Source organism: Hydrogenophaga palleronii NBRC 102513 (genome assembly GCF_001571225.1).
GTDB classification, from domain to species: Bacteria; Pseudomonadota; Gammaproteobacteria; order Burkholderiales; family Burkholderiaceae_C; genus Hydrogenophaga; species Hydrogenophaga palleronii.
This window is the reverse complement of sequence record NZ_BCTJ01000013.1, coordinates 1-57,671: the sequence shown is the minus strand read 5'-3', so window position 1 is coordinate 57,671 and position 57,671 is coordinate 1. Positions and strand designations below refer to the sequence as shown.

Annotated in this window: 47 protein-coding genes, 3 pseudogenes and 1 other annotated feature (1 of these 51 running past the window's edge); of the genes and pseudogenes, 30 read left to right on the top strand and 20 right to left on the bottom strand. The window is 60.8% G+C overall.

Annotated features, from left to right (window positions below; all coding sequences use genetic code 11):
* On the top strand, window positions 1-1,398 hold the 3' portion of the coding sequence (locus tag HPA01S_RS11270) for an acyl-CoA dehydrogenase family protein (protein ID WP_066269956.1). It extends 258 nt beyond the left edge of the window; the window shows 1,398 of its 1,656 coding nt (coding positions 259-1,656); the start codon falls outside the window, past its left edge; the stop codon is at window positions 1,396-1,398.
* Window positions 1,399-1,447: 49 nt separating this feature from the next.
* Window positions 1,448-2,440, top strand: a complete 993-nt coding sequence (locus tag HPA01S_RS11265; RefSeq protein ID WP_066269955.1) for a Bug family tripartite tricarboxylate transporter substrate binding protein — start codon at window positions 1,448-1,450, stop codon at window positions 2,438-2,440.
* 475 nt (window positions 2,441-2,915) lie between these two features.
* On the opposite strand, the pseudogene HPA01S_RS23810 reads toward HPA01S_RS11265, so the two are convergent.
* The 3 genes and pseudogenes from HPA01S_RS23810 to HPA01S_RS11250 all read right to left on the bottom strand — a co-directional run.
* Window positions 2,916-3,029, bottom strand: a pseudogene (locus HPA01S_RS23810) (helix-turn-helix domain-containing protein); the annotation flags it as partial.
* 1,115 nt (window positions 3,030-4,144) lie between these two features.
* The gene (locus HPA01S_RS23715) at window positions 4,145-5,698 is read right to left on the bottom strand and encodes a methyl-accepting chemotaxis protein (protein WP_066269952.1); all 1,554 of its coding nucleotides are present in this window, start codon (window positions 5,696-5,698) and stop codon (window positions 4,145-4,147) included.
* A gap of 37 nt (window positions 5,699-5,735) precedes the next feature.
* Window positions 5,736-6,257 carry a chemotaxis protein CheW gene (locus HPA01S_RS11250; protein WP_066269950.1) on the bottom strand — a complete coding sequence of 174 codons (522 nt, stop codon included), beginning with the start codon at window positions 6,255-6,257 and terminating at the stop codon, window positions 5,736-5,738.
* A gap of 286 nt (window positions 6,258-6,543) precedes the next feature.
* On the opposite strand from HPA01S_RS11250, the gene HPA01S_RS11245 reads away from it, so the two are divergent.
* Window positions 6,544-7,299 carry a substrate binding domain-containing protein gene (locus HPA01S_RS11245; RefSeq protein ID WP_245638624.1) on the top strand — a complete coding sequence of 252 codons (756 nt, stop codon included), beginning with the start codon at window positions 6,544-6,546 and terminating at the stop codon, window positions 7,297-7,299.
* 142 nt (window positions 7,300-7,441) lie between these two features.
* Window positions 7,442-7,636, top strand: a complete 195-nt coding sequence (locus HPA01S_RS11240; RefSeq protein ID WP_066269946.1) for a tautomerase family protein — start codon at window positions 7,442-7,444, stop codon at window positions 7,634-7,636.
* Between the two features lie 56 nt (window positions 7,637-7,692).
* On the opposite strand, the gene HPA01S_RS11235 is transcribed toward HPA01S_RS11240, so the two are convergent.
* The 6 genes from HPA01S_RS11235 to HPA01S_RS11210 form a co-directional block, all read right to left on the bottom strand.
* On the bottom strand, window positions 7,693-9,144 hold the full coding sequence (locus HPA01S_RS11235) for an aldehyde dehydrogenase (RefSeq protein WP_066269944.1): 1,452 nt from the start codon (window positions 9,142-9,144) through the stop codon (window positions 7,693-7,695).
* A 59-nt stretch (window positions 9,145-9,203) separates the two neighbouring features.
* On the bottom strand, window positions 9,204-10,940 hold the full coding sequence (locus HPA01S_RS11230) for a GMC family oxidoreductase (RefSeq protein ID WP_066269942.1): 1,737 nt from the start codon (window positions 10,938-10,940) through the stop codon (window positions 9,204-9,206).
* Window positions 10,941-11,137: 197 nt separating this feature from the next.
* Window positions 11,138-12,400, bottom strand: coding sequence for a helix-turn-helix domain-containing protein (locus HPA01S_RS11225; RefSeq protein ID WP_066269940.1), 1,263 nt, complete (start codon window positions 12,398-12,400; stop codon window positions 11,138-11,140).
* A 252-nt stretch (window positions 12,401-12,652) separates the two neighbouring features.
* Window positions 12,653-14,506, bottom strand: a complete 1,854-nt coding sequence (locus tag HPA01S_RS11220; protein WP_157084976.1) for a tannase/feruloyl esterase family alpha/beta hydrolase — start codon at window positions 14,504-14,506, stop codon at window positions 12,653-12,655.
* A gap of 224 nt (window positions 14,507-14,730) precedes the next feature.
* The gene (locus HPA01S_RS11215) at window positions 14,731-15,753 is read right to left on the bottom strand and encodes a LysR family transcriptional regulator (RefSeq protein ID WP_066269937.1); all 1,023 of its coding nucleotides are present in this window, start codon (window positions 15,751-15,753) and stop codon (window positions 14,731-14,733) included.
* A gap of 28 nt (window positions 15,754-15,781) precedes the next feature.
* Window positions 15,782-16,717, bottom strand: coding sequence for a LysR family transcriptional regulator (locus tag HPA01S_RS11210; RefSeq protein ID WP_066269936.1), 936 nt, complete (start codon window positions 16,715-16,717; stop codon window positions 15,782-15,784).
* Window positions 16,718-16,835: 118 nt separating this feature from the next.
* On the opposite strand from HPA01S_RS11210, the gene HPA01S_RS11205 reads away from it, so the two are divergent.
* The 13 genes and pseudogenes from HPA01S_RS11205 to maiA all read left to right on the top strand — a co-directional run bounded on the left by HPA01S_RS11205 (window position 16,836) and on the right by maiA (window position 27,184).
* Window positions 16,836-17,822, top strand: coding sequence for a 2Fe-2S iron-sulfur cluster-binding protein (locus tag HPA01S_RS11205; protein ID WP_066269935.1), 987 nt, complete (start codon window positions 16,836-16,838; stop codon window positions 17,820-17,822).
* A gap of 10 nt (window positions 17,823-17,832) precedes the next feature.
* Entirely contained in the window at window positions 17,833-18,879 is a 1,047-nt protein-coding gene (gene gtdA, locus HPA01S_RS11200; RefSeq protein WP_066269934.1) for a gentisate 1,2-dioxygenase, read from the top strand.
* Between the two features lie 40 nt (window positions 18,880-18,919).
* Window positions 18,920-19,615, top strand: coding sequence for a fumarylacetoacetate hydrolase family protein (locus tag HPA01S_RS11195; protein ID WP_066269932.1), 696 nt, complete (start codon window positions 18,920-18,922; stop codon window positions 19,613-19,615).
* Between the two features lie 72 nt (window positions 19,616-19,687).
* Complete coding sequence (locus tag HPA01S_RS11190; protein WP_066269930.1) at window positions 19,688-20,953, top strand: aromatic ring-hydroxylating dioxygenase subunit alpha; 1,266 nt, start codon at window positions 19,688-19,690, stop codon at window positions 20,951-20,953.
* The gene (locus tag HPA01S_RS11185) at window positions 20,950-21,444 is read left to right on the top strand and encodes an aromatic-ring-hydroxylating dioxygenase subunit beta (protein ID WP_174525295.1); all 495 of its coding nucleotides are present in this window, start codon (window positions 20,950-20,952) and stop codon (window positions 21,442-21,444) included. Before HPA01S_RS11190 ends, HPA01S_RS11185 begins: the two co-directional genes overlap by 4 nt.
* A 14-nt stretch (window positions 21,445-21,458) precedes the next feature.
* The gene (locus HPA01S_RS11180; protein WP_066269928.1) at window positions 21,459-21,791 is read left to right on the top strand and encodes a non-heme iron oxygenase ferredoxin subunit; all 333 of its coding nucleotides are present in this window, start codon (window positions 21,459-21,461) and stop codon (window positions 21,789-21,791) included.
* A 108-nt stretch (window positions 21,792-21,899) separates the two neighbouring features.
* Window positions 21,900-23,078, top strand: a complete 1,179-nt coding sequence (locus tag HPA01S_RS11175) for an ABC transporter substrate-binding protein (protein WP_066269925.1) — start codon at window positions 21,900-21,902, stop codon at window positions 23,076-23,078.
* A 4-nt stretch (window positions 23,079-23,082) separates the two neighbouring features.
* On the top strand, window positions 23,083-24,000 hold the full coding sequence (locus HPA01S_RS11170; RefSeq protein WP_066269924.1) for a branched-chain amino acid ABC transporter permease: 918 nt from the start codon (window positions 23,083-23,085) through the stop codon (window positions 23,998-24,000).
* A gap of 5 nt (window positions 24,001-24,005) precedes the next feature.
* Complete coding sequence (locus tag HPA01S_RS11165) at window positions 24,006-25,013, top strand: branched-chain amino acid ABC transporter permease (RefSeq protein WP_066270045.1); 1,008 nt, start codon at window positions 24,006-24,008, stop codon at window positions 25,011-25,013.
* Window positions 25,014-25,081: 68 nt separating this feature from the next.
* A pseudogene (locus HPA01S_RS23915) lies at window positions 25,082-25,528 on the top strand (ATP-binding cassette domain-containing protein); the annotation flags it as partial.
* Window positions 25,529-25,534: 6 nt separating this feature from the next.
* Complete coding sequence (locus HPA01S_RS23910) at window positions 25,535-25,783, top strand: ABC transporter ATP-binding protein C-terminal domain-containing protein (protein WP_441665990.1); 249 nt, start codon at window positions 25,535-25,537, stop codon at window positions 25,781-25,783.
* Window positions 25,780-26,493 (top strand): ABC transporter ATP-binding protein, encoded by a 714-nt coding sequence (locus tag HPA01S_RS11155; RefSeq protein ID WP_066269922.1) that lies wholly within the window; start codon window positions 25,780-25,782, stop codon window positions 26,491-26,493. The genes HPA01S_RS23910 and HPA01S_RS11155 overlap by 4 nt, the downstream gene beginning before the upstream one ends.
* A gap of 43 nt (window positions 26,494-26,536) precedes the next feature.
* Complete coding sequence (maiA, locus tag HPA01S_RS11150) at window positions 26,537-27,184, top strand: maleylacetoacetate isomerase (protein ID WP_066269920.1); 648 nt, start codon at window positions 26,537-26,539, stop codon at window positions 27,182-27,184.
* Window positions 27,185-27,196: 12 nt separating this feature from the next.
* On the opposite strand, the gene HPA01S_RS11145 is transcribed toward maiA, so the two are convergent.
* On the bottom strand, window positions 27,197-27,844 hold the full coding sequence (locus tag HPA01S_RS11145; protein ID WP_245638623.1) for a TetR/AcrR family transcriptional regulator: 648 nt from the start codon (window positions 27,842-27,844) through the stop codon (window positions 27,197-27,199).
* A 235-nt stretch (window positions 27,845-28,079) separates the two neighbouring features.
* On the opposite strand from HPA01S_RS11145, the gene HPA01S_RS11140 reads away from it, so the two are divergent.
* From HPA01S_RS11140 to HPA01S_RS11120, 4 genes are all read left to right on the top strand, one after another.
* Window positions 28,080-29,180: a Rieske 2Fe-2S domain-containing protein gene (locus HPA01S_RS11140; protein ID WP_066269916.1), complete on the top strand. Its 1,101-nt coding sequence runs from the start codon at window positions 28,080-28,082 to the stop codon at window positions 29,178-29,180.
* A gap of 39 nt (window positions 29,181-29,219) precedes the next feature.
* Window positions 29,220-30,425 carry an ABC transporter substrate-binding protein gene (locus tag HPA01S_RS11135; protein WP_066269915.1) on the top strand — a complete coding sequence of 402 codons (1,206 nt, stop codon included), beginning with the start codon at window positions 29,220-29,222 and terminating at the stop codon, window positions 30,423-30,425.
* Window positions 30,426-30,440: 15 nt separating this feature from the next.
* Window positions 30,441-31,403 (top strand): PDR/VanB family oxidoreductase, encoded by a 963-nt coding sequence (locus HPA01S_RS11130; RefSeq protein WP_066270044.1) that lies wholly within the window; start codon window positions 30,441-30,443, stop codon window positions 31,401-31,403.
* Between the two features lie 116 nt (window positions 31,404-31,519).
* Window positions 31,520-32,751, top strand: a protein-coding gene (locus HPA01S_RS11120; RefSeq protein WP_157084975.1) for an IS3 family transposase whose coding sequence is annotated in 2 segments (ribosomal slippage) — window positions 31,520-31,808 and window positions 31,808-32,751 — 1,233 coding nt in all. Because the reading frame shifts where the segments join, the coding sequence is not laid out codon by codon here.
* Window positions 31,798-31,914 (top strand) — a sequence feature (AL1L pseudoknot). It overlaps the preceding gene by 117 nt.
* A 141-nt stretch (window positions 32,752-32,892) precedes the next feature.
* On the opposite strand, the gene HPA01S_RS11115 is transcribed toward HPA01S_RS11120, so the two are convergent.
* The gene (locus tag HPA01S_RS11115) at window positions 32,893-33,855 is read right to left on the bottom strand and encodes an IS5 family transposase (protein WP_066270042.1); all 963 of its coding nucleotides are present in this window, start codon (window positions 33,853-33,855) and stop codon (window positions 32,893-32,895) included.
* Window positions 33,856-34,211: 356 nt separating this feature from the next.
* Here HPA01S_RS11115 and HPA01S_RS11110 point away from each other — a divergent pair, with 356 nt between their 5' ends.
* Window positions 34,212-34,427, top strand: coding sequence for a hypothetical protein (locus HPA01S_RS11110; protein WP_066269910.1), 216 nt, complete (start codon window positions 34,212-34,214; stop codon window positions 34,425-34,427).
* A 485-nt stretch (window positions 34,428-34,912) separates the two neighbouring features.
* Window positions 34,913-35,368: a helix-turn-helix domain-containing protein gene (locus HPA01S_RS11105; RefSeq protein ID WP_066269905.1), complete on the top strand. Its 456-nt coding sequence runs from the start codon at window positions 34,913-34,915 to the stop codon at window positions 35,366-35,368.
* A 72-nt stretch (window positions 35,369-35,440) separates the two neighbouring features.
* Here HPA01S_RS11105 and HPA01S_RS11100 read toward each other — a convergent pair whose 3' ends face one another.
* From HPA01S_RS11100 to HPA01S_RS11075, 6 genes are all read right to left on the bottom strand, one after another.
* Window positions 35,441-36,229, bottom strand: coding sequence for a metallophosphoesterase (locus HPA01S_RS11100; protein WP_066269904.1), 789 nt, complete (start codon window positions 36,227-36,229; stop codon window positions 35,441-35,443).
* Window positions 36,226-36,669, bottom strand: a complete 444-nt coding sequence (locus tag HPA01S_RS11095; protein ID WP_066269902.1) for an HAD domain-containing protein — start codon at window positions 36,667-36,669, stop codon at window positions 36,226-36,228. The genes HPA01S_RS11100 and HPA01S_RS11095 overlap by 4 nt, the downstream gene beginning before the upstream one ends.
* A gap of 87 nt (window positions 36,670-36,756) precedes the next feature.
* On the bottom strand, window positions 36,757-38,184 hold the full coding sequence (locus HPA01S_RS11090; RefSeq protein ID WP_066269901.1) for an AAA family ATPase: 1,428 nt from the start codon (window positions 38,182-38,184) through the stop codon (window positions 36,757-36,759).
* Window positions 38,181-40,283, bottom strand: coding sequence for a tetratricopeptide repeat protein (locus tag HPA01S_RS23335; protein WP_066269899.1), 2,103 nt, complete (start codon window positions 40,281-40,283; stop codon window positions 38,181-38,183). The genes HPA01S_RS11090 and HPA01S_RS23335 overlap by 4 nt, the downstream gene beginning before the upstream one ends.
* Before the next feature lie 141 nt (window positions 40,284-40,424).
* On the bottom strand, window positions 40,425-41,897 hold the full coding sequence (locus tag HPA01S_RS11080; RefSeq protein WP_245638622.1) for a tyrosine-type recombinase/integrase: 1,473 nt from the start codon (window positions 41,895-41,897) through the stop codon (window positions 40,425-40,427).
* Between the two features lie 34 nt (window positions 41,898-41,931).
* Entirely contained in the window at window positions 41,932-42,171 is a 240-nt protein-coding gene (locus tag HPA01S_RS11075) for a hypothetical protein (protein WP_066269896.1), read from the bottom strand.
* 150 nt (window positions 42,172-42,321) lie between these two features.
* On the opposite strand from HPA01S_RS11075, the gene HPA01S_RS11070 reads away from it, so the two are divergent.
* From HPA01S_RS11070 to HPA01S_RS11040, 7 genes are all read left to right on the top strand, one after another.
* On the top strand, window positions 42,322-42,537 hold the full coding sequence (locus tag HPA01S_RS11070; protein ID WP_066269892.1) for a helix-turn-helix domain-containing protein: 216 nt from the start codon (window positions 42,322-42,324) through the stop codon (window positions 42,535-42,537).
* A gap of 91 nt (window positions 42,538-42,628) precedes the next feature.
* Window positions 42,629-45,169, top strand: coding sequence for a hypothetical protein (locus HPA01S_RS11065; RefSeq protein WP_066269890.1), 2,541 nt, complete (start codon window positions 42,629-42,631; stop codon window positions 45,167-45,169).
* Window positions 45,166-46,620: a hypothetical protein gene (locus tag HPA01S_RS11060; protein WP_066269888.1), complete on the top strand. Its 1,455-nt coding sequence runs from the start codon at window positions 45,166-45,168 to the stop codon at window positions 46,618-46,620. The genes HPA01S_RS11065 and HPA01S_RS11060 overlap by 4 nt, the downstream gene beginning before the upstream one ends.
* A 226-nt stretch (window positions 46,621-46,846) precedes the next feature.
* Entirely contained in the window at window positions 46,847-49,207 is a 2,361-nt protein-coding gene (locus HPA01S_RS11055; RefSeq protein ID WP_066269886.1) for an AAA family ATPase, read from the top strand.
* Window positions 49,204-51,069: a UvrD-helicase domain-containing protein gene (locus tag HPA01S_RS11050; RefSeq protein ID WP_066269884.1), complete on the top strand. Its 1,866-nt coding sequence runs from the start codon at window positions 49,204-49,206 to the stop codon at window positions 51,067-51,069. The genes HPA01S_RS11055 and HPA01S_RS11050 overlap by 4 nt, the downstream gene beginning before the upstream one ends.
* Before the next feature lie 536 nt (window positions 51,070-51,605).
* Window positions 51,606-52,559 carry an abortive infection family protein gene (locus HPA01S_RS11045; protein ID WP_169801520.1) on the top strand — a complete coding sequence of 318 codons (954 nt, stop codon included), beginning with the start codon at window positions 51,606-51,608 and terminating at the stop codon, window positions 52,557-52,559.
* Between the two features lie 310 nt (window positions 52,560-52,869).
* Window positions 52,870-54,702 (top strand): hypothetical protein, encoded by a 1,833-nt coding sequence (locus tag HPA01S_RS11040; protein WP_157084973.1) that lies wholly within the window; start codon window positions 52,870-52,872, stop codon window positions 54,700-54,702.
* Window positions 54,703-55,091: 389 nt separating this feature from the next.
* On the opposite strand, the pseudogene HPA01S_RS22695 reads toward HPA01S_RS11040, so the two are convergent.
* The 3 genes and pseudogenes from HPA01S_RS22695 to HPA01S_RS11020 all read right to left on the bottom strand — a co-directional run.
* Window positions 55,092-56,448: pseudogene (locus HPA01S_RS22695) on the bottom strand (IS3 family transposase).
* A 38-nt stretch (window positions 56,449-56,486) separates the two neighbouring features.
* A complete protein-coding gene (locus HPA01S_RS11025; RefSeq protein WP_066269876.1) occupies window positions 56,487-57,107 on the bottom strand; it encodes a peroxiredoxin-like family protein in 621 nt (206 codons plus the stop codon).
* Window positions 57,108-57,136: 29 nt separating this feature from the next.
* A partial coding sequence (locus tag HPA01S_RS11020; RefSeq protein WP_066269874.1) for an enoyl-CoA hydratase/isomerase family protein occupies window positions 57,137-57,671 on the bottom strand: 535 nt, incomplete at its 5' end.

The window sequence follows — 57,671 nt, the reverse complement described above, 5'->3', positions numbered from 1 at the left end:
GTCAAGAACCCTGCTTACATCGAGCTCGAGAAATGGGCGTTCTCGACCTTCGGGCTTGCCGCGTCATCGCATGTGCCCGGTGTACTTGGCTGGCACGCACCACTCCCGGCCGTGGCGAAGTACACGCTGTTCTATCTCTTCTCGCAGGCCGAGTTCGGCCTGACCTGTCCGGTGAATATGACGGACTCTCTGACGCGCACGTTGAAGAAGTACGGTAACCCTGAACTGGTAGAACGCTTCTTCTCACGCCTGACGTCGCTCGACGTCGACACTTACTTCCAAGGCGCCATGTTCATGACAGAGCAGGGTGCGGGCTCCGATATCGCACAGACCGTAACAGTCGCCCGCCGCAGTGGCGCGCACTGGGCGTTGCACGGCGACAAGTGGTTCTGCTCCAACGCGAGCGCAGACCTGGCGATGGTGCTGGCACGGGCGGACGATGCTCCACAGGGCATGGCCGGCGTCAGCCTCTTCCTTATGCCTCGCGTGAAGGCGGACGGAACCGCCAACCACTACCGCATTGTTCGGCTGAAAGACAAGATGGGTACGCGGTCGATGGCCAGCGGGGAAATTCGCCTTGAGGGGGCGGAGGCGTACCTGGTTGGCCAAGAGGGAAAGGGCTTTCAGCAGATGGCCGAGATGGTCAACAGCTCGCGGCTGTCAAATGGTGTACGTTCAGGCGCGCTCATGCGCCGCGCGCTGACAGAGGCGCGATTTGTCACCACCCATCGCCATGCCTTCGGCAAGCGGTTGGCCGACCTGCCGCTCATGCGCCGGCAACTGGAAAAAATGACCCTTCCTACTGAGCAGGCACGTTCGTTCGGATTCCAGGCCGCCCAAGCCTTGCAGAAATCCGACGCAGGTGATGAGCAAGCACGCAAGCTTGTTCGCATCATGACGCCGCTGATCAAGTTTCGCGCATGCCGCGACGCGAGGCAGGTGACCGGTGATGCCATGGAGGTGCGCGGCGGGTGCGGTTACATCGAAGAGTGGACGGAGCCGCGGCTCGTGCGCGAAGCCCACCTTGGGTCGATATGGGAAGGCACGAGCAACATCGTCGCGCTCGACGTGTACCGAGCCATCGTGCGGGAGAACGCGCTGGAGGCATACGGCGCGCATCTGCGCGGGCTGTTGGCCTCCACCTCAAGCGCCTTGACGTATTTGCTGTCGTCTCGCTTGGCCACGGTGCTGGACTATGCGGAGCGATCGGCCATGCAGCGCAAGGATGAAGAGGCGCGGGAAGTGGCATCGGTGCTGTATCACATCGGCAGCGCGGTGATATTCCTCTGGGAGTCGGGTCAACCCGATTTGAACCATCGCGCCAATTACGTGCGCGACGTGGTAGCGCACCGACTGGATCCCAGGTTGCGGCGGCTTGGCCTGCTGGCCGAAGGCTAAAGCGGCAGCAGTGAATCGAATCTAGATCAACAATACATAGGAGACAGACGTGCGAAATTTCTTAAAACTCTTTCGGGCCCGCAGTGTTGTTGCATGCACGCTTTGCACTTTTGCGCTCGCGGCTGTGGCGCAAACCGATGGCCCCTTCCCCACGCGCCTTGTCACCGTAGTGGTGCCCTTCACGGCGGCTGGGCCGACCGATGCCCTTGCGCGCGCGCTGACGCAGGGTATGCGCCAAGGGCTTGGGCAACCCTTGGTGGTTGACAACAGACCGGGTGCGGGCGGCAACATCGGGGCAGCGCACGTCGCCAAATCCGCAGCTGATGGATACACGCTCCTGTTCGGAAGTTCAGGACCGTTGGTCATCAACACGAGCCTGTATAAGAACGCGGGCTTTGATCCGCTGAAGGATTTCACGCCCATCGCCTATGTGGGTGAGATTCCGAACGTGCTCGTTGTGAATGCCGCATCTTCGCTGCGAACGCTGCCCGAGCTGGTGTCTCACGCGAAAGTCCAAGAAGGATTGACCTATGCCTCCTCCGGCAACGGAAGCACCAACCACCTTGCGGGCGAAATGTTCAATCGCAACGTGGGCGCCAAGCTGATGCACGTGCCCTACAAAGGAACCGCACCAGCGTTGAACGATCTCTTGGGCAACCAGGTAACGATGATGTACTTGGACGTTCTGACAGCAGCGCCGCACATCAAGAGCGGCAAGCTCCGTCCATTGGGGGTTGCAGCTGCTCGTCGCTCCACGGTGCTTCCCGACGTGCCGACGTTCCGGGAGCAGGGAGTGCCTTCGATGGATCTGGGCGTCGCGTTTGGGCTCGTCGGGCCTGCAGGTTTGCAAAAGGATGTCGTCGAAAGATTGGGCGCCGTGGCACAGGCCGCGCTTCACACGCCCGAGATGCAAGAGACCTTTGCCCGCCAGGGCGTCGAAACGTCAGCCATCGACACGCCAAAGAAGTATGCAGACTACCTTCGAGCGCAAGTGGAAAGTTGGCGCGAGGTAGTGCGGGTGACGGGTGCGAAGGCTGACTGACACTGGGTCTCGAATCCTGCCAACTGAGCCACTGGAGCATTGCCGCTTCGGCGGTAACCATCGCGATGTGAACAGGGATGGAAGAAGGTCCTCCGCGCCTTTTTGGCGGCACGCTCGCGGCAAGAGCGTGGCTCAGGGTCACACCGCACCCCATTGCTGAAGCCCGAGGTGTTCGATGGTGAATCCCTGCGCCGACAGACTGCCAGCTCCGAGAGGGTGCCCAGCGATCATGGTTTCGACCTCGCCGGCCTTGAGTTCGCTCGATGTATCTGCCAACTGCCTTATTGACGAGCAGAACGCCGGGCAACGCGTTCTGTTTGGCGAGCGATACTTGGTTGCGTGGCAACAGCGTCCAGGTGCGGAACGGTGTAGCGCCGATCCTCAGCCGCTCGTGAAGCGGCGCCGACAGCTGCTCCATCTCCGCCAGCAGCACGCGGCCGCGCTGCACGTCCAGCGTAGGGGCACCGGTAAGCACGACGCCACGGGGAAGGTGGTGGAACAGCGGCTGCTCGAATAGCGCCTCCACTTCCTTCAAACCTTTGCTGACCGCCGCCGTGGTCATGTGAAGACGCTGCGTCGCGGCCTGCATGTTGCCGGGTGTCGGCCACCGTGCCGATCAACTCCAACTGGCGAAAGCGCAGCGCTGCCCTGAGCCGTTGAGACGGGTTTCTCACGCCGCTGCTGTCGTGGGTTCGTCCAAGGCCGCAGGCGCGACCAGCGGCAAGTCATCGGGCCGAAGAGACGATCGATCCGCGTCGAGTGCTCAGGGCTTCTTCCTGGTATCGACTCAAAGAATTCGCCGATGCGGTTGGACATCTGAACCAGATTTTCAATGTCCATGTGCCCGCACGTGAAGGGGCGATGAAAAGCGTTCGGGGAAAGTGTAAAGCGCACAGTCGTCGCCACGCATGAAAGCGGCGAGGGCCATGCCCAGCTCCCGCACAGTGCGCACGGAGAGGGGTCGGCGCCGAGACTGCCGACAGGCGGCCAACGGCGGCCCGTCTCGTCGGTTCTCGATCTGGTACTTCTCAGGAGGAAGTAGCGAAAAAAAAAGCAGTTCACCCGGTCGATGGGGATCGACGGTGCGTAGACCGAGGCATGGACATTGTGCATACCGCCCAACAATTTGGGCTCTGCGAAAAGACCGCAGGGCCCGGAGCCACATCGTATGAAGTCCAACGGCCTTCCTAACCCACAGGCCATCCGACTCATGAAGTGAGGCTCCGTCTCAGCCGCGCGTGAGGCGGTGCGGAGCCTCCCCCTTTTGCAGCAACGAATCTCAGAAAATTTTGAAGGCCGGGCCAGTCACGGATTCCATGCGATCACACACCGCTTCTCGGCCCTACGCACAGCGTCACAAAAAAACGCCTCTGAAACGCCACCATCAAAGCCGGAAATTGCATCACCATCAAGCGGTTGCGGTCAAAGCGATCACCCAATGTCAACAAGGCCAAGGCGCAGCCCGCCAGCGTGCAGCTCGTTTGAGTTCTCATCCGTTGCTACGGAGCAAGATCTCGCTGAGCGCGCGTCACCACATCGAATACCGCAAGGGCCTTGGCCTTGCTGCACAACCAGTCCAAGATCGCCGCCGCACCCCCGACACTGCATCCCCATTCACAAGAACATGGAGGTGCCCCAGTCTTCTGCGCTTCCTCCACTCGGTGACCTCCAGCGCCCGTGGAGCCTTAGCCCAGCGTCGAATTCTCAGACCTTGAACACTCCCACAATCTCGGCCAGTCGAGCGGATTGATTCTTGAGGCTCTCCGCAGCAGCCGCACTTTCCTCAACCAGTGCAGCGTTCTGCTGTGTAACCTGATCAAGCTGGTTTACGGCATCACCCACTTGGCTGATGCCCTGCGTCTGCTCGACGCTTGCCGAGCTGATCTCCGCGATCATGTCGGTGACACGCTTGACTTGGCTCACGATGCTATCCATGTTCTGTCCCGCGTCCCCCACTAGCCGGGACCCGATTTCCACTTTCTCAACGCTGTCGTTGATCAGGATTTTGATTTCTTTGGCTGCGCCAGCGCTGCGCTGAGCCAGATTGCGCACCTCCCCGGCCACCACGGCAAAGCCACGCCCTTGCTCGCCAGCGCGCGCGGCCTCCACTGCGGCGTTCAGTGCGAGGATGTTGGTTTGAAATGCGATGCCATCGATCACCCCGATGATGTCGACAATCTTCTTGGAGCTGGCAGTAATGTCTTGCATGGTACCGACCACCCGACCGACCACCTCGCCACCTTTGACGGCCGCTTCGCTTGCGGTAGCCGCAAGTTGATTTGCCTGACGTGCCGTCTCCGAGTTCTGACGCACGGTGGACGTAAGCTCCTCCATCGAGGCGGCTGTCTGCTCAAGGTTGCTCGCCTGCGCCTCTGTGCGCTGGCTCAGGTCGTTGTTGCCGATAGCGATCTGCGTGCTTCCCGTGGCAATCGACTCGGAGCTCGACCGCACGTTGTTCACGATGTCAAGCAGGCTGGCGTTCATGGTTTTGAGCGCATTCAGAAGTTGCCCAGTCTCATCCTGGCTTGTGACTTCAATGCGTGACGTCAGGTCGCCGGCGGCCACTGTCTCTGCCACGCGAACGGCTTCGTTCAAGGGTCTCGTGATCGAGCGGCTGATGACGATCCCCAGCGTCATACCAATGCCAACCGCCGCCGCGATCAGAATCAGCATCATGGTCATACTAGAGGTGAACAGCGCGCCGGTCAGATCTTTGGCGTTTCTCGCGTCCGCTTCCTTGAGCTTGGACAACTCGTTGAGCAGTTCATCGATCTTGTTGGCATCGGCACGCGTATCGTGCAGCAGCTTGGACAATGCCTCGCTTCGGCTTGCAACTGGCTCTTGCGCCGCCAGAGTGAGCATGGCAGCCTGTTCTTGCGAGTAGGACGCAAACACAGTGTCCAACTCGGAGAACATTCGTTTGGCCGCCTCCGAAGAAAACAGCGGCTTGGCTGTTCTGATCGCTTCTTGGGCGTTCGCAAGACTTTTTTCTAAAGAAGCCTTGTGTGCGGCGCGTTCCTCCTGCGACGTCGCGAGGAGGTAGTTGCCGCGAGCGCGTCCTGCGTAAATCAGGTTAATGTTCGAATCCTTGATGTGCGACAGACCCAGCAGCTCTTTCTCATACATGTGAGTGGCTTGGTCGTTGATCTTCGACATGTTGATGAGGCCGATGCCACCGACCAGCGCGCAGATGGCGCAGACGACCAAGAACGCCGAGATCAGGCGCGTGCCGACCTTGAGGTTTTTGATGAAGTTCATGCGAATTCCCTCTTTTGATGTGTGCTGTGGACGGTGTTCAGTGCACGGACGCGTTGTCCATCAAGCCCATGTCGCTGTCGGACATGAGGGCTTCGATGTCCATCAGGATCAACATGCGCTCGGCCACGGTGGCGATGCCCGTGATGAAGCTGGTGTTGACGTTGATGTTCATCTCGGGCGCCGCCTTGATGAGGTCGCCCGTGAGTTCGAGCACGTCGGAGACGGCATCGACCACGGCGCCGACGACGCGACCGTGCACGTTGAGCACGATGACCACGGTGAAGTCGTTGTATTCGACCTTGTCGCAACCGAGCTTGATGCGCAGGTCCACCACCGGCACGATGACGCCGCGCAGGTTGACCACGCCCTTGATGAACGGGGGCGCGTTGGCGATGCGGGTGGGCTCTTCGTAAGAACGGATTTCCTGCACGCGCAGGATATCGATGCCGTATTCCTCGCCGCCCAGTCGGAAGGTCAGGAATTCGGCGCTTGCTTGCCTGGCACTCTGATGGCGAAGGTGTACCAGGGGCGTTGCAGTTTGCGGGTGTTCGATGTTCATGGCGGTCCTTTAGAAGTCGTTCCTTAGACTATCGGTGTTTAATTTTTTATCTAAAGACCAGTAAGCCACCGATAGCAGCCCTTGTTCTCGACTTCACGGAAAATATTGCTCCTTGTGCGCTTTTTCGCAAGAAAATTGGTTTCGCCCACTTAGCACCGATGTAATCGACCAAGCTGAACCAGGTGGAGTTGTGTTTTGTCTAGATCGAGCGCGATGTCATATCTGTCACGGCGCATTACTCCTGATTCAATCGTTGCCGCCCACTAGCTGCGCCCATACGCGGTTGTTGCAACGCACGACGCGCCGTATTTCGCTCACCAGCGAGGGCCAGGCGTACTACCAACGCTGCAAGGAAATTTTGCTGGTGGTGCAGGAAGCAGAGACCGAGGTCGGCTCCACCGCCGCCCTGGCCCATGGGCGCGTGCGGATTGGTGCCCCTCAAACGTTTGGTGCGCTGCATTTGTCTGCCCTGTGGGGACGCTTAGCCGCAGAGAACCCGCATGTCTCACTGGACATCGTGCTCACCGACCGCGTGGTCGACATGGTGGAGGAAGGCTACGACCTGGTCGTGCGAATCGCTCAGTTGTCCGACTCCAGCCTGGTGAGCCGTTTACTGGCCCGCACGCGCATGGTCTTGTGTGCCTCACCGCAGTACCTCGAACAACACGGTGCACCCACCCACTTGCAAGATTTGACGGAGCATGCGGTCGTCTCGTACAGCTACTGGTCGACAGGCGATGTCTGGAGTTTCCAGGGCCCCAAGGGCGAAGAGACCGTGCGCATGAAACCACGCATTCACGCCAACAACGGTGATACCTGTCGTGCGGCTGCGCTGGCGCATCAGGGGGTTGTTCTGCAACCGGACTTTCTGGTCCACGAAGATCTGCGCAGCGGTGCACTGGTGGAGCTCCTGCCTCATCTGCGCGGCACCGAGCTGGGTATCTTCGCGGTCTATCCCACACGCAAACAATTGCCGCTGAAGGTCCGGCGCCTGGTGTACTTTCTGGCGGACGCCCTGAAGACGCCGCCTTGGGCGATCTGACCGATCAGACTGAATGCACCGTTCCATGGGCTCGCTGCTTGTCTCCCGTGGCGAGACAAACAGTCTCACTGGAAGGGATTTATCAATCCCTTGATGACCAATAGACTGGCCGGCTGTTCACCCACTACCCAGGAAACTCACCATGCCAGTCGTACGCGTCAGTTGGTTTGAAGGCAAAGATGCCAAGGCCAAACAAGCAGTAGCCGCCGAAGTCACCGAAAGCATCGTGCGCAACACCGGCACACCCGCCGAATACATCTACGTGATCTTCGAGGACGTAGCACCCTCCGATTGGGCCGGCGCAGACAAGCTGTTCGGCGAAACGTCCACGGCGTAGTCACCCGCCGAAGTTGAGGCGTGTCGACTCTTGTGGCCGACACGCCTCGTCCCCACTCAGACGGGGTAGTCCTGCTTCAGCGGCTCCAGGGTGATCCACTTGAGTTCAGTGAACTCGTCGATCACCGCACGGCCATCGAAGCGTCCATAGCCACTGTGCTTGGTTCCGCCGTAGGGAGCCTGGGCCTCGTTTTGCACGGTGGCTCCGTTGACGTGCACCGAGCCCGAGTCGATCTGCATCGCGACATCGAGTGCGCGCATGACATCGCGGCCAAACACGCCTGCAGAGAGACCATAGGCCGTGTCATTGGCCATGGCGATCGCTTCTTCAACACCCTTGACCCGCACCACTGTGGTCACAGGACCAAACGTTTCTTCGTCAAAGATTTTCATGCCGGGCTTGACGTGATCCACGATGGTGGCAGGCATCTCTGCGCCGGAGGCGTGACCACCGCAGGCCAGTTTGGCGCCTTTGGCCACTGCGTCTTCCAGCATCGAGTTCAGGCGTGGCCCGGAGTCCTTGGTGACCATCGGGCCAATCACGCAACCGGGGTTTTTGCTCGGGTCTCCCACGGGGAGTGCCTTGGCCGAAACAGCGAATTTGGCAACGAACTCATCGGCGATGGATTCGTCCACCACGATGCGCTCGGTGGACATGCAGATCTGGCCTTGGTATAAAAACGCCCCAAAGACGGCGGCCTTGACCGCCTCGTCCACGTCGGCGTCGTCCAGCACCACCAGGGGCGCCTTGCCACCGAGCTCCAGCAGGCAGCGTTTCAGTTGGGTCGCAGCCTTCTCGGCAATGATGCGACCCACCCGTGTTGAACCCGTGAAATTGATGCGGCGCACAGCCGGGTGCGCGATGAGTGCATCGATCACTTCCGGCGCGTCCTTGGGGGCGTTGCTCAGCAGGTTGAGCACACCGGGCGGCAGACCCGCTTCCACCAAGGCCTCGGCCACCAGCATGTGGGTGCGCGGGCTGGATTCGGAAGCTCGGAAGACCACCGTGTTGCCGCAAACGATCGGGTACGCAATGGCGCGGGCTGCAAGCACCACAGGCCCGTTCCAGGGAACGATGCTCAAGATCACGCCCACCGGCTGGCGCACCGTCATCGACAGCGTTCCCGGTTTGTCGGTGGGAATGGTCTCGCCTTGGGTTTGTGTGGCCAGTCCAGCGGCTTCCCGGAAGAGGTTGGCTGCGAGGAACACGTTGAAGCCTGCCCACAGAGCAGATGCGCCCACCTCAGCCGCCATCGTTTCAATGAATGCCGGAGTGCGCGCTTCGAGCGCATCGGCCGCCTTCAGCATGATCCGGCGGCGCTCGCTGGGGGACGACTTCCGCCAGATCTTGTAGGCCTTAACCGCAGAGTCGACGGCTGCGTTGGCGTCGGAGACGCTGCCCGCAGCGGCGCGTGTGACCACGCTTCCAGAGGTGGGATGAATGCGCTCGAACGTTGAGCCCCCTTGGGCCGCGCGGGTCTCGTTGTCGATCAGCAGTTGTGTTTCCATGTCGTTGTCTCCAGGTTGAAAAAATGTTGGCCGAACCACTTGATGGCAGTTCGAAGGGTTCAGGCTTTTGCGAGGATCTCGGCCATGCGTTCGCCGATGAGAGCGCAGGTCGCCATCGTGGCGACGCCGGGTATGCGGGGCATGACCGAGCTGTCTGCAATGCGCAGACCCTGGATCCCGTTTACGCGGAGCTGGGCGTCCACGACCGCGCGCGAGTCCTTGCCCATCCGGCAGGTCCCCGCCTGGTGGAAATAGGTCGTTGCGCCATCGCGCACGAAATCCTCCATCGCTTTTCCGCTGAGCTTTTTGCCAGGGGCCACCTCGCGTTTGACGAAGTCGCGCATTGCAGCGGAGTTGCCGATGTCGCGGGCCACTTCAATGCCGTGAGCCAATGCCTTGACGTCATCGGGGTGGCTGAGGAATCGGGCGTCGATGATTGGACGGTCGTCGGGTTGGGCGGAACGCAGCCGCACGGCACCCCGGCTCTTCGGCGCAACCAAGCCGGCACACAGCGCCCAACTCGTCGCGGGAGGGTTGTACTGCTTGCCCACCACGCCGCTGGCGTAGGGCAACTCAATCTGCACCAGATTGATGTCTGGTGTGGCGAGGCTTTGCTGGCTCTTCACGAACCCCGAAGCATTGGCTGCGCTGTTGCGATGGGGGATGTGTTCCTTGGGCTCCCAGATGCAACCACCATGGAGCAGGTGGTCCTGGAAGTTCTCGCCGACCTCAGGCGCATGCACCAGTGTCTGGATGCCATGGGTTTTCAGGTGGGCTTCATTGCCAATGCCACTGAGCATGAGCAGCTTGGGCGTGTTGACGCCGCCAGAGCACACGATCACCTCCGACTTCGCAGTGATGCGCCGTGTGCCTCTGCCATCGCGAACCTCGATGCCCGAGGCACGGGTTCCGCTGAACGTGAGCCGATCCACATGGGTGCGCACCAGCAAGGTCACGTTCTTCTGCGACAGCACGGGATAGAGGTAGGCGCGCGCCATGCTCTGACGCTGACCGTCCTTGATGATCTGGTTCATCAACGCAAAGCCGCCGCCGCCCTCCTCGCGGGCGCCGTTCAAGTCCTCCAGCATCGGCATGCCCAGGCTGCGGCAAGCCTCCAGCATGGCCATGGCCACGGGATGAGGGTTGCTGGCGGGCTGGCACCAAACCGGTCCACCCTGGCCTCTGTAGCGAGCACTGGGCGCGCCTTGCCAGTTCTCCATGCGCCGGTAAATGCCCAGCGCATGTTCATAACCCCAGGCAGGATCCCCGCTCTCTTGCGCCCAGAACGACAGGTCGTTCTTGAAGGGGCGTGCCCAGATCGTGGCATTGATGCTGCTGCCGCCGCCCACCACCCTGCCCATGTGTTCGGGGATGGCACGAAAGTTGGTACCCGTCGACGGAATGGCCACGTCTTTCCAGTCTCGCTCGGTACCAAGGTTCGTGAACCATGCGCTAGGGTTCATCACCGCAGGGGCGGTGTCCCAGTCGCCCGCTTCCACGACGAGGATGCTGGCATCCGGTCGGGTTGCGGCGAGGCGCCCCACCAAGGCGGAGCCAGAGCTGCCCGTGCCGACCACAACGTAGTCGTACTGGGGCAGCAGTGCTCGTGTGCGCTCGTCCTGGTTGCGCCGCATCGCTTCCAGCTGATCGGCCCAGGCAGATGCGCCAGTTGACATGAGGCCGGCTGCGGCCACGGCCCGAATGAAGTTGCGTCGGTCCATGCGACCCGCCAGGTAGCGGCGTTCCAGGCGCTCCAACGCGTCGGGACCTTGCTGGTTTGAAGTTGGTTGAGACATGAAGGGGGGGCTTCACTGGTAGAGGTTGACAGGCCATTCACGCATCGACTTCGAAGGGGGAAGTCGACACGGGCCTGCACGGTACCCCCGCATGTCATCGATCAAGAATCTCGGGTTTTCCCGAGGTGTTTGACTTGTTCTATTCCAGAACAGTCAGCGCACACAGCATGGCGATGCGCGATCGCAAATTCGCTCTGTCAGCTGGAAACGCCTTGATCCGAACCCATCCTGCGGTAGATCAAGCCGCGCGACACCTTCAGCTTTCTCGCGGCTTTGGAGACATTGCCGTTGCACTCGTCCAAAGCGCGAAAAATCAAGTCTCGATCCGATTCGCGCAACGACGCATCGACGGTCCGCTCAGACATCCTCTCTGTGTCTTCGGATGACTCTTCTGCAGCAACGATGCTTTCGGCGCCGTCGGCGGTCGAGGGGACCGCCCTTGACGGCACGTCCTCCGTCAGGAGGTCGTGGTTGGCGATGATAGTCCTTGGTGAGGCCGCCACCAGATCACGATGACCGTCGCGCGCTTGCAGATCCACCCGAGCCCATACCAGGAGTCCGTTCGGCAAACGGACGGGCGCAGGGTCCGAGAGGGTCAAATCCAGCAGCTCTGAAAGTCCCAGGCCCAAGACAACGTCAGCGCGGTGCTGCTCATGAACGTCCGTGGACGCCGGCAGACCCACCAGGCGGGAAGCCACGCCGTTGTGCCAGGCCAGCATGCCGTGGGTGTCCACGCCCAAGAGGCCGGTGTTCGGTGAGTCGAGCATGGACTCGGAAACCTGTATGCGGATCACGAGATGGTCGGCAGATTGAGCGATCAGCAACCTGTTCTCAATGGCGCCTGCGAAGATGCCCACGACAGCCGCTGCGTCGAACGCAAACGCCATGGCCTCGCTGGAGATGTCCAGCACACCCACCATGCGGCCATGCATGTCGCGGATCGGGGCCGCGGCACACTGCATGGCCTTGACGCTGTCGAAATAGTGCTCGGACCCCATCACGCAAACGGGTTGACCCGATCGAGCAACCACACCAGGTGCCGTCGTTCCCACGGCCTCTTCAGAAAGATTGACACCGATTCGTGTGGCGATCGGCATCAACTGTTCATGCGATCGACCCGCACACGTTGACCCGATCAGAACGCCCGTGGCATCGGTCAGCATTGCCGCGCATGACGTTGACTTCAGTGTCGCTTCCAGCCGGGGAAGCTCGGCCAACCAGGCTTCGTGCAAGGGACGGTTCTTCTGCAAAGCCAGATGGGCGCGGCTGGCCGTCACGGGTTGAAATTCGACCTTCCCGTGCGGATCGGTGTGAAGCCGCTGGCAGCGCGCCCACGACTGGAAGACAGCGTCGCTGATGACCCCCGAGGGCATCTGCCCTTCTTCAAAGTAGCGCTGGCGAGCCAGCTCGACGCGATCGGAGCGGCTGGTGAAAAACGGGTTGCTGGGCAGTTGAGGCATGGCTGAGCTGAGTTCCAGGACATCGGCTGAGCACACAAGTTTCATTGGCGGATGTATCCGGCACATGGTGGACACTGCTCCCGCACTTGGCAATCGTCCCTGTGAAATGGGGTTGATCACCCACGGTGATGGTGCGCCGCCGCAAACCGGACAGAGCGCGAGTTGAGCGCTACTCTTCCAGGACAGGCCAAAGGCAAAAAAAGCCAAGACCCGCAAGGGCCCTGGCTTCGCTTCTTTGGAAGAGACCTCCTGCTACTGGCATCGATAGCTGGTCGCACTCTTGATCGGACCCACCCCATCGTGGGAGATCTTCTTCGGATAGGGACAGATAGGAATCGAGACGTTTGAGTCGGCGCTATTGAGCACGAACGATTCCGGCGGCACCTTGTTTTCGACCCACTGGACAACGGCTTGGAAGAGTTGCCCGTCTACCAGCGCTGGCACGTTGTTGGCATCGGCCGCCGGGCTGTCAGAACCGCTGACTGCGCCGATACCACGGCAATGCGCTCGTCCCGGCACTAAAAACAGTCGATTGAATTTGGCAGTTTCGACAAAGCCGCCCATGACATTGGAAACGCGGTTGTAGTAATTCACCGAGCCAGCAGGCGGGACGAGGTTGTCATTCGTGCCATGGAAATGGATGATCTTTGCGCCGCGATCCCGAACACCCTTCAGATCGGGATGGTCCCCATTTATGTTGCCAAAGAATGGTTGCAAAGCAAGCCCCTGATTGTAAGAGTTGACCGCGTCTGCGTAAGTCATGTCTCTCCAGCCATTCTCACCATTGCCGGTTGCATTGACAAAGCCGGGTTGGGCCAGACGTGGATTCTGGAGATGCAATGCAGCCAGATCGGTTGAGATGGCAAACGGCAGGCTGCCTGCCAGTGAGGTCAAACTCGTGCCACGCGTCAGACCCCACCACAACTGGTTCGGTGCAAGCGTATTCGTGCTTGCGTTGTCAATTGCTGGGTCCGCATAGGTGCCGTCCGTGGTCTGGCCGAACCACATCTTGTTGACGGCTCGGGCCTCTGCCAGATTCACACAGAATGGGCTGTTGCTCGTGCCAACGACGCCAGCATGGCCGCTCACCCCGGCACAAAGCACGGATGCATCTTTGGTCGGGTCATATCGGCACGCGCCGGGATCTGTGATGAAACCCAGATGCTGCCCGTTGACCACGTCGCATGCGCTGGTCGCAGCCGCACTGATGGTGTTCAGCTTGGCGTCGCCCATTGCACCGCCAAGGTCCTGTTGCATGACAACCTGATGATAGAGCTCGGTGCTGATGAACTTCGTCCAGTTCACAACCGGGGCTTCGAGCACGTAACCATCGTAGTGTTCGGGATGGTCTTGAGCCATTCGATAGCCTTGCCTCCCCCCGGTGGAACATCCTTCGAAGTACGCGTACTTCGAGTCCTTCTGGTAGAAGGCCTTCGTCAAGGCTTTTGTCTTGAGCGCCAGTTCATGGGAGCTGCGATGCGCGAAGTCTTCCCAGAGGGGAGTGTTGATGCTGCCGTCCTGTCGCATCAGAAAGCTGCCGCCGCCCGTGGTGATCGAGTGGCCCGTATCGGTTTGCCCTACAACAAATCCCGTTGCGGCGGTCGCCGCGCCTCCCACGAAACCAATCAAGGTTTCTGAGGCATGAGTGCCGCCCGCAAAGCCACCGTTGCCAGCGTTTCGAATCCGCTCATTCCAGTTGGCGGGGGAAGGAAGCCACACCTCGATGCCGATGCCTGCAGAGTTCGAGACCGCAGTGGGCGGCGTGTCCTGAGCGCCAGGACCCACAAGCAACTTCACAAGGCAAAGGTCAGCTGCTGCGGCTGGGGGGGTTCCTGGGGTGTCGGGCAAGGCGAGAGGGTCGCCTTGTTTGTACGCTTTGACAAGGACAACGGTGGTTTTCGAATCAGGCTTGAACGCAGTCTTCATGCTTTCATCGCACTTGAGCGCGACCGACTCAGGCATCGGCGGTAGCGCTTGCTGACCATCGCCTCCGCCCCCGCCGCAGGCAGCAATCAGGATGGAGGTGGTGACAGTGGCAAGCGCAAGCATTCCGGCGCGGTGCTGCGAAGGTTCGCGTGAACTGCCTATTGGATGGGACTGGGTCATGGTGGTTCTACTTCTCGTCGTGTTGTGGAAACCCACGCATGGTGACCAGTCGCCCTCAAAGAGGCATGGGGAGAAACGAGGCCTTCATTGCCGGTGTCGAATAACGCTCCCATCCACGACCTGTCAAAGGGCTGCGGTATTCGCCGAGGAAATAGAGCCCATGCCTGTGCGATGAAAGGAATGACACCGCAAGAGCGAGAGCGCTCACCGAGCTCCTTCTCGTCTCAGAGCGATTGAGCGTTGCCCACCGCTCTGAACTGATCCACGACCAGGCTTTGCAGCCACAAGTTTGCAGAGTCGTTCCGATGCTTCTTGTTCCAGAACATGCAGATCTCAAGCGGTGCAAGCCCCACAGGATGCGCTCTGTAACTCAGATTGAAACGCCGGGTGCTGCGCCGCGCGAACGCTTCTGGAACCGTCGCGACGAGATCCGAACACTCGAGCACATCTGGCAAGGCCGAGAAGTGCGGTATGCGCAACCCAATGCGTCGCCCCTCGCAGGCTCGATCGATCTCTTCCTCGATGTGCGAGTACTCCGAGCCGGCAGACCAGACCACCGCATGCTCTGCAGCCGAGTAGTCCTGCAGCCTCGGGACTTCAACATCAAGTCGATGGCCTCGACGAAAAAGGCAGGCATGGTTTTGCGTGAACAGCAGCCGTCGCTGGAAATCAAGCGGCAGAAAGGGAAGATGGCCAATCGCAAGATCGACTTTCCCTTGCTCAAGATCGAAGCGCAAATTTGAGTCGGTGTTCCGGATGGTCGCGATTCTCAGCATTGGGCAGATGGACTTCGCAGCCTTCATCAGAATGGGCAGGAAGTGGAGCTCCCCAATTTCCGTCATGGCGATGGTGAATTGGCGCGGACCCGAAGCCACATCGAATGCATCACTGCGGGACATTGCCATGCCGATGTTCAGGAGCGCTTCTTTGATCTGGGGCATCATTTGCGTCGCGACTGGCGTCGGCTCCATCCCGTGGGCCGTGGGTGAGAAGAGCTTGTCACCCAACTCTTCACGCAGGCGTTTAAGTGCACTGCTTGCGGCTGGCTGAGAGATGCCAAGGTGCTCTGCGGCCAGTGAGACTTTCCGATCCTCGTGAATCTGCACCAGAACCCTCAGCAGGTTCAAATCAAGCTTATCCGGCGATGCTCGCATGGTGAGTGGTTTCGGTTTGTCGTGGGTCGCACTTTCTGCGATCGTGGTTCTTCGACGGCGGTATGTCAAGAGCCCGTCGTCAATGAAGTACATCACCCACTGTGATGTTGCGTCGCCGCATTCACTTCTGATTGGCGAACCGCGTTGTCACGACATCTTCGGCAAAGAGATCAAACACAACACCCCGAAGCCACTGACTCGCAGGTGAGCGATGGGCCTTGGCGTGCCAGAACGCATTGATGGCGACATCGGGCAACTTGACTGGGTGTTGCACCGGTGAGAGACCAAACGGTTTCGCCAGCTTTTGCGCCAAGCGCTCTGGCACCGTGGCAATCAGATCCGTGCTTTGCAGGATGTGCCCCACGCTCACGAAGTGAGGCACTGTCAAACGGATGGGCCGATCAATGCCTGCCTGGCGCATGAGTTCATCCACCTTTCCATGCCCGGTGCCCGCCGACATCACCACCAGGTGTTCGGCCGAGCGGAACTCGGCAACCGACAGCTTCTTTTTGTCGAGCGCATGACCCTTGCGCATGAGACACACGTACTTCTGATGGAACAGGCGCCGTTGGAAAAAACCGGCCTTCAGCTGCGGCAACAAGCCAATGGCCAGATCGACCTTGCCCGACTCCATGTCTTCCCGCAGGTTCACGGCGGTGTTCCTGACAGTGTTGAGGGTCAAGGCCGGCGCTTCCCGTCTGAGGCGCTCGATGAGCGCTGGAAGAAAAACGATCTCACCGATGTCCGTCATGCCGATCGTGACCGAGCCCTTGGCCTTGGCGGGGTCGAAACGGATCTGCTGGTTCAGGCCGCTGTGGATCATGCCCAGCGCGTAACCCACCGGCTCGGCCAGTTGCTCTGCGAAAGGCGTGGGGACCATGCCGGAAGGGGTTCGCAGGAACAGTTCATCGCCCAGCAGGCGCCGAAGTTTAGCCAGCGAGTTGCTCACCGCTGGCTGGGTCAGTCCCAGGTTGCCCGCCACCTTGGACACCTTGCGTTCCACCATGAGTTGCTGAAACAAAACCAGTTGGTTGAGGTCGATGTCCGTGAGTTCCATGCGCCGTCTCCATCATCACTACCAGTGATGTCCTGTATTCACGAGATTCTATTGGCTGATCGCTCGTGGCGCGAGATCATGCGCTCCCCCACAGCCAAATAGACCATCTGGTCACGCCATGGAAGTCCTTGTTCAGCCCCTCAATCGCATCGTCCAGGTCGAGCCCGGTGCCAATCTGCTCGAAGCACTTCGCGCTGCGCAGGTGCCGATGTCGTACTCGTGCATGGCGGGCCGGTGCGGAACCTGCCGGTGCAAGCTGGTGGCCGGCGACGTGCTGGAGGGTGGTGGCGACCAGCAGCGCCCCATCAATGGAGGCGATGCCTATGTGTTGGCCTGCCGCACGTACATCACCGAGCCCTGCACCATCGAGATCCCCGAGCCTGACGAGGTCGTGGTGCACACCGCGCGCATGGTCAAGGCGACGGTCGTTGAACTGGAAGACCTAACGCATGACATCAAACGGCTGGTGTTGAAGCCAGCGAAGCCGATTGAATTCTCGCCCGGGCAGTACGTGCAACTGCAATTCACCCCCGAGCATGCCCGGCCTTATTCCATGGCGGGTCTCAGCGACGATGGCATGTTTGAGTTTCACGTCCGCCTTGTCTCCGATGGCCGTGTGACGGGGTACATCGCCAACCAATTGAAGATCGGCGATGCGGTGAAGGTGAGTGGCCCCCTGGGCTCCGCCTACCTGCGGCGCAAGCACGAAGCGCCCATGCTCTGCGTGGCGGGTGGCACGGGGCTGGCGCCCATTCTCTCGATCTTGCGTGGTGCCATCGAGGGTGGCATGCGCAACCCCATCCACCTGTACTTCGGCGTTCGCTCGCCGAAAGATGTTTACGGCCTGGAGTGGCTGAAGGAACTCCAACATGCGCACCCCGAATTGAAGGTCCATGTGGTTGTCGGTTCGGGTGGCGACCCCTCCACGCAGCGTGGCGGACTGGTGACGCAAGCCATTGAGCAAGACCTGGGCGATCTCGACGGATGGCGAGCCTATCTGTGTGGATCACCACCCATGGTCGAAGCCGCCACGCTGGTGGCCAGGACGAAGGGCATTGCGCCCGAGCATGTGTATGCCGACGCCTTCTACACCCAGGGAACCTGAGGAAACGCAAATGGAAGCAACCGCAACCCCCACCAAGACCGGCACGGAACGCAGCGCGTACTACGCGCGCATCGGGCAACACAGCATGACGCCTTTGTGGGAGGTGCTTGGCGCCTTGGTGCCACCCCAGCCCCGGTCTCCGGTGGAGGCGACGCTCTGGCGGTACGCCGAGCTGCGCGAGCATGTGATGGAGGCCGGGCGTCTCATCACCGCAGAAGAAGCCGAGCGCCGGGTGCTCATTCTGGAGAACCCCGCACTGCGAGGCCACTCCTCCATCACGCAATCGTTGTACGCCGGCTTGCAATTGATCATGCCGGGCGAAGTGGCACCGGCGCACCGCCACACCCAGACCGCGCTGCGCCTGGTGCTGGACGGCGAAGGCGCCTACACCGCCGTCGATGGCGAGCGGACGACCATGCGCCGGGGCGATTTTATCATCACGCCCGCCTGGACCTGGCACGACCACGGCAACCTCGGCCACGAGCCGGTGGTGTGGCTGGACGGCCTCGACATTCCCATCGTGCGCTTCCTCGATGCCGGGTTCGCCGAGAAGAGCGAAGCCGAGCACCAGGCCGTGTTGCGGCCCGAGGGCGATGCCCTGGCGCGCTACGGCGCCAATATGGTGCCGGTTGATTTCTACCAGCAGCCGGCCGAGCCAACCAAAGTGTTTGTGTACCCGTGGGAGCGCACCATCGCCTCGCTCAAGGCGATCTCCGCAGGCACGCCCGATGCGCACTTCGGCCACAAGCAGCGCTACATCAACCCGGCCACCGGTCGCTCGCCCATGCCGACCATGGCGGCGTTCTCGCAGCTCATCCCCGCCGGCTTCGAGACCCGCGCCTACCGCTGCACCGACGGCACGGTGTACGTGTGCCTGAAGGGCCGCGCGCAAGCCAGCGTCGAGGGGGTGACCTACACCTTGAACGAGAACGACGTGCTGGTCGTGCCGTCCTGGCACGCCGTGCAGTTCCACGCCAGCGCCGAGACGGTGCTCTTCAGTTATTCCGACCGTCCCGTGCAGCAGGCACTGGGTCTGTGGCGCGAGTTGCGCGCCTGAACCGCCCCCCCATTTTTTGCAACGCCAACCCGAGCCTCCCATGAACTACGCCATTGCTCCTGCACCCGTCACCTCGCTCACCGTGGAAGGCATCGCCGAGCGGTTCCCGGTCAACCGCATCTTCTGCGTGGGGCGCAACTACGCGGCGCATGCCCGCGAGATGGGCAAGGACCCCGACCGCGATCCGCCCTTCTTCTTCATGAAGCCGGCCAATGCCGCGGTCGATGCGGCCGCGCCCGTGGGCATTCCGTATCCGCCCAAGACCGCCAACTTCCACCACGAAATCGAATTGGTCGTGGCGATCGGCAAAGGCGGCAAGAACATTGCCGTGGACCAGGCGCTCGACCATGTGTACGGCTATGCCGTCGGCCTGGACATGACGCGGCGCGACCTGCAGCTCGACGCGCGCGACAAGGGCCGCCCCTGGGAGTTCGGCAAGTCGTTCGCCTTGTCCGCGCCCATCGGCGCGGTCTCGCGCGCCGCAGCGCAAGGGCATCTGAACGAGGGCGCCATCAGCGTCACCGTCAACGGCGGTGCGCGCCAGTCGTCCGACGTGACCAAGCTGATCTGGTCGGTGTCCGAATGCATCGCCTACCTCAGCGAATACGAAACGCTCGAGCCCGGCGATCTGATCATGACCGGCACGCCGGAAGGCGTGAACGCGGTGGTCGCGGGCGACGTGATGCAGGGCGAGATCAGCGGCCTGAGTGGGATCACCGTCAAGGTGACGGCGTAACAGAAAACGAGAGCGGTCTGTCAGTGGGGTGGTCAACGGAGCCACCCCGATGTCGATACCAGGAGACAAGCAATGAGCACATCCACCGGAACCTTTCCCGCCAAGATCCATTGGGAATCTGAGAGCTCGAGCCGGATTCCCTTCATGGCCTACACCGACCCGGACCAGCACAAGAAGGAGCTGGAGCGGTTCTTCTACACAAAGCACTGGAACTACGTCGGGCTGGAGGCGGAGGTGCCGAACACGGGTGACTTCAAGCGCACGGTGGTCGGCGAGCGCTCGGTGATCATGGTGCGCGACGCGGACGGCGGCATCAGCGTGGTCGAGAACGTCTGCGCCCACCGGGGCATGCAGTTCTGCCGCGAACGCCACGGCAACAAAAAAGAGTTCGTCTGCCCCTACCACCAGTGGAGCTACACGCTCAAGGGCAACCTGCAGGGCGTTCCATTTCGGCGCGGCGTGAAGCAGGACGGCAAGGTCAACGGCGGCATGCCGGCCGACTTCAAGACCCCCGACCACGGTCTGAACAAGCTCAAGGTGGCGACGCGCGGAGGAGTTGTGTTCGCCAGCTTTGATCACGAGATCGAATCGCTCGAAGACTTCCTCGGCCCGACCATCCTTGCTTACTTCGACCGCCTCTTTGACGGGCGCCAGCTGAAGATCCTGGGCTACAACCGCCAGCGCATTCCAGGCAACTGGAAGCTGATGCAAGAGAACATCAAGGACCCCTACCACCCGGGCTTGTTGCACACCTGGTTCGTCACCTTCGGTCTATGGCGCGCCGACAACAAGAGCGAGCTGAAGATGGACGCGAAGCACCGGCACGCGGCCATGATCTCCACACGCGGTCAGTCGGGCAAGGCCGAGCAGGTAACGCAGGTTTCCAGCTTCAAGGAGAGCATGGAGTTGCACGATCCGCGCTTCCTCGACATCGTGCCAGAGCCCTGGTGGAAGGGGCCGACGGCCGTGATGATGACGCTCTTTCCGAGCGTGATCCTGCAGCAGCAGGTCAACAGCGTCTCGACGCGCCACATACAGCCCGACGGGCATGGCTCGTTCGATTTTGTCTGGACCCATTTCGGCTTCGAGGACGACACCGAAGAGATGACGCAGCGCCGCCTGCGACAGGCCAACCTGTTCGGTCCTGCCGGCTTCGTGTCGGCCGACGATGGCGAGGTGATCGAGCTGTCGCAGATGGGCTTCGAGCAGAAGCCCTACCACCGCACGCTGGCCGAGCTCGGTGGCCGCACCGTCGAGGACACCGACCACATGGTGACGGAGACGCTGATCCGTGGCATGTACGAATACTGGCGCGAAGTGATGGAGGCCGACGCATGAGCACCCACCCTGCCGTCAACATCGGCTTTGCCGACTACCTGCAGCTCGCCCAGCTGTACGCCGACTACGCCCAGGCCGTCGATTCCGGCAACTGGGATCTCTGGTCCGAGTTCTTCACCGACGACTGCATCTACAAGCTCACACCGCGCGAGAACCACGAGCGCGGCTTTCCGCTGGCCACGCTGTTCTTCGAAAGCAAGGGCATGTTGAAGGACCGCGTTTACGGCATCCGGGAAACGCTGTTCCACGACCCGTACTACCAGCGGCATGTGGTCGGTGCACCGTTGATCCACAAGGCCGAAGCCGATCGCTTCGAGACTGAGGCCAATTACGCGGTGTTCCGCACCAAGCTGTCGCAGGAATCGACGGTCTTCAACGTCGGCCGCTACATCGACGTGGTCGTGCGCACGCCGCAAGGCCTGAAGTTCGCGTCGCGCCAGTGTGTATACGACAGCGAAATGATCCCGAATTCCATCATCTATCCGATCTGAGCGAGAGCGACACCATGAGCGACACCACCTCTTCTTCCGACTGGTTCGATGCCGCCGCCGAGAGCGCCGTGCCCGAGGACGACGTGATTGGCGTGGACGTGGCCGGCCGCGACATCGCCCTCTACAAGGTCGAGGGCAGCGTCTACGCCACCGACAACACCTGCACCCACGGCCAGGCGCGCCTGTGCGATGGCTTCCTTGAGGGCCACGAAATCGAATGCCCGCTGCACCAGGGCAAGTTCGACATCCGCGATGGCCGCGCAACCTGCGCGCCGAGCGAGGTCGATCTGCGCAGCTACCCGGTGCGCATCGAAGGCGGGCGCGTGTTCCTGCAGATGGGCCACTGAGCGCGTCACAACACGCACGCCACACGCCCCACACCACCGGCCTTTGGCCTTCCGTTTGATCGGGCCTTTCGAGCCCGCCGCCACTTTTCCTTACAGCGAGACAAAGCGATGAAAAACACCACGACTTCCCTGCGCTACGGCGCCACTGCCGCCGCTTTTGCGGCCCTTGCGAGCGCCAGTGCGATCGCCTCTGCCGCCACCATCGGCATCATGGCGCCGCTCTCCGGTCCGGTGGCCGTGGTGGGTCAGGACCAAGTCGACGGGTTCATGCTCGCCGTGGAGCAACTGGGTGGCAAGCTGGGCGGCAAGCCCGCCACCGTGCTCAAGGAAGACGACCAGCTCAAGCCGGAGATCGGCGGCCAGATCGTGCGCAAGTTCATCGACAAGGACAAGGTCGACGCCATCGTGGGCCTGAGCTTTTCCAACGTGATGATGGCCAGCCTGCCGCGCATCGTGGAGTCGGGCACGGTGGCGATTGCAACCAACGCCGGACCCTCTCCGCTGGCCGGTGCGGGCTGCAAGGCCAATGTGTTCTCCACCGCGTGGCAGAACGACGGCGCGGCCGAAGCCATGGGCAAGTTCGCGCAAGAGAAAGGCGTGAAGCGGGTCTACCTGATGGCGCCCAACTACCAGGCCGGCAAGGACATGCTCACCGGCTTCAAGCGCTATTTCAAAGGGCAGATCGTCGACGAGGTCTACACCCAGGTCAACCAGCCCGACTACGCCGCCGAACTCGCCCAGTTGCAGGGCGCCAAGCCGGACGCCTTGTTCGTCTTCTACCCCGGTGGCATGGGTGTGAACTTCGTCAAGCAGATGGCGCAAGCCGGCCTGATGAAGTCCATCCCGCTGTACTCGGTGTTCACGGTGGATGGCACGACGCTGCCGGGCCTGCGCGACGCGGCCGTGGGCAGCATCAGTGGCGCCATGTGGGACGCCGCACTCGACACGCCGGAGAACCAGAAATTCGTCGCCGCCTTCGAGAGCAAATACAAACGCACGCCGAGCGAGTACGCCGCCACCGCTTACGACGCGGCCCAGGTGTTGAACATCGCGCTGGCCAAGGCCAAGCCGGGTGACAACAAAGCCCTGGCCGCCGCCGTGAAGGCCGCCGGCAGCGAGCTGAAGTCCGTGCGCGGTCCCTTCGCCTTCAACAACAACAACCTGCCGGTGCAGAACTACTACGCCTTCGAGACCATCAAGACCAGCAACGGCGTGGGCGGAAAACTCATAGCAACGCCCATGACGCGCCAGGCCGACGCGTACCACGCGCAGTGCGCACTGAAGTGACGCCATGAGCAGCACTATCGTTTTTGCTCAACTGCTTAACGGGCTGCAGTACGGTGTACTGCTGTTCCTGCTGGCCGCCGGCCTGACGCTGGTCTTCGGCATCATGAGCTTCGTCAACCTGGCGCACGGCTCGCTGTACATGATGGGCGCGTACTTCGCGGCCAGCGCCTTCGCGTACACCGGCTCTTTCGGGCTGGCAGTGCTAGCGGCCATGGTGGGCTCGCTGTTGCTGGGGCTGGCGTTGGAGTTTGTCGCGGTTTCGCGGCTGTACCGGCGCGACCACCTCGACCATGTGCTCGCCACCTTCGGCCTGGTGCTGTTCTTCAACGAACTGGTGCGCATGATCTGGGGATCGCAGCCGGTGTTTCTGCAGGTACCGGACTTTCTGAGCGGTGCCGTCGACATCGGCGGCTTTACCTACCCGGCGTACCGGTTCGCTATCATCGCCGTGGGCCTGTTGGTGGCCGTGGGTTCGTGGTTGCTGATCAACAAGACACGGGTCGGCATGCTGATCCGCGCGGGCGCCGTGAACCCTGCCATGGTGGCGGCGCTGGGCGTCAACATCCGCCTGCTCAACGCCATGTTGTTCGGCGTGGGCGCCATGCTGGCCGGCCTGGCCGGTGCAATGGCCGGCCCGATTCTCTCGGTGCAATCGGGCATGGGTGAGTCGGTGCTCATCACCACGCTGGTGGTGATCGTGATCGGGGGCATCGGCTCGGTCACGGGCGCGTTTTATGCCGCGCTCATTGTCGGCATCGTCGACACGATGGGCCGCGTGTTCCTGCCCTTTCTGCTACGCCAGGTGGCCGAGCGTTCGTTCGCCGATGCCGCTGGACCGGCGCTGGCCTCCATGCTGGTCTACCTGCTGATGGCGGTGGTACTGGCTTGGCGCCCGCAAGGGCTTTTTCCGACCCACAGGTGATCGCCATGTCTGCACTACTTTCCCGACCCAGCCAATGGGTGCCTCTGCTGGTGTTGCTGTTGCTGGCTTGCGTGCCCTTCGTGGCCCATGCCACCGGCCACACGTTCTACATCGCCTTCTTCGCGCGCATCGTCATCTACGCCATTGCCGCTTGTGCGCTCAACATCGCGTTGGGCTACGGCGGGCTGGTGAGTTTTGGTCATTCGCTCTTTCTCGGCATCGGCGCCTATGCGGTGGGCCTGGCGTCCTTTCACGGCATCGGCAACGGCTGGATCCACCTCGCGTTGTGCTTGGTGGTGTGCGGGGTGGTGGCCCTGGCGACTGGAGCGATCAGCCTGCGCACCAGTGGCATCGCGTTCATCATGATCACGCTGGCGTTCGCGCAGATGGGCTACTTCCTGTTCGTGAGCCTGAAGAACTACGGCGGCGACGACGGCATGCCGATCGCACTGACCAGCCGCTTTGGCCCGGTCGATCTGTCCTCGGCCACCAGCGTCTACGTTGCATCCTTCGTGTTGTTGGTGCTGTCCATCTGGTGGCTGGCGCGTCTGCGCGTGTCGCCCTTCGGCATGGTCATTCGGGGCGCCAAGCAGAACGCGCGGCGCGTGAGTGCCACCGGCATCCCGGTGGTGCGTTACCAACTGCTGGCCTACGTGGTCTCTGGCATGTTGTGCGGGCTGTCCGGATTTCTGCTGGCCAACCTCAATGCCTATGCGTCGCCGAGCACGCTGGCGTGGTCGGTGTCGGGCGAACTGATCGTCATCGTGGTCATCGGCGGCCTGGGCACGGTGTTCGGCCCGCTCCTGGGGGCGCTGGTGTTCCTGGGCCTGGAAGAAATCCTCAAGGGCGTAACCGAGCACTGGATGGTCATCTTCGGTCCCATGATCGTCGTCGTCGCGCTGCTCGGCAAGAGCGGCATCGTTGGCCTGCTGGAGCGTTTCGACACCCGCAAGCCTGAAGCGGCGCCACCGCCCAAGCCGGTGGTCCACACCCTTGCCGATGGAGGTGCCTGATGGCCAGCGTATTGCGCACCGATGCGCTCACGAAACGTTTTGGCGCCTTGCTGGTCACGGACGCGGTGTCGCTCGACATCGGCGAAGGTGAGTTGCACGCCATCATCGGCCCCAACGGCGCCGGAAAGACCACCCTGATCAACCAGCTCTCCGGCGAGCTGGAGCCTCACAGCGGCAGCGTCTGGTTCAAGGGAGCAGACGTCTCGTCGCTGCCCATCCACGAGCGCGCGCGCCTTGGCCTGTTGCGCTCCTACCAGATCACCTCGATCTTCGAGGAGTTCACCGTGCTGGAGAACGCAACGTTCGCCGCGCGCGCCGCCCGCCGCCACGCCTTCGGCTTCTGGGCGCCCCTGCTGGGCGACAAGGCCGCACGCGGCTTCGCGGAACAAGCGCTGCAGGACACCGGGCTCACACACCGCGTGAACGCGCTGGCAGGCGATCTGGGCTATGGCGAGCGGCGCCAGCTCGAGCTGGCGATGAGCCTGGCCGCCGGGCCGCAGTTTCTGCTGCTGGACGAACCCATGGCAGGCATGAGTGCGCAGGAGTCCACCGCCGTCATCGCGCTGCTCCAGCGCTTGAAGCGCAAGTACACGATCCTGTTGGTCGAACACGATATGGAAGCTGTGTTCGCTCTGGCCGACCGCATCAGCGTGCTGGTCTACGGCCGTGTGCTGTTCACAGGCACACCCGACGAAATCCGCAACCACCCCGAGGTGCGCGCCGTGTACCTCGGCGAAGAAGAAGCCGAGACCCCGGAGACCTCCCCATGAGCGCGTTCCTTTCCGTCAAAGGCCTGCAGGCCTCCTATGGGCATGCACAGGCGCTTTTCGACATTTCGTTCGACGTTGCGGCGGGCGAGGTGGTGACCCTGCTGGGGCGCAATGGCATGGGCCGTTCGACCACGGTGAAATGCCTCTTCGGCATGCTGCCGGTGGGTGCTGGCAGCATCTCGATCGACGGTGCGCGCGTGGACCACTTGCCCTCGCATCGCATCGCGCGCCAAGGTCTGGCGCTGGTGCCGGAAGGCCGTCAGGTGTTTCCCAACCTCACCGTTGAAGAGAACCTGATCGCCACCGCGCGCGACGACGGCAAAGGCCGTGGCAAGCCGTGGGACCTGGAGCGCATCTACGCGTTCTTTCCGCGCTTGAAGGAAAGGCGGCGCAACCTGGGCTCGCAACTGTCCGGCGGTGAGCAGCAGATGCTGGCCATTGGCCGCGCGCTCATGACCAACCCGCGCCTGCTGGTGCTCGATGAAGCCACCGAAGGTCTGGCGCCGGTGATTCGGCAGGAGATCTGGCGTGCGTTGTCCGCGCTGAAGAGCGAGGGCCTGTCGCAGATCGTCATCGACAAGAACGTCAAGGCGTTGCTGGGCCTTGCCGATCGCCATGTCGTGGTGGAGAAGGGGTGCGTGGTGTGGCAGGGCAGCTCGACCGAACTGCGCGACAACCCCGACATCGTGCGCCAGTACATGGGCGTTTGATAGCGCACCCACACCCGCCCCAGACCCAACACAGTGTTGATCCATGAACCGAACCCTTCACACCTACTTCCGAAGCTCTGCCGCTTACCGCGTGCGCATCGCCTTGAACCTCAAGGGTCTGACGGCGCAACACGTCTTCGTGCACCTGACCCGACAGGGGGGCGAGCAATTCGGTGAAGCCTTTCGCGCGCTCAATCCGCAAGCGCTGGTGCCCGTGCTGAGCGAAGACGGGGTGCAAATCAGCCAGTCGCTGGCCATCATGGAGTATCTCGACGAGGCCTATCCGACGGTGCCGCTGCTGCCCAAGGCCCTGGCCGACCGCGCCCTCGTGCGCCAACTCTCGCTGGGCATCGCGTGCGATGTTCATCCGTTGAACAACCTTCGCGTGCTCAAGTACCTCACCACCACGCTGGGTGCCAGCGAAGACGCCAAATCGGCCTGGATTCACCACTGGATCGCGCTCGGCCTGCAGGCCGTGGAAGCCGAGCTGGCGCGCCGTCCGGCGTCGCGCTTTTGCGTCGGCGATGTGCCCACGATGGCCGACTGCTGCCTTGTGCCGCAGGTCTTCAGCGCACAGCGCTTCAACGTGGATCTGTCGGGCTTTCCATGCGCGATGAAGGTCTATGCGAATTGCCAGGCGCTCGACGCGTTTGCCGATGCGCAACCTTCACGGCAGCCCGACGCCGAATGAGCTGAGGCGTCTCTATTTGCCGGCCTGAAGTTGCTGGTTTGCAATCGCGATCCAGTCTTTCAGATAGGCCTGGTAGTGCGCATCGTCGTGGCGCCACATGCGGTTCAGTCCCATGCCGCGAACCATGTTCAGGTTCAGGTTCATCAGCATGCGGGCCCGCTTGGTGGGCACACCCGCCTTGCGGAACACCGCCAGCCAGATGTCGTCGCAGGTCACGCGGTAGCGCTCCATCACGGGCTGGATGTGCGCCATCAGATAGGGATCGGTGCGGGCCACGACGATGCATTCGAGCGCCGCAATGAACGGCCAGTCGAAGTACACGCTGATGCAATCGGCGATATGGCCTTCTATCAACTTTTCCGTGGCGCCGGCGGTCTGCGCCGTGTGCTGGCCGCGCTGAATGGCTTCTTCGTAGACCATGGCCGTGGCCTCCACCACCAGCTCTGCCTTGTTGGCGAAATGGTGCATCAACGCGCCGTTCGACACACGCGACGATGTCGCCACCTCTTTCATCGTGAGTCCGTTGTAGCCGACACGCAGCAGCACTTCGATCGTCGCTGCCAGCAACTTGTCGCGCGTCGTGCGGCTTCGGTCTTCCTGCGAGCGGCGCTGCGGCTTCTCGGTGGGCGTTTCAGCGTTCTTGCTGGCGCGCGGTTTCACGGCGCTTGACTTTGTGCTGTCAGAGGGTGGAAGGGCCATGCGTTGGGTCATCTGTCTGCCGGTGGTGGAGATCGATTATGGACCCGCCCATTCGCGGATGTCCTTGAGTCTGATCGCGTTGGTGGCTGCCCATCTACGGGTCAACACCTAGAAAATTGTCTCCATTGCATTTACAAACCGCACGCTCTGTATGTGAAAATTCCAGCCATCCCATGACGAACGAAAGGAGCCTGGAATGGCCTTCATCAAAAATGCCTGGTACGTGGCTTGCTGGAGCAACGAAGTAAAACCGGACGCGTTGTTTCACCGCAAACTTCTGAACGAAGCGGTGGTGTTCTTCCGCAAGAAAGATGGCACTCCCGTGGGGTTGCAAGACCGCTGCCCGCACCGTTTCATTCCATTGCATCTGGGGAAGATCGTCGACGACGCGATCGAATGCGTGTACCACGGCCTGACCTTTGACTGCTCGGGCGCATGCGTGAAGAACCCGCACGGTGACGGCAAGATCCCCGCCGCAGCCAAGGTGAAGACCTACCCCGTGGCCGAGAAGCACGGCATGTTGTGGATCTGGATGGGCAGCGAAACCGCCGACCCGGCCAACATCCCCGACTACAGCGTGCTCGAGTCGGACGCCGGCTTCGCCACCAGCCGCGGCTACCTGCACATCGATGCCAATTACGAGTTGATGGGCGAGAACCTGCTGGACCTGAGCCACATCACCTACCTGCACGATGGTTACCTGGGCAGCCCCGAGCAAGTCGGCGCGGACCAGGTGTTGAAAGAGGAGGGCAGCAAGATCCACTGCAACCGTTGGATGCCCAACATTTCCGTGCCGCCCATCTTCGACATGGTCTATCGCCGCGATGGCAAGCCGGTGGACATGTGGACCAACATGACCTGGATCCCGCCCAGTTGCTTTCTGCTCGACTCCGGTGTGCACGAGGTCGGTGGTCAACGTGAGGACCATGGCTGGTACTACGGCGTGCACATCCTCACGCCCGAGTCGGAGAAGACCGTGCACTACCACTTCGCCGCCGCCATGCCACCCGGCACCAACATGACCCCCGAAGAAGCGGCCACCTTTTCAGCTTTGCGCCGGCACGCCTTCGAAGCGCAGGACAAACCCATCATCAACGCACAGCAGGAAGCCATCGGTGACAACAACTTCTGGGACATGAAGCCGGTGCTGCTGAGCGTGGACGCCGGACCGGTGCGCATGCGCCGCTCGCTCGAACGCATGGTGAAGGAAGACCAGGCGACGGAGGCGAGCGCCGTGCCCGTCAAGGTGGTGCGACCCGCACAAGTCAACGCGGGACCGGCACCGGCAAACGCCTGAACGAGAAACCAGAGCAGCTTTCAACAACGGAGACACACGATGAAGAACACGAATACGGCGAAAAAGAGCAAGTCCCTCACATCCACCGTGGCGCGTGCTTTGCTCGCCAGCGGCCTGGTGTTCGCAAGCGCTGGTTGGGCGCAGACGCCGGTCAAGATCGGCTTTCTGGGCGAGCTGTCAGGCCCCACCGCCGGCGTGGGCCAAGACCAGCTCGACGGCTTCAACCTGTTGCTGGAACGCAATGGCGGCAAGCTCGGCGGTGTGCCCATCACGCTGATCAAGGAAGACAGCCAGCTCAAGCCCGACGTCGCCAACCAGGCGGTGCGCCGCCTGGTGGAAAAGGAGAACGTGCCCATCGTCACCGGCGTGTCCTTCTCCAACATCATGATGGCCGTGCACAAGTACGTGACCGACAAGGAGGTCTTCCTCATCGGGTCCAATGCCGGTCCGTCGCAGATCGCTGGCACGCAGTGTTCGCCCTACCAGTTCATCACCTCGTGGCAAGGTGACCAGGCCGCCGAAGCGGTCGGCCAGTACGCCAAGGACAAGGGCTACAAGAAGGTCTTCGTGTTGGCGCCGAACTACCAGGCCGGGAAAGACATCGTGGCGGGGTTCAAGCGCTACTACAAGGGCCCGCTGGTCGACGAGGTCTACACCTCGCTCACGCAAATGGACTTTTCGGCCGAGCTGTCGCAAGTGGCTGCGGCAAAGCCCGACGCGGTGTTCGCCTTCTTCCCCGGCGGCCTGGGCATTGCGTTCTCCAAACAGTACGCGCAAGCCGGCATGTCAAAGAGCCTGCCGTTGCTGACGACCTTCATCGCCGACGCCTTGTCGTTGCCGGCCATTGGCGATTCGTCCATCGGCATGGTCAGCGGCGGTTTCTGGGCGCCGGATTTTGCCAACGCGCAGAGCAAGCAGTTCGTCGAGGATTTCGAGCGCAAGTACAAGCGCATCCCGTCCAACTACGCCGCGCAAAGCTACGACGCGGCGCAATTGCTCGATTCGGCCATCGGCAAGGTCAAGGGGAATGTGTCTGACAAGAAGGCCTTCATGGCAGCGCTGAAAGCCGCCGACTTCAAGTCGGTGCGAGGAGACTTCAAGTTCGGCAACAACAACTTCCCGGTGCAGGGCATGCACATCATGGAGGTTGGCAAGGACAGTGGCGGCCGTCTGAACCTCAAGACCGTCTCGACACCGTTCAAGAGTTACCAGGATGCCTATGCGTCGCAATGTCCGCTGAAGTAAGACGAGGTGTTTCCCGTGAATGAGATCGCCGTCAGGGTGGCGAAGAAAACCCGCGAGGCACAGGACATCAATGCCTACGAGTTGGTGGCCGTCGACGGGGAAAGCCTGCCGGCTTTCGACGCCGGCTCCCACATCGACGTGTTCTTGCCCAACGGGCTGGTGCGCCAGTATTCGCTGTGTGGCGGGCCGCCCCAGCAGGGGCGGTACCGCATTGCGGTGCTGCGCGACCCGAAGACCCGCGGCGGTTCGCAAGCGGTTCACGACATGGTTCATGAGGGCGACACCTTGCGCATCAGCATGCCGCGCAATCTGTTTGCGCTGTCCGATGGCATGCACGCCAGCGTGCTGTTGGCGGGTGGCATTGGCGTGACACCCTTGCTCGCTATGGCTTACCACCTGCATGCACGGGGCCGGCCTTTCGAGCTGCACTACTTTGCCCGGTCGCGTGAGCGCGTTGCCTTTCTGTCGGAGTTGCTCACGGGCGCGTTCGCGGACCAGGTGGTCCTTCACCTGGACGACGAATCGCCCGCGGGCTCGCAGCCTGTGCGCGAACTCGTGGCATCTTTGCAAGCGTCACGGCCCGACGCGCACGTCTACAGCTGTGGTCCTGCCGGATTTCTCCAGCATGTGTCCGACACGCTGGCAGCCGTGTCGTGGCCTGCCGGTCAGACACACTCGGAAACCTTCACGGCATCGGAGCCGGTGACAGGCGATTCCTTTGAGTTGCGCATCGCCAGCACGGGCGAGACGGTGGTGGTTGGGCCGAACGAAACCGTGGTTGCCGCCGCTGCGCGGCTGGGGTTCGACATCCCCGTCTCCTGCGAACAGGGCATCTGCGGCACCTGCGTTACCCGCGTTCTGGAGGGCGTGCCAGACCACCACGATCAGTATTTCAGCGATGCGGAGCATGCGGCGAATGACCAGTTCACGCCATGCTGCTCGCGCGCGAAATCGCGACTACTAGTACTGGATTTGTAGGGCCAAGTCGCCGCTATTCCTCGGGTTCGTTTCGCCAGGGCATTCATCCACTGTTAGAGCGCTAACTGAACCGCCCCGGTTTTTGAGGAGGCTCTTTTCTCTGAGAGGATTGAGCCATGAAGAAGTCAAACAAGTTCTCACCCGAGGTGCGTGAGCGTGCGGTGAGGATGGTGCAAGAGCACCGTGGGGAGTACCCGTCGTTGTGGGCAGCTATCGAGTCCCTCGCGCCGAAGATCGGCTGTGTGCCGCAGACCTTGAACGAATGGGTCAAGCGCGCCGAGGTCGATTCTGGTGTGCGAGAAGGCGTCACGTCCAGTGAGGCCCAACGGGTCAAGGATCTGGAACGAGAGGTCAAGGAGCTGCGCCGAGCCAACGAGATATTGAAGTTGGCCAGCGCGTTTTTCGCCCAGGCGGAGCTCGACCGCCGACTCAAGTCCTGATGGACTTCATTGACGAACACCGGTACACCCACGGGGTCGAGCCGATCTGCAAGGCATTGCGGGTCGCCCCATCGGGATACTGGCGTCATGCAGCACTGCGACGTGAACCGCAGCAGCGCTGCGCCAGAGCACAACGCGATGAGTTGCTGGTGCCGCAGATCGAGCGTGTGTGGAACGCCAACATGCAGGTCTACGGGGCGGACAAGGTCTGGCGACAGCTCGCGCGTGAAGGCACAACGGTTGCTCGCTGCACGGTCGAGCGTCTGATGCGGCGCCAGGGTTTGCGAGGCGTGATGAGAGGCAAGGTAATTCGCACGACGATCAGCGACAAGCGTGCGCCGTGCCCTCTGGATCGGGTCAACCGGCAGTTCATGGCAGATCGGCCAAACCAGCTCTGGGTCTCTGACTTCACATACGTCTCGACCTGGCAGGGTTGGCTGTACGTGGCCTTCGTAATCGACGTGTACGCCAGGCGCATCGTGGGCTGGCGGGTCAGCAGTTCCATGCGTGCGGACTTCGTGCTTGATGCCCTGGAGCAGGCGCTGTACGCGCGCCAGCCCGAACGCGATGGAACGCTGATTCACCACTCGGACAGAGGCTCGCAATACGTGGGCATCCGCTACAGCGAACGCCTGGCCGAGGCGGGCATCGAGCCTTCCGTGGGCAGCAAAGGAGACAGCTATGACAACGCCCTGGCGGAAACAATTAACGGCCTGTACAAGGCAGAGCTGATTCATCGCAGGGCGCCGTGGAAAACCAAGGAATCAGTGGAACTGGCGACCCTCGAATGGGTGTCTTGGTTTAACCATCACCGATTGCTTGAGCCCATCGGGTACATACCGCCGGCAGAAGCTGAGGCAAACTACTATCGGCAACTCGCCAGTCAAGCCTCCACGGTGGAAGCTTGACTTAAGGCTACGCTGAACAAGTAGCCGAGTTGAGTGCCCCGCTGGGCAAGTGGTCGCTGATGCGGGGAAGTTGGGCGATTTGACCGCGTTCCTTGGTCATACCGGCCTTGCTCCCGCACTTGGGGTGCGCAAAGGGCGCACTCATGCCACGAGGCGCTGACGCGCCAGGTAGATGTTGGCCAGGCACAGCACCACGAACGAACGCGTGGCGTTCTTGGCAAGGCCTCGGTAGCGCACCTTGGTAAAGCCCCAGAGCCGCTTGACCACGGCGAAGACGTGTTCGACCCGGGCCCGGACCTTGGACTTGTTGTGATTCTTCGAGCGCTGGGCTTCATCGACCTCGCCACCCCAGCGCACGCGCTGGTTCGTGAAGTCCTTGGCCCGGGGCGCCTTCGATTCGATCAACGCCCTCTGGCTGGCGTAGGCGCTGTCGCCGTACACACGCTGCTCGTTGCCGTGCAGCAGATCGGGCAGCGGGTGTTTGTCATGCACGTTGGCCGCCGTCACCACCGCGCTGTGCGCCAGTCCGGTGCGGCTGTCCACGCCGATGTGCATCTTCATGCCGAAGTACCACTGTTGGCCTTTGCGGGTCTGGTGCATCTCGGGGTCGCGCTGCTTGTCGGCGTTCTTGGTCGAGCTGGGCGCACCGATGATGGTAGCGTCCACGATGGTGCCGGTGCCCACCTTCATGCCTCGCGCCTGCAGTACCACCCCCACCTTGGCAAACAAGGCCTCGCCCAGCTTGTGCTTCTCCAGCAGGCGGCGAAACTTCAGCAGCGTGGTCCCGTCAGGCACACGTTCACGCCCGAGATCGATGCCCACAAAGCGGCGCAGCGCCGTGCTGTCGAGCAGGGCCTCCTCGCAGGCCTCGTCGGCCAGGCTGAACCAGTGCTGCACGAAGTACATCCGCAGCATGCGTTCCAGCCCGATCGGTGGGCGTCCGTTACCGGCCTTGGGGTAGTGGGGCTCGATGACCGAGCACAGCTCCTGCCACGGCACGATCTGTTCCATCGTCGCCAGGAATGTGTCCCGCTTGGTCGGCTTGCGGTACTGCTCGTAGCCATCGCCTTGATCGGCTGCCATCGCCAGGGTCTGTTGCTTCATCTTCACCTTCGTGCCTCGGGTGCCTCGATACATGCAAACCTCGCGCCACCTCTCAACTTGTTCAGCGTAGCCTTAAACCAACCGGCCTCCACGAAACACGGGGCGGTTCACGCGAGTCAAGAAGTCAGTCGCAAGACGGGTATCAGCGGGGGACGCCAGCGAGCGACGAAGAACAGGCTGGACAAGGAAACCCGCTGCGATCCTGCGTGAAGCGGGTTGAGATCGGTCAAACCTCTGTGCGGATCACGCGGGATCTCATCGGCGGTGGGCTGAGGATAGGAGGAGCAAGATGCGACATATACTGAGACGAGAATCACTGGGGCATTGAGGCGCAGGTTCCACTTACAAGGACTGCAATGCCGATCCAAACCTCGATTCAAGCTCTGCGTGACGCAATCTTCAAGGAGCAAGTTGCGCTTTCCGCCATGGATAAGCTTTATTGCGTCTTCATCGTGAAGATGTTGAACTACCAGACCGGCAAGGGGGAGGCGCCCACAGCCGCTGAGTTTGAGACATGGCGCGAAAGCGTCGATGCACGCATTGAATTCTCTCGGCTGCGCGGCTTGATTTGACAGCCGTTGAATGTCCGTTTGAGTCGCGAAGCACGCCTCCATGTTCGCGCGCCGCGACGCGGGGCACGTGCTGAGGACAGCGAAGGTGAATAGTCCTCGGTATTGGTGCGTCATGCAGGCGTACTTAGACGCCAGAACCATTGGCGCCCAACGGATTTCCAAGAGGCAAAGAGCCGTATGTGGCGGGGCAATCGATCGCCCACATTAGCCGCGAAGGAGCTCGGCAGTCATATTGCCATCCAACGGCAACGTTCGGAGTGCGATCCAGTGGGAACTGAGGCCACAAAGTTCGACGCCAGCTTGTGTCATTGCCGCGTAGTTTTCAAGATTTGCTTTGGTCGTCGACACTGTCGACGCCGATCCAAATTTGAGCTACCGGGGGTGCGGACAAATACTTGGACTGGGTTGTGCCGTAAGCCCTAGACACACGCGCTCAATGCGCGGCGCCGTAAGAGGCATCCGCAGCTGTGGTGCAGAATCTGCACATGACTACTTTCGCTGCTTCACTTAAGAAAGAGATCGCCCGCGCCGCCCGCAAGGAGCTGCGCGACGAGCTCTCAGCCCTGCGCAAGGGCTCCTCAACCTATAGGTCAGAGATTGCCGAGCTCAAGCGAAAGATCAAAGCACTTGAGTCAAAGGTTAAAGCACTATCCCGAACCGCGCCGAGTGTTGCGTCAAAGACTGCGTCCAAACCCGATGCGACTCTTGCTCGCACCAAGCCAGGACGCAAGGTGACGTTTGGTCCAGCCGAGTTTTCGGCCCTGCGGCAACGACTTGGCTTCACGCAGGCGCAGATGGCTCAACTGGTGGGTGCATCTGCGCTATCCATCTACAAGTGGGAGAGCGGGCAAGTGACACCCAGGGCAGCCCAACTTGAGAAGATCATGTCGGTGCGCAAAATCGGCAAGCGCGAAGCGGTGGCACGGTTGCAAGCCGAGTGATTCTTGCGGGTGGTGCGGGCAACACGTCATGTCATCAACGAGATCGCTCGCAGGCACCATTTGGAGCGGGATTCAAACCTCTATCAGGAACACCTCGTTGAACGCGACATTCTCAAACCGAAGTTCATCGACAGATCGAGCCCGGTTCACATTCACGGGGTAGCCTCTGGGATTCGCCATCACTCGGCATCCTTCCACCATGTAGTCGAAACTGTCATGCACGTGGCCGTGCATCCAGACAACCGCCTGTTTGACCAACGGCTCCAGGTCGCTCACGAAGCCCGCATTGACAGGATTCCCGAGGTAGCGGGGATGAATGGACAGCGCATGCGGCCCATGGTGTGTCACGACGACGGTCAACCCATCGAATGTTTGCGACAGCTCACCCTCCAACCAGGCACGTGATCGCTCGTGATCGGCGAGCGCATGCCGTGCCTGAAACGGCCCCTCTTCTGTCTCGATCAATCTGAAGTCGCTCAAAGCAGCCTCGGTTCGTTGCATCGCTGCGCTTTGCGTGAACCCCGGCTGCCTAAAGTCCGTCCAAAGCGTTGCACCCAGAAATCGAACACCTGCAATCTCAATGCGATCATTGTCCAGGACATGCACTGATGTCCCAACGGCCGCCGCTTGAAGGTCTGCACGAGTTCGCTCCCAATGTGCTCCGTAGAACTCGTGGTTGCCGGCCACATAGATCACCGGGATATCGACGTCGGCGTAGTACTCGATCCCTTTTGTGCCCAAATGGATGTCACCCGCCAACACAAGCACATCGGCACTTGGGTCAGGCAGCACTTTTCCCTCTCGCGGGAAGCGCCTCTCAAGGTGTTCGATATGCAGGTCGGAAGCCAGCTGGATTTTCATGCGCTCGTTCCTTTTCGGAGACGCCCGACCAACTCCAACACCCGTTCGGCATCGCGTGTCCTGAACCCCAGCCGGGGATCGGTGAACACCACCTGCTCTCGCGCTTTGAAGTTCAGAAGATCGTCCTCAAGCGCAATCCAACGGTGCGGCTCCCGCTGGTTGGCGATCAACCAGTTGCGGCACTGCGATTCACGCAGCGGTATGGCACCAAAGTCAACCTTGGGACTGCCTTTCTGAAGCGTGCAGCCCACGATGAGCCGATGCAGGTCCGGCTGCTCTTCAAAGAAATCCCGCATCTTCTCCAACGGGTAGTGTGCCGCCCACGAGCTCGAGATCACCATCTCGACGTTCTCGACCTGCCGAAGGCAGATCTGCAGCAGATGGGCTTTCTCGAAGAGCCGATCCGTGGGACCCGCCCTGGGGGTGCAGCACCCCGTCAAAGTCCAGGAACAAAGTGATCAACGGCTTCATAGGAGCAGGTGGAGTGTTGGAAGTGGATGTCATAGGTGTCTTTGTGGCAAGTGCTCTCAGTGCACATGCTTCACTGGTTCGTCTTGTTTGTCGTCTTCCAGCGCCTCGGCCGGCAGGTCCTTGATCGAAACAACTCCGCTGCCCTGCCTCACGGCCTGCGCGATCGCCGCCCCGGTGAGCTGGTAGATCTCCCGCGCACTTAAGTGCGCCAGCGCCAGCACAAACTCCTTGTCGGGCTCCTGCTTCAGGCGCACCCCGGCGTTCCTGATCGCAGCCGCCACCACCGTATGGGCCACCAGGATGGCCTGCTCGGCGTCGGGCATGCGGATGTAGAACGCCCGCATGCGGGACCTCAGGGTGGGCGCGATCTGCCAGGGATAGTTGCTGGTGGCGATCCAGGTGATGAGGCTGGCATCGAGCTCCATCTCCACACTCTGGTCTCGGACCCGACCGGCGCTCACCGGCTCCAGCAGACTGTGCAACACAGCGGTGGGGTCTGAAGACCGGCCAAAGCTCCCTGCCTTGTCCAGCTCATCCAGGATCACCACCGGGTTGGCGTAGTCTCCCCTGACCAGCATCTCGAACACCAGGCCGAAGCGCGTATTGCCCCAGGTCACCTCCGAACCGAGCAAGGCCGATGAGGTCTCGGCCTGGTCCATCGGATGGCGCCGTACTGGCACACCCAGGGCTTGGGCCAAGGCCTCACAGAAATGGGTCTTGCCCACCCCGGGAGGTCCTGCGAGCAGCATGGGTGGGATGCCCACCGGACGCCGGCTCAACTTGGCCAGGGCGAGTCGATCGGCCACAAAATGGATCACTTCAGAGAAATGTGGGTGGGACTGCTCCAGGGCCAGGATCTCATTGAGGCTAGGGGGAAGGCCCACCCGGCGCCAGGCGCCCTTGGGAGCCAGCTCTTTGTAGATGGCGGCATTGCGCTTTTGCACATCCGCGTCGCTCTGCAGCTTGCTCTCGCACAGCTTCTCCAGGTCATCCGGGTCGTAGACACGCAGCTTCCTTTTGGCGGGCAACCCGCTGAGTTGCTCCTGGAATGTTTTCGGATCTGTGCTCCCAATGGGCAATCCCCTGCGCCGCGAACGCCGCGCTTCTTCCTTGACCTTCTTGTCCGACTTGGCATCACGCGGATTGCCCGCGGCGTCAGCAGCCTCCGCCTGGGCGTTCTCGGCTGCTTCGGCGCCGTCCTTCTCCTCGCGCGCCTTGCGTTCGGCTTCTTGCTGGGCCTGGACATCGAGTTCGTCTTTGAGGGTCTGGGTGACCCACAAGACTTTTCGGTCGGCGTGGTACCGGCTCGTGCTCGACTGCTCCACGAACTGGCCTTCGGTCACGAACGGCGGTCGGCCCGTGTGTTCAGAGGCCACGGGCGTGGAGGGGGGCGGCGTGAGGACCGGCGTGAGGCCCTCGAGCACCTCGATCCTGAGTTCGGCGCTTTCTGTGGCGGGATGAATGCGCACGCGGATCCTCTTCATTTGAGTGCCCGCAGCTTCTTGTAGTGCGCCACACGGATGTTGTGGATGTGGGGTGGCACGCCGTGGCAGCCAAAGCGCCGGCTGATCTGGCCGTTCTCGCAGAACGACAACGCCACAGCAGCCTCCAGACGCTTTCGCACCAGGTGGCCCTGGAGCATCTGCACAAGCCGCATCGCGTTCGGCCCGCTGTAGTTCAGGGTGTAGACCTGCTTGTTGTGCTGGAGCTTGCGCGCCACCTCGTAGATGGTGCCGGGCAGGTTCAAACACTTCTGGAAGTGCTCCAGGGTCTGGCGGCAGTTCTGGACGATGCACACGACCAAGCGGTAGATCGTCTTGCGGTGACGGAACGGTTGCTTCACGATGGCGATGCATCCGTCGCCGTCGAGCATGCCGGCGGCCCAGTCCAGGCTGGAAGGTGGCATGCGGCTCACCGAATACTTCCGGCGGACCAGTTCTTCGGTGTCCGTCGCGGCTTCACTACACGAGAGCATCTCGCCAGCGCCACTGGCGTCCTCATGGGCATCACCCGAATCACCACCGTGGGCATCGTCACTGGGCTCGTGATCCGTTTCGGCATGGGACTCGCCAATGACGTCCTGCTCCTGCAGGAAGATGTCGTTCGGGTCATCTAACGCATCGCACACCGCCTCCATCAACTCATGCTCCATCACCGTCCGAGGAAAGATCGCGCGGCGCTGGGGCGCGGGGTGACGTTCACCGGCTGGGGACCCACCGGAGGTGGAACCACCTTCGCCTTTTGAATACGGCACAGGTGGACGAGTTACTACAGGCCTGACGGCGTGAGCAGGAGCGGGCACTGACTTCACCACCCAAGCGCTGCGGGCACCTGCGTCGTCGCTGGCATAACGACCATCGCCCTGATCATCTTGCGTCGAACGCGGCACGCTCAAGCGGCGGTGGTCTTCATCGCGAGCCCGGCTCAGTGCATCGCCAAGCGCGCAGCCCAGGCGCGCCACGTCTGGGTCCACGGGGTTCCTGGACAGCGGGCCGAAACGGCTGCCCAGGCGGAACGGGCGTTCGCCTTCCCCGCTCCACAGCGCGCGCAGTCGCGATGCGTCTTCCGGCTCCAGCGTTTCCAGGCGGCTCAGGAGGGCTCGAAGCACCAGCACCGTATCGGGATGCGCGCGCCGCCTCAGTTCCATTTCATCAGAGCGGGAAGGTGAAGATGGCGAAGAAGATGAAGACGGTTCGACCAATGGCGGTTTGTTCGGCAGGTCCAGTGCGCCCAGGTCGGCCAGCACCGCCGCCAGGCGCACCAACGAAGCTTCATCACGGTCGAGGTCATGGGCGTTCATGCGCATGGCGGCCAGAATGCCGGCGCGCAAGACAAAGCTGCGCCCGGCCGTCTGCGGGTACCGACCAGCCGGGGCGGTCGACGCTTGCTGCGCTGCTTCGATGTCCGGTCGGCTAAGCGCGGCCATCAGGAACGCCTGGTGCACGGGTTTGAGGCTGGCGAGCACGCGGTGCAAATCCTGTTCCACCGTGTCCAGCAATCCCAGATGGCGCAGCACCCAGGGCGTCGTGGCCGGTCCTGGGAATGCCTTACCGAATTGCTGAAGCACCAGCACATCCGAGGGCACGTTCGGCACCGCATGCTTCATGAGTTCGAGTTCGTAAACGCCCGGCTCCGGAATCCAACGGGTGCCGTGCACCGAAGGCAGCAGCACGCTCTGGTCACCTGCACCCAGACGGACCAGGGACATGCAGCCGGAGAGGTCCACCGTGCTGGGTGGCGTTCCACCGCGGTACGCCATCTCGGTCTGCAAGAAGTGCTGATCCGCCTCGGACGCAATCGATCCGAACGGCTGCGCGGCGCTGATGTGCGCGGTCACCCGGATCACCGACAGCGGGTCGAGCAGTTCGCCGCAGACGTTGGTGAACTCGTCCATGGGGTCAGAGATGTATGCGCTCGGAGCCGGTGGGATGGAGAGCTCCACGCTCATGGGTTGAGGAGCGCCATGTGGCGGTTGCAGAGCATGGTGCTTGTGCAGTTCGGCAGCGAAGTGCTCCAGTCCGGTGGCGAATTCTTCAATCTGATTGGGTTTCTGGTTCGAGTTCGAGTTGTGGTTCGAGGTCATGGTGTTGTCCTGAGAAAATTGGGCGTTTCGAGAAGTGATTGGGCAAAGCTGCGCCCTTCCGCACGGCGAAGGCTTCTCGCCTCTGCCCGTCCGGTGGGTTCAACTTGTGGTGTTCAGGCGCTCAGGCCTGTGCGCTTGTCGCTACTCGCGCTTCAGGAAGCCCGGCGGCTCCGGGCTCCTGAGAAACGGCAGCAGGCCGGGCGATGCGCGCGCAACGGTCTTGCTCCGTCGCGCGACGGCGTGCTTTGAATGCGGCGCCGTGGCAATCTTGGTCGTCAGCGCTGCCAAAGGCGTCAGCATTTCTTCGGCCTCTTCCGCGTCTTCATCGTCCGCCTCGTCCAGATCGTCGCCCGCGAGCAAGGTTTCGATTGCATCGTCGGTCTGGCCCTGGATCGCAAGCGTGGCCGTGGCTTTGTCTGCTTCTTCCGGCAAACGAAGCACCAAGCCTTGCACCGGCGCGACCGAGATGTGCTGCTTGAGCAAGCGCTCCATGGCCGACCCATCGCGGCGCGTCAGGTTGGGCACGTAGCGGCTGTAGACGCGGAACAGCATCTCGGTGCTGGTGTGACCGAGCTGACGCGCGATCCACTCCGGCGCTTCGCCCGAGGCCAGCCACAAGGTGGCTGCGGTGTGGCGCATCTGGTAGGCCCGGCGGTGCGGGATGTCCAGGTGGCGCAGCAGCGGCGACCACACCCGGTTCAGAAAGTTCTGGTTGTCGATGGGCGTGCCTCCGCGGTTGCAGAACACGAACTCCGAGGTCTTGCCGGTCACCTTGAACTGCTCCTGCAGTGCATCGAACACCAGGTCGTTCATCTGGATGTCGCGCACACTGCCGTCGGTCTTGAGTTCGTCCTCTTCTTTGAGCACGATGGCCTCGCGCACCAGGATGAGCCGGCGCTCGAAATCCACGTACTTCCACTTCAGGCCGTGGGCCTCACCTGTGCGCATGCCGGTGAAGAAACGCACCGTGAAGTACTGGCGGTAGTCCGCGCGCACCGTGGTGAGGATCTGCTGCACCTCGTCCAGGGTGAACGGCATTACGTCGCTGCGCTTCATCTTCAGCGGCTTGATGTTGCGAAACGCGGAAGTAAACTCGAACCGGTCGGCCGCTTCATTAAGAATCTGCCGCAGCGGCTTCATCACGGAGTTGATGCGACGGTTGGATAATGTGTTCTGGGATCTACGGGTGGTTACTTTGGCGAGTGTTGCCCGAAATGCCAGTACGTCTGCCTTGGTGATCTGGCCGACCTCCTTCTCCCCGAAATAGGGAACAAGGTACTGGTCGATCGACCCACGTTGCGTCACGCGGTAGCTGCGCCGCCACGACACCTCCGACTCCGCGAACCATTGCTCGGCGAACACCTTGAAGGTGGGCGTACCCATGCGTGAAGTCGGTTGGCGCTGCAGTTCTGATGCGCTCGCGTTGACAGCGGCATCGGCCACCGGCTCTCGCGATGGCGGCGGTTTGCCGAAGGTCTTCTGGTAGTCGAAGGTGCCGAGGGCGATTTCGGCTTCGATGCGGTCGAGGGCTTTCTGCAATCGTTTGCGGTTGCCAGCGTTGTCTGCAAGAGACGTGTACTCGCGCAGTCTCTGCCCAGCATGGCGAAAGTCCATGAAGAGCGTGCCCTTGCTCTCATGCCGGCGAATACTACCCATGAAGCACACCCCCATTGGCCAGAGGAATCGCCTCGGAGCCCATGGCTGAGTGATGCGCCATGTCGGTCTCAATGTGCTCCCAGATGTAGAGCGTCTTGCGTCCACCGAAGGGACGGATGTAATGCCGACCTTCGAGCAATACGCTGTCTTTCAGCCGGTCCCGAATGGTTCTGCTGTCGTACTTGATGCGGGACGACAACTCATCGGTTGTCAGGTAGGTGCATGCGGACACTTCTCACTCCTTCTGGTTAGTGGGACAATCAGAACAACAAAAGAACATCCAAACGTCTTTTTTGTCATTCTGAATGGCATTATGAAGGAAGAAATGCCACTGTCAAGTGTTTTTTGTCATTTTGAATGATATTTTTTCGCGGAGAATGTCTTGATCAAGTGCCACCTATCCCGCCTGATGGGGGAGCGAAAGCTCAAGATCAGCGATGTGGCGCGTGACACGGGGCTGCACCGCAACACCATCACGCTGCTTTACCAAGAGACTGCAACTCGGGTTGATCTCGACGCGATTGACTCACTGTGCAAGTACTTCGATGTCAGCGTTGGGCAACTGTTTGAGTTTTTCGATGAACCGTCGTCGCCCTAGACCTCAGAGAGGTGCCACATAACTATCCTCGCGTTGAATCAGTGGAGTTGCTTCAGAACCTCGTGTGATTCCTAAACCAACAGGAGTTCTGATGACTGGAGAACGGGATTACCACCGGGCTGTGGAAGACGGCCGGCGCAATCAGGAAGTCAAGGTTCTCATACAGAACTGGTGCGGCCACGCAAGGATCGAGAAATTTGGTGGTACCGGGATGATCGAGGCAGCAACCGGCTTCCCGATCGGCCATCACTCTATGGCCTGCGACCACGCACCGGCAGGCGGTTCTGCAACCTGGCACCTTGAGGATGCGGCGCTGGCGTTTTACGATCGCAATTGCGCCATTTGCAAAGTCCGTCAGCCGTTGCGCCTACCCAATCTTGTAGAACTCGTGGGCCGCCGGGACCAGCAGGCGGCCGTAAGGGCAGCAGATCAGGAGCTGCAGGCAAAAAAGCTCCGCGATGAATTTGACTCCCGCCAAAAAGCACGCGCTGCGCTTCAAGCCAATGCCACGGTGCCAGTCGCCTCGTTGATTGAAGATCTGCAGTTACTGGATCAAACCCGCACCGAGCCGGCGTCGGACAAGATTGTCGCGACTGCCCGCCTCGCGCCTGAGGTGTTCAACGCCGACATCGTCGAGCACCTGTTTCGTCTGATCGAAACGGAGGAATCATGGGCGATTGAAACGGCACTTGGCTGCCTGCGCATAGTGTCATCGGACCACAAGAGGCTCGTCGCCTGCGCGATGCAATGCCTCTCGCTGGGTTGCAACACGATGACTTCCGCCGCGGTGCTCCTCGAGCACCTTGACTTAGTTGATGCGTCCCAGGTGCAGTCAGCCATCAGAAGCCTGTGCTACTTGGCCGCGCCGCCGCGTAGCGACTTTGACTACTCCGAACCCGAGAAACGGCCCGAAGCGCTGCAGGCTTTGGCGTCTAGGTATCCCGCGCCGGTGGAAAAGGCGCTCGACATCTTGATTGCCAGCAGCTCGGGCAACGCCGTCATGGCCGCGGCAAGGGCGATTCCTCTGGTGTTCGGTCGCAATGCTTATTCACCAGGCTTGGTTCGCGGCCTCGCAGCAAAGCTCACTCGGCTTGACTCTCTTGTCGACAGCGACCGGGATTCGGAAATAGACAAGGTCGCACATGAACTGGAGCGTGCACTCGTTTACGCCATGCTCGCCGACGATCAGCAAGTCGACACACTGCTCGCGAACTACTACCAGGGAGCCTCCAGGACGGGCGAGGCGCGCATCGCCGGCGTCTATTCCAGTTTGCTGAGGCTACCGGGCAATCGATTTGAATCCATAGATGCGGCTCCCGATCTCAGGCCTTACGAAACGGCGCTTCGTCGCATCCTGACGTGGGCTTCGGCGACGCAGAATCAGGAAGTGATTCAAGAGGTTCAAGAAGCCCTGCGGCACTTTCCAGAACAGCTTGCTCCGGTTGCGCATGAACAAATGGAGCTCCTGCTGGGAACTGCCGCATTGGTGGATCAGGCGCTCACAGATTTCATGAATTCGCCGGTACCTCCTGAAGAGGCGACCAATTTCCTGGCACAAATGGAGCGCAGCAACCAGAGGCAGCGACTGGCTGGCCTGCGCGCCGCCATTCTTGAATGGGCCAGCGGCGCGGCGGCGACGGACTCAGCGGCCGCAGGAAAATTCATTAGCTTCATCGCCAGCGACGTGCAGTGGCCGGAGCAGTTTCGTAGCGCCCTCGTCAAGGCGCTGCCACCGCTGATGCGCACCGCAGCATCAACGAATGCAGTCCTTCCATTCCTGTATGGCGCCATGGTCGGAGAGTCCGCGCTGGTACGGATGGCAGCTGCGCGGGCGCTACAGGAGTTGCGTGGCTCCCGCGTCAGTGACCTCCCTTCCCTCGTGCATGACGCATTTCTGTTGCTCTTGTCCGACCCAATCGTCGGTGTTCACCAATCTGCCGCCGAGGCGCTGGAACGCATCTCCCTTCCGAAGGAATACGAGGACCGCATCACTACGCAGTTGAAGACAATTTTTAGCGTCTACGCTCAAGAGGGCCGCGCGCATGATGCATTTCTTGTGACCTGCATCGAACTTCTGGTAAACCGTCTGCACAAGAAGGCCGGCTTCGCTGGTGGATGGGCGCGCATCTTTGTCGCTGTATTGATGAAGGTCGACGACGGGACTCTGTTGCGACATGGTCGCTCATGGATGTTGGAGCGGCTTGTCAACGTAGAAGACTTTCCCGATCTGCTCCTGAAGCTGTTGCGTTCAGCGGAGCGCCATGAAAACTATGACGATCAACTGGTTTCTCTGCTGCGCGAACTTCCTCGAGACGGCTTGTTGAATATGCGTACGAGCCTAGTCGCCTTGTGCGAGCAGCTTTCCCATGACCATGTACTGGCCGCAGCCTGCATCGAGGTTCTCAGTGCGGCAGAAGCATGGGACTCTGCTGCGAAGATTGCAGGCCATTCGCGCGACGCCTTGCCCGATTCAACGCGGATGCGGGTGCGCAAACAATACGCGCATTTGACGGCACTCGCGACCGAGTTTGAACAACACCTGGCGGAAGGACACCATTCGGATGCCCTGGGATGCGCTGTTCGATGGCAGCATATCTTGGAAGAGGTGGAACGCGGCAGGGGTGACGAATGAGACAGAACCTAGTCCAACCCGACGTCTTTTCATCACGCCTGAATGCCGTTGAAGCGCTGTTGCGGTTCCCGGCAGTGACAGGCACGAATGACCTGAATGCGCTAGCTGGCGAGCTTGATTCGACATCGGCGTCGCTTGCCAATCCGACTACCGCCGTTGCGTACGCCGCGTTTGCAGGGTTGGTGCGCATCGCAGCCACCCTTGTTCAGTGGCACGGCGCCGTCTTGACGGCGCTCCCTGACGCCGACCGCTTCTTGCGAAGCGCGAAGGCGCGCCACCAACTCTGGCTCAAGGAATATGAAGCGCAGGTGGCGGCGGCCAGACTGGTCCAGGCCAGTCGAACGCTGCCGGACGTGTCGAGTCCGGACGATGCGGTGAAATTTCTCAATGGAGTGGGTGCCACGCCACTGCCGCTAGGCATGCTCGTCCAGGACCTGTCCTTTGCGAGGATTCATGGCCCGAATCTCGATGAGCGGCCCACTCCTGAACCACTTGCGCTCACAGTCGCATTCCTGAAGTTCCAAGTTGACTCGGTCGACGTGCAGCACATCCACCAGCTTACGCCTGGAGAAGTCCATGATCTGGAATTGGAAGTTCGCGTTTCGCGATGGCCCGAGGAACATAGTGAACTCCAATTGACGCCTGTCTCTGTGGAGCCTGCCTCAACATACGATTTTCCGAGTTTCAACTTTTCTCGCCCGGACGGTGAGCCGCCGTACATCCTGCATCAACGCGCGCGCGCCATTCTGAAAGCGTCGCAAGGACTGCACGCGCGGCCATTCGAATTCAAGTATGCGGCGGAGTTTTTGCCGCCCAAGTCGGAGCAGCCAGTTGCGATCGTGGGGCACCGCACGCTGCTGATCGATGGCACAGATCCGTCGCGTTCGATTTGCGGCTACCCGGCAATGGATAGTCGCCTCATCGAGTTTCGTGAGACTCTGCGCAAAGCGCCTGGCATGGCGCAATCAGAGCTGCTCGACCTGTTGAAAGTCCTGGCCGCACTGTTCAACCTAGCGGGCAGCGCGGTTCAGGATGCGCTGTTTCCGGAGAAGCGGTCCGAAGCGCAGTTTCAACTGGACGTGCGTGCCGCCTTGCGACGCAGTCCATCCATCGGGATCGAACTGGACGAACATGCCAATGCCGCGGGTGGCATCACTGATCTGTCGTTCCGTGGAATCCCCATTGAGTTGAAGGTTGAGAGCTCGGCACTTTTCGCCTTGGAGGATGGGAGGCGCTTCGCTTTCCAAGTAGCTTCATATGCAGTGGCGAAAGGCAAGAAGACCGCAGTGCTCTGCGTTCTGGACTGCAGTGGCAAAAACGGGCCCCCGCGTGATCCTGCGCAGTTAGTAGGCATTCTTTCTCTTGAAAACGGTGTTCAGGTATGTGTCTTGGTGATTCAAGGAAATCTGCAGAAGCCGAGCGCGCTCTCCCGCGGTTCCGCGCATCAATAGCTTCAGAAGACTCACTGAATCTCAACTTTGAACATTGAGACTTGAGCGTCGAGCTGGATGTCGTCTAAAAGCCATCCATCACGAACGACTGCTTTCGGGAACGAGCGCATCAGCGTCAACACAGAGCAAGTAACTAACTAATGGCCATCGAACAGCACGTCGAGGAACGCGAGATCGCGACCCTGAGCGGCAGAAGACAGATACCATCAACTGAGGAGGCAGCGCGATGCACATTCAACACGTTGAGATAAGCAATTTTCGGAAACTCAAAGCGGTACGCATCGATTTCTCGGAGCAGAAGACGGTCTTCGTCGGCGCCAACAACAGCGGGAAAACTTCCGCGATGGTGGCGCTTCGGCGATTCTTGGTCGAGCCATCCGAATTCACCGTCAATGACCTGACGCTCTCGCACTGGACCAAGATCAATGCCTCGGCCGCAGGGTGGGAGTCGGCGGTCAGCAGCGGCGAGGAACTCGCTGCACTTGACTGGAGCGATGTGCTCCCGTTCCTCGATGTCTGGCTCAATGTCTCCAACAACGAGCTGCACTATGTCCAGAAGCTGTTGCCTACCTTGGACTGGCAAGGCGGACATCTTGGCGTTCGACTTCGCTTGGAGCCCAAGGATGCCGAAGGTCTTCAGCGGGAATACCTGAAGGCCAGAGCGGCAATCACGGAACTGCTTGCACATCCGCTTGCCGCCGCATCCGTCGTTGCGGTCGCAGAGGGCGCCGCCGAGGTGGTCGTAGAAGCGGTCTCGGTGCCCTCGGCAATGCCTGCCTATACGTTCTCGCTGTGGCCACAGTCCATGATGGAGTTCCTCGGCCGCCGATTGCGTAGCATGTTTACGGTGCGCGCTTACCTTCTGGACCCGGCAGCACTCAAGGCGCCGCAAGAAGGGTTGGCCGTGCCTCAAGTGCTGGCCCCCGACAGCGATCCGCTCGACGGCGATCCCTTCAAGGGCTTGATCTGTATCGACGAAATAAGCGCACAGCGGGGTTTCGGGTATGCCGGCAGCACGCGAGCCCCCAGCGAAGACGATTCCAAGTACGACCCGCAGGAGGCACGCGGCGCCAAGAAGTTGTCTTCTCAGTTGCGGTCGTACTACACGCAGCACCTGGACCCTTACGACAAGCCCGAACCCAAGGACCTGACAGCCTTGCAGGCCCTCCATGACGCAGAGGCAGCCTTTGAAGCGCGCTTGACGGAGGGCTTCGCCGCAGCACTGAAGGAATTGGAGCACATCGGCTATCCGGGCGTTACCGACCCGAAACTGACGATTACCACGCGAATCAAACCAACAGACGGTCTGAACCATGGCTCGGCCGTCCAGTACGAAGTGCCGACACATCTGGCCGAGGCGGAAAAGGGTCACCGCTTGCCAGAGGACTCGAACGGCCTGGGATACCAGAACCTGGTTTCAATGGTGTTCGCTCTCATGAGTTTCCGCGATCGGTGGATGCGCGTCGGCAAGGCCGGAATCTCAGTCGCTGATGACGACAGCTTCGTGCCGCCGCTTCATCTCATTCTCGTAGAAGAACCGGAGGCCCACCTGCATGCCCAAGTGCAGCAGGTATTCATCAAGCAGGCGTATGCGGTGCTTCGAAAGCATCCCAAGCTAGGTGACGCGACCGCCCTGAAAACCCAATTGGTTGTCAGCACGCATTCCAGCCATCTTGCGCACGAGTGCGATTTCGCATCCTTGCGATACTTCCGGCGATTGCCTGCACCTACCGAAGCGGGTGGGGTGCCGATCGCTTCGGTGGTCAACCTCTCGGAGGTGTTCGGCGCCGCCAATCTCACCGAGCAGTTCGTCACGCGCTATCTCAAGGCTGTCCACTGTGACCTGTTCTTCGCAGACGGTGCGGTCCTGATCGAAGGGCCTGCCGAAAGAATTCTCGTGCCGCACTTTGTGCGTGAACGCCCCGACTTCGAGTATCTGCGCCGGTGCTACATCACATGGCTCGAAATTGGTGGTAGCCATGCGCATCGGCTCAAGCGTCTGCTTGAACATCTCGGGCTCACCACCCTGATCGTCACCGACCTTGATGCCAAGGATGGCACATCGGGCGCGGCCCTGCCGCCAAAGCGCAACAGCGGCCAGAAGGCGCGAAACGAAACATTGAAGTCCTGGGTTCCTGCCGAGGATTCGCTTGATGTCTTGCTTGACAAGATGGGTCCCGACCTTGTCAAAGAGGACCCCAGCGGATACGCGATAAGGGTGGCATATCAACAGCCAATCGCGCTGAGCTTCAAATCGAAGTCTCCGGCCGAGGCGCTTGCGAACACCTTCGAGGATGCGCTCCTTTACGAGAATCCAACCCTGTTCGCCGACCTGCCTGGTCATGGGCTAATAGCGAAGTTTCGTGATGCCCTAGCGGACAGCGCCGACATGGAGGCGCTCGCAGCGGCAGTCCACTTGGCCTTGAAGTCAGGGAACAAGGCGGAATTTGCGCTCGATCTCCTTTACAGCGACAAGATCACATCCCTGAAAGTGCCTGTCTACATCCACGACGGTCTGGCCTGGCTTGCCTTGCAGCTAAAGCGCAAGGAGCAAGATGCCATTGGCCAAACGAAAGCGGCCGCATGACAGCCGCCGCCGACGTGCTGGACGATCTGGACCACCCGGTCGATGCCGAGATTGCTGCATGTCTCGACCTAGCCGCTCCGCGAAGTTTTTTTCTATTTGCGGGCGCTGGCTCCGGCAAGACGCGATCACTGGTCAAGGCGCTCGATCATGTACGCCAATTGCACGGTGAGACGCTTCGGTTTCGAGGCCAGCGCGTTGGCGTCATTACCTTCACCAATGCAGCGTGCGATGAAATTAACCGTCGCTTGGAGTTTGATCGAACGATCGAGGTCTCGACGATTCACAGCTTTGCATGGACTCTTATCGGAGGCCTGAACCATGACATCCGGGAGTGGCTCCGGACGAATCTTGCTGCGGAAATTGCAGAACTCGAAGCGCTTGAGGCCAAAGGCCGCAGCGGAACCAAGGCATCAGCGGAGCGTATCAGCAAGATTGCGTCGAAGAGCAAACGCTTGGCCAATCTGAACACCGTTCGCCGTTTCATCTACAGCCCAACCGGGGATAACCGCGGCCGCGATGCGCTCAATCACAGCGAGGTCATCAAGATATCAGCGACCTTTCTGCAAAACAAGTCGACGATGCAGAGCATCCTGGTCGGGCGCTACCCGATCTTGCTCATCGATGAAAGCCAGGACACCAACAAACTTCTGATAGATGCCTTGTTCGCTGTCCAGTCCAGTCACCGCGAGCGCTTCGCGCTCGGCCTACTCGGGGACATGATGCAGCGCATCTACAGCGACGGCAAGGAGGGTTTGGGTCAGGACTTGCCGAGTGACTGGGCTACACCACGGAAGCGCCTGAACCATCGCTGTCCCAAACGTGTAATCAAGCTGATCAACAAGATCCGGAAGGTGGTTGATGGTCAGGAGCAGATTCCCCGCACGGACAGTGCTGAAGGCTGGGTCAGGCTCTTTATTCTCCCAGGCGACACTGTCGACAAGCCCGCCGCCGAGCGGGCTGTGGCGCAGCGAATGGAGCAACTGACAACGGACGAAGGATGGAGGAAAACCGACACGTACAAGAGCCTGACCCTCGAGCACCGGATGGCCGCGAAACGAATGGGCTTTCTGGAAATGTTCGTCGCCCTCCATGAGGTTGAGAGCTTCCGGACCGGCCTGCTCGATGGCAGTCTGCCGTTCGTGCGCTTCTTTGCCGAGCAGATCCTGCCACTGGTGAACGCACAGCGACGCAATGATCGCTTCGCCGTTGCGCGCATCGTTCGCACGTCGTCGCCATTACTCAGTGGCGACAAGCTGCGGACGACGGAAGATCAACCGATGCAGTTGCGTCACGCGAGAGAGGCGATTGATGGCCTGATGTCGCTCTGGCAGGCCGGCGTGGAACCGACCTTCGGCGACGTACTGCGCAATGTTGCAAGCAGTGGTCTCTTCGCCGTGCCCGATGCTCTTCGACCCAACGCTGACCGTGATGCCTCATTGGATGGCGTGGAAGACGTCGACGGCCAGGAAGTCGATCGCCAGACCAAGAAGGCAGTAGCGATAGATGAGTTTCTTGCTGCACCATTTTTCCAGATCGATCCCTACGCCGCCTACGTTTCCGGCAAGGCGCATTTCGATACGCACCAAGGCGTCAAAGGGCTGGAGTTTCCGAGAGTCATGGTGATCATGGATGATGACGAAGCTCGGGGGTTCCTTTTCAGCTACGCGAAGCTCTTTGGTGGGAAGCAAGCCGGAGATACATCGGTCGAATCCACGCGGCGGCTGTTTTACGTCACCTGCAGTCGGGCGGAACGCAGCTTGGCACTGGTGGCCTACTCGACCCAGCCGGATCTGGTCCGTCAGTTTGTTCTGCGAGAGCAATGGTTCGAGCCCGATGAGGTGGTGGTCGGCATTCCAAATTGATGTACTTGAAACAGTGTCTGCAGGTTTCCATCGTCACCTCAAAACTCCAGCATTTATCTGGTTTTCGGGGTTCTACAGGGCAACTTCTTGTCAAGTGAAAGACTGGGCGCCAAAACAGCCGCGGCCCTGCAGTCATCCCTTTCGAATCAGCGCCCAAAGTTGCGTTTTTACATACGCGAGCGCCATGGCGGGTTCTGATTGTGGAGATACCGTTGACATGAAATGGTTTGAACGGCGAATGGACGCCTCGATTCAGCCCTTTTTCCAGGCGTTCAGTTGCCGCAGGGGATTGCTCCCGACACTTGCGGCTCTTCGGGTATGGCCTCGCGGCTACAGAGCAATGAACCACGCAATCGTGTGAATCAAGATTGGGTTACTCGTCTCGGCTTGACATCACTGGCATCAACAGGAGGAACGAGGGGATGGGAAATAGCTTGACGTCAGCTGAGGCAAAAGCTGCGCTAAAGACCTGGTTTGATACGACCTCTACTGAGTGGGGTCTCCGGGGTGAGCACCTACAGGTTCTTGAGGCGGTCTTGCGCAATTCCCTGGCGGGCGAGATGGCGTTGACTAGGGAACAATTTAGACAAAAGCACCGCGCCAAGCAGAAGGAAATCGATTGGCTGGAAGGGGGCTCCTTCCTAAAGCTACACCAGACGCCTGCTAGCACGACTTATCGTCTTGAGTTCCTTGGATTTGCCATGCTGGTATGCGTACGGACATCAAGAGCAGAGGCATTGCGGGTACTGATGGACAAGATACTCAGGCTGGTCAAGAGAAACCTTGCCAATCCCGAACTCACAAATGTCACGTCCATACCGTTGGGCAACCTGGCCAGTCGCATAAACCATGGCTTACCAGAATGCCACCTTAGAGTCGCTCTGCGAATCTTAAGCACCTCCTCGATAGGAGTGCACATGCATGAGCCCACGACAGGGGCAGAAAGCGTCAATTATTCGGACAGCGTCTACCACGTCAGTAACATGCTCGGATACTCTCTGCACTTCGTAAGGGGGTATGGCGCGCGCGCTAGAGCGAGCCTCTTTTCCGCACCTGAGGCCCCACTTTCGTTAACAAAACTCCAGCTAGTTCCTGACGCCTACACAAACGCGAAGAACGCCCTGGATAGGGTGCTCGGAGACCCGAGCTCCGCAATTGGGTCGGCAAAGTCCGCACTCGAAGGGGTGCTGAAGATGGTCGCAGTCAATTCCGTCGTGCAAGTGAACCCTTCTTTGCCTCAACTGGTGAAAGCATGTCAGGCGGATCTGAGGTTGGATGGGGAGTTCGTGGACCTGGGCCGAACCGTCACGACCCTGGTGCAGCGCATCGCCGAGATTCGCAATGTCTATTCGGACGGCCACGGCAAAGCTCCGGGCCAACGCGGCGCTACGCAGGCTGAGGCAAAATTCGTCGTGGGAACGACGCTTCTCTTGTGCGACTTCTTGCTTGAGCGCTGGGAAGCTGCAGCGACGATGAAATCGCAGGTGTAGCCAAGTGGTATCGCGCCCGTGACTCAAGTAGGCTGTTGGTGCCAGTCACGCCCAACGCCAACATGCGCAGGCCTCCACCCGCTCGTGGCGACATTGCCTCGACGACTTTTGCGTGCCGATGGACCTGAAAAGCGAAGGGTTACTTCGAAAACACCGACTGAGACTTGCCGGTTTCCATGAAGCTGGCTCGCTGTACCGGACCTTTCTCACGCACAAAGATCGAGGGGAGCGATGCCAGTGGTGCTTTACGCCCCGTCAAAATACTTTGGTACGACTAAAGTCGCCCTATAACTTTAAGCACCAGGGAGCCATGGGACCTACCAAGTCGACCGTCCAGCAAGGGCATCTTCGCCCCTACCTTTCTGCCGCGTTCCTGGAAGCCTCGCCAAATGGCAAACGAAATGCGTCCTTGGCGGATGCGCTGCTGAAAGAGGCGGAGGCACTCATTCCGACGACTTCCGTCGCCGGCGCGACGGTTGGATCGCCGCTCAGAGCAATCGTAAGTACCGAGCCGTCGTCGCTTCAAGAGCAGGTTCATGTTGCAACGCTCATCTATTCGCAATCGAGCGTGCCGAGCTGGCTCGTTGCTTCGTCACTGGTGGACCAGGTAAACCACCTTGTGGTGGTCGCCGTCCTCGGCAACACCGCAGCCTTGATCTGCTCCGATCCAAGCATGCGCGATGTCCTCGCGAAGGGCATGAAAGCGGCACAGCCGCTCAGTGTGTCTGCCGTCTCTGACGCGTTCATCGGCGCCGAGGCCAAGACCTTGTGGCTCAGCGGCGTGCATGCGAGCACCGCCGTGAAAGCCGACAGCAAGACACTGAACGGCTCGGCCCTCGAGAACGCGCTGGATCCGATCGGGGACCAGAGTTACGCGCTTTCGGCAATCCGCAGCCAACCACGGGTGCAAGGCCTTGGGGCAACCACCCAGCCGGTGATCATTGGAGCCGCACCATCGGCGAGTCGCATCTGGCTTGGGCGCCCCGCTAACTGGTCGTCCTTCCTGAGTCAGACACACTCCCTGCTCAAGCACCTCAAACAGAAGAACAAACCGACCGAGCTCTACCACTTTCTCTCAAAACCGGTAATCAGCGTGACGGACGTGGCGAAAGCACACAGTCTGGCGGTCCTCCCGGCCGCCATGCTCGCGGACGAGGTCGGAGTTTCAGCGGAGGAGCTTCGAGAGGCTGGCAGATGGGCCTATGACGCTTCCTACACGCTTAAGGCCAGAACAGGTGCCAACTTCTCCGTGGAGGTGAGCTGCGGCGGTGTCGACGTCGGGACCGCCTTGATTGAGGTTAGCGCAAACGCCAACGGGCGCATACGCCTTTCCGCCAAGTGGACCAAAAGCGGTAGCGCATCCGACGAGGATCGGAAGGCTTGCGCAAAGTTCTTGACTGACCCGGAGCAGGTGAAGATCTACTACAACAGCGGCCATGCGATCACGGATGGGAACTGCTATCTCGCAGGTTGGACTGACCATGTCCTGTCCTGGGAGTTCGAGGACCTGTCCAACTTCAACTTATGGCAAGAGAAGCCCGCCCTCACCGGTAATACCAAGCTTCCAGATGCCATTGACGTTCCGGTTGCTGGCGAAAAGTCGTCCCTCTTCACGTACGTCCAGCAAGTCCTGTTCAAGACCGGCTGGCTGGCTTGCGACGATGGTGCGATGGAGCTTGCGGACTTCGTACACTTGCACCCGGCGACCGGAAGGATCACGCTGATCCATGTCAAGGGTGCGGGTACGAAGAAGGGATTCACGGAGCTCTCGGTCTCCGACTACGAAGTGGTCGTTTCTCAGGGCGTGAAGAACATCAGGCACCTCTCGCCCCAGAAGTTGGCGGAAGCGTTGGAGGACGGCGCCGGAAAGCAGATAGCGCGAGCCATCTGGCTCAACGGAACGAAGCAAACTGATCGGTCCGCCATGATCGCGGCCATTAGAGCGCTTCCGGCGTCAGCCCCTCGAACGCTTCTGATACTTCAGCCACGGCTGACGGAGAAGGAACACGACCATTGCGTCGCGAATGCTTCTTCGAGCACCGCTCGGGTGAAACGTTTTAAGCAACTCAACGCCTTGATGCTGGGAGCAAGAGTAGCTGCCATGGGGGCCGGCGCCGAGTTTCGGGCCATCGCGGTGAAGTGAGCCTCGGCTCCGGCTAGGCTTGACCCCTCAGCGATTGGAGCCGCACGATGCGTAGAAGAGTATGTTGAGGACCCGTGGCGGCGACAGCATCGACCCACGGCCAATGCGGATCGCGGTGATGCGCGCAAAAATGTGCACGCCATCACACGCTGAAGGTCCGGATTAATAGTCTAGTCCTACTGACTCAGGAGGTATGCGACAGGCTTGTTGCGCCGTGGTCGTGAGTCACTATTCCTTCGGTCTCAGCAGGCCGGGAGTAGGCCGGATTCATGTGGGCAGACTATCGAATGGCGGTACAGCAAGTTGGCTGGGCCAGAGCCCAAGAGTCAAAAATGACCGCCTCGGATGTGAACTGACCCCCAGAAGTTGGACGGTTGCGATCCCGCCAATCAGGCGGTGTTTCTCAGCCGGTATTCCACCGGGCTGAGCCCTTGCAATCCGAGCTTGATGCGCTCGTGGTTGTAGTAGCTGATGTAGTCGTGCACGCCAGCTTCGAGTGCCGCGATGCCATCATGCGTCTCAAGATGGTAGTACTCGGCCTTGAGGGTGCCGAAGAAGCTCTCGATCACCGCGTTGTCAAAGCAGTTCCCTCTGCGACTCATGCTCTGTTTGACTCCGTGATGCGCAAGCATTGCTCGGTACGGCTGCATTTTGTAGTGCCAGCCTTGATCCGAATGCACAATCAATCCAGACGCACGTTCTGACCGCGCAAGGGCGTCTCGAAGCGTGTCAGACACCAAGTCGAACATGGGCCGCTTGGCCATGCGATGCGCGATGACCTCACCGTTGTAGAGGTCCATGCACGCCGACAGATAAAGCTTCTGCCCTTGCACGTTGAACTCGGTGACATCGGTCACCCACTTCTGGTTGGGCGCCTCCGCGAAGAAGTCACGCTGCAGGACATTGGGCACGTGCACATCGCTCATGCCGGGGACATGCCGGAAGCGCTTCTTCGCCCGAATCAATGCGCGTAGTCCCATCTTTTGCATCAGGCGTTGCACGCACTTGTGGTTAACGGGCTCCGCCATTGACCTGCACAGCGCTGCCGTGATGCGTCTGTAGCCGTAGCGACCCTTGTGCTCGTCATAGACGGCGCGGATTTTGAGTTCCATGTCGCTCTGCTGTTCGGTACGCAGGATCGCTTGGCATTGGTAGTAGAACGTGCTGCGAGCAAGGCCCGCTACCTGCAACAGGTCCGCCAGTTTGTGGTGACGCCTCAACCCGGTGATCAGACGCGCTTTGTCGGCGCAGCTGATCTCTTCGCCCGGATCAAGGCTTGCAATTTTTTTAGATACGCCACCTCCGCGCGCAGTCGCCCGTTCTCTTCACGCAAAGCCTGCGCCGAATCTGTGATGACCGGGCCCGGTGGCGCTGGGCAGCGTCGTTCTGGCTTCATATTGGGGCGCCCTTGCTTACTGCTCCCAAGGGCCTCCACGCCGCCCTCATCGAGTTTGCGTCGCCAGACCACCACTTGGTTTGGATTGCGGATGTCGTAGACCGCCGCCACCTGGCGGCTCGAAAGCTGTTCACGGTCTGATGGGACAGCACCTGCAGCTTGAACTGCGCACTGTACGCGCTGCGCTTGGGGCGCAAACCGTCAACGCCGTGCAGGCGGTAGTGGCTAACCCAGCTGCGGATCTTCTCCTCGGGCAACCACCACCGCCGCGCCAGCAGCTTTGCTCCGCCTTCGCCAGCCAAAAAGCTCTTGACGACTTCCAGCTTGAACTCTGTTTGATATTTCTTCATGGAACCCCTTGAAGTTCGTCCAACTTCTGGGGGTCAGTTCAAACCCGGGGCGATTCAGGACTGACCTCGGCATAAAGGATCACGCCATCCTGACCAATCACAAAGCGGCCCGGCATCGGCAGCGTCCAGCTGGGGTCATGGTTAAAGGCCGGCAAATCGTTCTTGAGGCTCTTGTAGAGCTCGACCAGATAAGCTGGCAGTGCAAAACGCAGGCCGAACGCTGCTGCGGTCTCATTGCCGGCATCTGACAGGATCGGGAAGTCGACATGGTTCTCGCGCACCGAACGGCGGCTGTTCGCCGCGGTCTGCGGCGAGATGGCGACCAGCGCCGCGCCGGCGGCTTGATACGCGGGTAGCACGTCTTGCAGCGCCTGTAGCTCCATGTTGCAGTAGGGGCACCAGACTCCTCGGTAGAAGCTGACAACGAGCGGGCCCCGTCGCAGCAGTTCGGCAGATGACACTATCTGGCCATTGGCGTCGGGCAGGTCAAAAGCCGGCGCAAGGTCACCAACCTTCAATGCGCGCGCCGCAGCGCCCGAGTCAATAAGTTCTTTGGTCGCTCGATGCATGGTCTCGATGACCGACGCGGGAACACTGTACGGCGGCTTGCCGGCTTCGAAGTCTGCCTTGAAGGCATCCAGACGGGATTGAAGTGACATGACGAGTCCTTTATTACTGAATGGGTGAATCAAGCGGCATTCATGGAGCGCGCCACTTCGGCCGCACTGATGCCTTCAAGCGCCAAGCCATAGCCCGCACCCTCGTCGACGATGCGGCGCAACTTCTGCGTCAAGGCGATGCGCGTATAGCGGCCAGTCAGCGGCGGCAGGCTGGCCAGCGATTCGGCGATCTCCCTTGCGCGGGGCAGCAGCTGATCGGCAGGCACGATCTCGTTGATGGCGCCCCATTCCTTGGCTGTATTCGCATCGAGCTCTTGGCGTGTCAGCAGGAAATAGCGACCGCGCACACTGCCGATGACTTCCGGCCACAGCAAGTTGACGCCGTCGCCCGGCACGATGCCGAAGTCAAAATGCGGTTTGTCCTGAAACACCGTGGTGGGAGCTGCCAGCACGATGTCCGACAACAGCACGTATTCCGAATGCAGGCGAACCGGCCCGTTGAGCGCGGCAATGACCGGCACCTCGATGTCCAGAAGGTTCATCAGCACCTTCTTGCCCTCGCGGTAGATCTTGTCGTAGCCACGCGGTGTGAAAAAGTCGAAG

Excerpts from the sequence above, each read along its gene's own strand:
- HPA01S_RS11135 (WP_066269915.1), top strand. The coding sequence starts at position 29,220 with ATGAAGAACACGAATACGGCGAAAAAGAGCAAGTCCCTCACATCCACC.
- HPA01S_RS11170 (WP_066269924.1), top strand. The coding sequence starts at position 23,083 with ATGAGCAGCACTATCGTTTTTGCTCAACTGCTTAACGGGCTGCAGTAC.
- HPA01S_RS11210 (WP_066269936.1), bottom strand. The coding sequence starts at position 16,717 with ATGGAACTCACGGACATCGACCTCAACCAACTGGTTTTGTTTCAGCAA.
- HPA01S_RS11040 (WP_157084973.1), top strand. The coding sequence starts at position 52,870 with ATGGGACCTACCAAGTCGACCGTCCAGCAAGGGCATCTTCGCCCCTAC.
- HPA01S_RS11185 (WP_174525295.1), top strand. The coding sequence starts at position 20,950 with ATGAGCACCCACCCTGCCGTCAACATCGGCTTTGCCGACTACCTGCAG.
- gtdA (WP_066269934.1), top strand. The coding sequence starts at position 17,833 with ATGGAAGCAACCGCAACCCCCACCAAGACCGGCACGGAACGCAGCGCG.
- HPA01S_RS11180 (WP_066269928.1), top strand. The coding sequence starts at position 21,459 with ATGAGCGACACCACCTCTTCTTCCGACTGGTTCGATGCCGCCGCCGAG.
- HPA01S_RS11225 (WP_066269940.1), bottom strand. The coding sequence starts at position 12,400 with ATGCCTCAACTGCCCAGCAACCCGTTTTTCACCAGCCGCTCCGATCGC.
- HPA01S_RS11220 (WP_157084976.1), bottom strand. The coding sequence starts at position 14,506 with ATGACCCAGTCCCATCCAATAGGCAGTTCACGCGAACCTTCGCAGCAC.
- HPA01S_RS11240 (WP_066269946.1), top strand. The coding sequence starts at position 7,442 with ATGCCAGTCGTACGCGTCAGTTGGTTTGAAGGCAAAGATGCCAAGGCC.
- HPA01S_RS11155 (WP_066269922.1), top strand. The coding sequence starts at position 25,780 with ATGAGCGCGTTCCTTTCCGTCAAAGGCCTGCAGGCCTCCTATGGGCAT.
- HPA01S_RS11050 (WP_066269884.1), top strand. The coding sequence starts at position 49,204 with ATGACAGCCGCCGCCGACGTGCTGGACGATCTGGACCACCCGGTCGAT.
- HPA01S_RS11060 (WP_066269888.1), top strand. The coding sequence starts at position 45,166 with ATGAGACAGAACCTAGTCCAACCCGACGTCTTTTCATCACGCCTGAAT.
- HPA01S_RS11205 (WP_066269935.1), top strand. The coding sequence starts at position 16,836 with ATGGAAGTCCTTGTTCAGCCCCTCAATCGCATCGTCCAGGTCGAGCCC.
- HPA01S_RS11190 (WP_066269930.1), top strand. The coding sequence starts at position 19,688 with ATGAGCACATCCACCGGAACCTTTCCCGCCAAGATCCATTGGGAATCT.
- HPA01S_RS23910 (WP_441665990.1), top strand. The coding sequence starts at position 25,535 with ATGGCAGGCATGAGTGCGCAGGAGTCCACCGCCGTCATCGCGCTGCTC.
- HPA01S_RS11235 (WP_066269944.1), bottom strand. The coding sequence starts at position 9,144 with ATGGAAACACAACTGCTGATCGACAACGAGACCCGCGCGGCCCAAGGG.
- HPA01S_RS23715 (WP_066269952.1), bottom strand. The coding sequence starts at position 5,698 with ATGAACTTCATCAAAAACCTCAAGGTCGGCACGCGCCTGATCTCGGCG.
- HPA01S_RS11140 (WP_066269916.1), top strand. The coding sequence starts at position 28,080 with ATGGCCTTCATCAAAAATGCCTGGTACGTGGCTTGCTGGAGCAACGAA.
- HPA01S_RS11110 (WP_066269910.1), top strand. The coding sequence starts at position 34,212 with ATGCCGATCCAAACCTCGATTCAAGCTCTGCGTGACGCAATCTTCAAG.
- HPA01S_RS11090 (WP_066269901.1), bottom strand. The coding sequence starts at position 38,184 with ATGAAGAGGATCCGCGTGCGCATTCATCCCGCCACAGAAAGCGCCGAA.
- HPA01S_RS11250 (WP_066269950.1), bottom strand. The coding sequence starts at position 6,257 with ATGAACATCGAACACCCGCAAACTGCAACGCCCCTGGTACACCTTCGC.
- HPA01S_RS11165 (WP_066270045.1), top strand. The coding sequence starts at position 24,006 with ATGTCTGCACTACTTTCCCGACCCAGCCAATGGGTGCCTCTGCTGGTG.
- HPA01S_RS11230 (WP_066269942.1), bottom strand. The coding sequence starts at position 10,940 with ATGTCTCAACCAACTTCAAACCAGCAAGGTCCCGACGCGTTGGAGCGC.
- HPA01S_RS11065 (WP_066269890.1), top strand. The coding sequence starts at position 42,629 with ATGACTGGAGAACGGGATTACCACCGGGCTGTGGAAGACGGCCGGCGC.
- HPA01S_RS11100 (WP_066269904.1), bottom strand. The coding sequence starts at position 36,229 with ATGAAAATCCAGCTGGCTTCCGACCTGCATATCGAACACCTTGAGAGG.
- HPA01S_RS11215 (WP_066269937.1), bottom strand. The coding sequence starts at position 15,753 with ATGTACTTCATTGACGACGGGCTCTTGACATACCGCCGTCGAAGAACC.
- HPA01S_RS11105 (WP_066269905.1), top strand. The coding sequence starts at position 34,913 with ATGACTACTTTCGCTGCTTCACTTAAGAAAGAGATCGCCCGCGCCGCC.
- HPA01S_RS11115 (WP_066270042.1), bottom strand. The coding sequence starts at position 33,855 with ATGAAGCAACAGACCCTGGCGATGGCAGCCGATCAAGGCGATGGCTAC.
- HPA01S_RS11055 (WP_066269886.1), top strand. The coding sequence starts at position 46,847 with ATGCACATTCAACACGTTGAGATAAGCAATTTTCGGAAACTCAAAGCG.
- HPA01S_RS23335 (WP_066269899.1), bottom strand. The coding sequence starts at position 40,283 with ATGACCTCGAACCACAACTCGAACTCGAACCAGAAACCCAATCAGATT.
- HPA01S_RS11195 (WP_066269932.1), top strand. The coding sequence starts at position 18,920 with ATGAACTACGCCATTGCTCCTGCACCCGTCACCTCGCTCACCGTGGAA.
- HPA01S_RS11175 (WP_066269925.1), top strand. The coding sequence starts at position 21,900 with ATGAAAAACACCACGACTTCCCTGCGCTACGGCGCCACTGCCGCCGCT.
- HPA01S_RS11080 (WP_245638622.1), bottom strand. The coding sequence starts at position 41,897 with ATGGACTTTCGCCATGCTGGGCAGAGACTGCGCGAGTACACGTCTCTT.
- maiA (WP_066269920.1), top strand. The coding sequence starts at position 26,537 with ATGAACCGAACCCTTCACACCTACTTCCGAAGCTCTGCCGCTTACCGC.
- HPA01S_RS11025 (WP_066269876.1), bottom strand. The coding sequence starts at position 57,107 with ATGTCACTTCAATCCCGTCTGGATGCCTTCAAGGCAGACTTCGAAGCC.